Genomic DNA, 55,850 nt, shown 5'->3' with positions numbered 1-55,850 from the left:
GTGATGTCGGGCAGCGGACGCGTCGAGGTGCGACCGGAGGATCGCGAGGCCTTCACCGGCCGGTTCCAGTCGCGCGCGATCGGCGACCTCATGACGCTGCGCGTCACGGCCAGCGATTTCCGCCTGATCCGCGACGCCGACATGGCCGCGCGGATCGAGACGGATTACGCGCTGATCAATCTCATCGAGCAGGGCCATGTCACGGGCTCGGCGAACGGCCGACGGTTCGAGGTCGAGCCCGGCGCGGTCTGCATCACGCGGCTGACCAGCCTGATGGATGTTGCAATCCTCGGGGCGGACTGGCTGGCGCTGCTCGTTCCGCTCGCCGCCCTGGAGAGCTGCAAGGCCTGGCGCGAGACGCTGAACGGGCGGGTCTTCGCACCGGACTCCGTGCCGGCTGTTCTGCTCGGCCATCGCCTGCGATCCATGCTGGCGCTGCCCGAACCGCTGGCGGGCCGGCGCGCCGAGCAGATCGCCAGAACCAGCCTCGGCTTCGTTGCAAGCTGCTTCGGGGGCGGCCCGCCGCCGCTCCGCCCCGCGCAGCGCGAGGACAAGGGACTGCGGGTGCGCCAGTATATCACCGAGCATCTCGGCGATCCCGCTCTCGACCCGGCGGCGATCTGCCGGGAATTCGCCTTGTCGCGATCCCAGCTCTATCGGCTGATGGGCAGCCAGATGAACATCGCCGCGATCATCCGGCAGCAACGCCTGCAAGGCGCGCATGAGGACATCGCCCAGACGGGCGGCACGATCGATGAGATCGCGCAGCGCTGGGGCATTCCCAATCTGCGCAGCTTCCGGCGCGCCTTCGTCCGCGAGTTCGGCTATTCGCCCAGCGAGTTGCGCGCACGCCATCGCCCGCAGCCCGGCCAGCCGAAACCCGTTCCCAAACTCGGCTCCGTGCTCAATCGCTGGATGCAGGGGCAGTAGGCCCACGCTCTCGCCCACCGCAAAACGCGCGCCGTGAGACGCAGGGTCAAGTTCTGCCGGCGTTTCGGGAATGCTTTCTCGTCCGGCTGCGTCTAGAAGAACGGGTCTCCCCTTCTGGATGCGGTGCGTGAACAGCCTCAGGGTCAAGATCTTCGTCGGCGTCATCGCCATTCTGGCGCTCATGGCGGGCGGCATCATGGCCTATTCGCAGCGCGCCGTGCGCTCGGCCATGGTGGATGCCGAACAGCGCTCCGTCGAGAATGTCCTCCAGATGGCGGAACTCGCCATCCGCAGCCAGTATCTCCAACTCCTGTCGGACAAGGTCGGCACGATCCAGGATCGCAAGGCTGCCTTCCGCCAATTCGGCCAGACCGTGCGCTCGACGCTCGACACGCTGGCCGCCCAGGCGCAGCGCGCCAGAACCAGCGACGAGGCCGCGCGCGCCAACGCGCTCGACTGGCTGGCCGGCCTCTCGCCGGTGGCGGGCGAATACAGTTTCGTGTTCGACCGGGCGGGCCGCGCCGTGGTCTATCCCGACGCCGCGATGGTGGGCCAGGATCTCTCGGGCTTTCGCGACATTCGCGGCCGAAGCGTGACGCAGACCGCCTGGAGCGACAGCGAACTCTACGGCTCCAGCTTCCTCACCTATGCCTGGAAGGCGATGAAGGGCGAGGCGACCGAGCCGAAATACGGGCTCTTCGTGCCCTTTCCCCGCTGGGGCTGGATGATCGGCATTGTCGGCGATGTCGCCGATCTCCAACGCGAAACGGATGTGCGCCGCGCCGAGCTGGTGGAGCGCCTGCGCTCCAGCCTCGGCTCGCTCCAGATGGCGGGCAACGGTTTCGTCTTCGTGTTCGACGGCAGCGGGCGGCCGGTCGTCGCGCCCAAGGGCGGCGAGGACGGCTGGATGGCGCCTGCCGTCTTAAGCGAACTGAAAGCCATGGCCTCCGATGGCGACGCGCCCTCGCGCCTCGCCCCCCTGCCCTCGGCGGGGCCGGAACAGGGCGCGGAAGCGCAGGTCTTCCGGTTGAAGGCGCTCGACTGGTATGTCGCCGCGATCGTTTCCTCCGCCGCGCTGGCCGAGCCCGCGCAGGACCTCATCCTGAGCCAGGGCCTCGTCTTTGCCGGCGGCAGTCTTCTGGCGGCGGTTCTCGCCTGGTTCCTGGCGCAGCGCATCAGCCGGCCCCTGGTGGCGCTGACGCACCGGGCCCGCGCCCTGCCGCAGACCGACTTCACGCAGGCCCCGCCCGAAGCTCTGGCCAAGCGACGGCCCGAAGGGCGGGACGAGATCGGGCGGCTCGCCAGCGCGTTCCACTTCATGGAAGATTCGCTTTATCGCAACGTCCAGACCGTGATGCGCGTCACGCAGGAGCGCGAGCGCATCGAGGGCGAGTTGAACGTCGCGCGCGATATTCAGCTCGGTCTCCTGCCGAAGATCTTCCCCGCCTTTCCCGACCGCTCCGAGATCGACATTCACGCCGCGCTCGTCTCGGCCAAGGAGGTCGGCGGCGATCTCTATGATTTCTACTTCATCGACGACCGCCATCTCTGCTTCACGATCGGCGATGTGGCGGGCAAGGGCGTGCCGGCCGCCTTGTTCATGGCGATCACCAAGACGCTGATCAAATCGGCGGCCGACCGCTTCCCCGATCCCTGGCAGATGATGGCCGCCGTCAACGACACGCTGGCGAGCGACAATCCCAATTCGATCTTCGTCACCAGCCTGATCGGCGTTCTCGATTGTCTGACGGGCGAGATCCGCTATGCCAATGGCGGGCACAATCCCCCGCTGGTGATCCGCGAGGGCGGGCGCGTCGAGTGCCTTCGTCCGATCAGCGGCCCGGCGCTGGGCGTGGTCGAGGGCATGGACTACGAGCCGCTCGCCACGCATCTCAAGCCCGGCGAGACGCTGGTTCTCTACACGGACGGCGTGACGGAGGCGATGAACGCGCGCGACGAGCTGTACGAGGACGAGCGCCTCCTTCAGCTTCTGGAGGCGCAGGACCCGTTCCTGCCGACCGAAATGCTGGTGCAGCGGATCATGGCCGACGTGCAGGCCCATGCCGGCGGCACGCCGCAATCCGACGACATCACGCTCGTCGCCCTTCGCTTCCACCAGCCGTCCAAGAGGTCGTCATGATCCGCTCGCTTCGCCTCACGGCCATCTGGCTCGGCCTCGCCCTTTTGACGAGTGTCGCGGCTGAGGCCCAGACGCCCGCGCCGGACGCGGCGGCCCCAGCGCCCGCGCAGGCGCGCGTGTTTCCCTCCGAGCCCCGCCTGAAGCCGGACGGCACGAAATGGCGCATCGGCTATTACGAGGGCGGCCAGTACAAGGATTACGAGACGATCCTCAAATCCACGGTGCGCGGCCTCATGGCGATCGGCTGGATCAAGCCGACCGAACTGCCCGTCGGCAACAATCCCGAGCCGGGCGGTTTCTGGCGCTGGCTCTCGGCCCATGCGGCGAGCGACTATGTGGAGTTTCCCGCCGACGCCTATTACGCGGCGGGCAATTTCGACAAGGAGAAGCGCCCGCTCGTGAAGGCCGAGCTTCTGGACCGGCTGACGACGCGCGGCGACATCGACCTCATGCTGGCGCTCGGCACCTGGGCCGGGCAGGACCTCTCGACGGAGGCGATCTCGACGCCCGTGGTGGTCGCCTCCACCAGCGACCCGATCGGCTCCAAGATCATCAAGAGCGAGACCGATTCAGGCCACGACCATCTGAACGCCAAGGTGGAGCCGCAGCGCTACGCCCGGCAGGTGGAGCTGTTCGACGACATCTTCCACTTCAAGAAGCTCGGCCTCGTCTACGAGAACAGCCCGGAAGGGCGCACCTTCGCCGCCGTGGACGATATCGAGCGCATCGCGCGCGAGCGCGGCTTCGAGATCGTGCCGTGCTTCGCGCCCTTCAACAACGTCCCGCAGGCCGAGGCCGAGGCGAAGGTCGAGGCCTGCTACGGCGAGATCGCGGCCAAGGCGGACGCGGTCTATCTCACCGTTCATCGCGGCCTGACCGAGGCGAGCCTACCCAAAAGCCTCGCGCCGCTGATCGACCGGGACCTTCCGACCTTCTCCATGGCGGGCGAGTCGGAGGTGAAGCTCGGCGCGCTGATGAGCGTCGCGCAATCCGACTTTCTATATGTCGGCCGCTTCCACGCCGAGACGATCGCGCGCATCTTCAACGGCGCCAAGCCCCGCGACCTGCCGCAGGTCTGGCAGGCGCCCGCCAAGATCGCGCTCAATCTGCGCACCGCCGGCGAGATCGGCTACGATCCGTCCGTCGATATTCTCTTGGCGAGCGACGAGATCTTCGGCACGGACCTCGCGCAACGCGCGCCCTGACGCGCCCGACAAGACCTCACGGGATCGGCTGACCGAAGCTCGCGTCAGGCGCTTTTGGCAAGCCCGGCGCTCTCCGGCGCCCGGTCGCGCTGGGGAAAGGGCACGGGCGGCACGAGGTGCATCGTGCGCGCCTGGACGAGATCATCGAGGCGCGCGGCGCGAGGCCCCGTTCCGCGCTCGAAGGCGGCGATGGCGCGGTCGGCCCCGTTGCGGCCGGTGTCCAGCACATGCCGGACATAGGCCAGCATCCAGCGCTCGCTGGGGGCAAGTCCCGCCTCCGCTTCCTCCAGAACGGCCCGCGCGAACCGCGCGAGCGACAGGGGGCCGGCGCGCCCGGACAGGCCGTGGCGGATCGCCTCCTCCCGCGCGAGGCGCAGATCGCGCCAGGGCAAGAGATCGGACAGGCGGCGCAGGCTGCCGGGACTGGCTTGCAGCCCTTTCTGGAGCGCCGAAGGAGCCATCACCACCGAGGCCGGCACGAGCGGATCGTCGTGGTCGCACAGCTCGGCGTCGGGGAAGTTCGCGCCCGCCGCCCGGCCCTCGATATAGAGGGATTGGCAATGATCCGCGAACAGCTTTTCCATGCGCCCGGCGTCCAGCGCCTCGAAGAAGGCGTCCACGCTCGGCTCCGTGTCGAAGCGGAAGCGGATGCGCGCGTCGAGGAACTGCGAGAACTGAAGGCTTTCCAGATCGCGAAGGCTGGGCGTGACCTCCACCACCTTCCCGTCGCGCAGCCGGCGTCCCGCCCAGGAGGGCGCGCGCAGGAAGGTCAGAAGCGCGGGATCGCCGTCCATGCGGGCGAGTTCGCCAAAGCCCTTGTAGGAATTGTTGCCCAGCGGCAGCGCCTGCATGGCGCGGTTGCCCTCGAACATCCAGCGAACATAATGCGCCAGATCCTCGAAGGGCCGCACGGGCGGGCGATGGGTCGTGCGGTCGCCGGCGAAGTTGGGCTCGGCGAACATGCGCGTCCAGATCTGCAGCCGGTTTTCCTTGAAGCCGGTCGGCTCGCCCGCCTCGAACGGGCTGTTGGCGAAGATCGCGATCAGGGCGGGCGCGGCCAGAAGCGCCAGATTCAGCGCCTCCACCGCATGGGTGGCCTCGACGCCCGTGGTCGGCCCGTTCTGGGCTTTGGCGTCCATGCCGACCTCGTGCCGCCAGCCGCGCGCCCCGCGCCAGTAATCGTAGATCGGCTTGGGAGCGCGCATCGCGCGGTAGAAGCTTTCGCTGATCGGCGTCGAAGGGTGTTCGGAGAGGTTGGCGATGCCCGCGCCGAGTTCACCGAGGGTGGCGGCGAGTTCGCTCAGCTCGCGCTGCACGAGGCAAGCCAGATCGTTGAGGTTCGAGCCCGGCCGATCCGGCCCCCCGACAATGCCGATGGCGCTTTCCAGATTGTTGAACCCGTTGTCCACCGAGGACACGACCAATGGCCCCGCGACGCCGATCAGGCTGCCCGAGGCCAGAACCGGCGTCACCGCCTCGCCCCGCCGGCGACGCGCCTCGTAGAGACGGGGAAACAGCTCGCGCGCGTCGAAGCTCGCGCCGGAGCCAAGATCCACAACCGGCATTTCCAGTTCGAGGCCGAGCGTCGGGTGGGTTCGCATGTCGGCCATATCAGGCGGCGCCCTTTCGAGCGGGGCTCGCATGGTCGCGCGCGATCAGAAAGAACAGAAGCGTCGAGCCGAGATAGTAGAGGCCGGTGACGGCGAGCCCGTCGCGTGTGCCCAGAAACGTGAACAGCGCGCCGACGGCCAGAGGGCCAATCATCTGGCCGAGCTTGTCGGCGGCTCGCTGGATGCCCATGGCGCGGCCCGTGCCGAGGCGCTGGACGCTCGGCAGATGCAAGGCGAAGCTCGACTGCGCGGGGCCGCCTAGGCTGCTCGCCAGCCCCAGAAGGAACACCGAGGCGACCAGCGCGAAGAGGCCGATGTCGAGATAGGTGAAAGCGAGGCCGAGACCGCCGAGCAGCCCGCCCATGACGATGAAGGGCTTCTTGCGCACGTGCCGGTCCACCCAGCGGCCGAGAAGCGGCGCGATATAGATGACCGACAGGCCGTAGATCATCATGATGCGGCCGATATTGCCCTGCTCGATCCCCTGCTGCGACAGGTAGACCGGCAGCGTGTAGTAGAGGAGCCCGACCTGCGCGACCGAGAAGGGCACGACGCTGAGCAGCAGCAGCGCGAGAAAGTTGCGATCCTTCAAGAGCCCGCCCAGCGCCGAGCCCCCGTCCGGCGCGAGGGGCACGGGCACGGGCGCGGCGGCCGGGGCGCTCGGGCTGGTGACCGGGCGGCCGAAATAGGCGCGCATGAAGGCAAACGCGAAAAGCACGGGCGCAAGGCCCAGAAGCGCCGCGACGGTGAAGACCGAGGAAAAGCCGATCTGATCGGCGAGCATCGCGCCCGTCACATTGCCGCAGATCTGGCCCGCGAAAATGCCGGCGACGAGATTGGCGATGGCCTGGGTGCGGGTGCGCGGGCTGGACCAGGAGAAGACATAGCCCTGAATGCCCATCCAGGCGAGGCCGTATCCGAGGCCCACCACGGCGCGCGCGCCGATATAGGACAGGGGGCCGGTGGCGAGCGTTCCCGCCAGCGCGCCTGCCGCGCAGACGAGGCCGCCGAGCACGAAGGGAATATGCCAGCCGCGCCGATCCGTCAGCACGCCCGCGATCAGCGCCGTGACGAGCGCGCAGCCCATTTCGGCCGAGATCGGCAGGGCGAGCGTCACGGCGCGCGACAGGCCGAACAATGGCTCGGCGGCGAGCGCGCCCATCTGGAGCGGCACGAAGGACAGGGGCAGCGCCCAGCCGAAGACCAGGAGGAACGAAGCGGGTCGGGCGAGGAGATGATGCCCGTCGCGGTCCACCGCGCCCGTTCCCTCGGCGCGCGCGGCGAGCCGGCGCATCAGGATGCCGAACAGGACGAGAAGCTCGAAGCCGAACAGGGCCGAGGTCAGAAGCACCGTGCCGGCGTCGAGCGCGCGGTGGCGCACGCCCTCCCCGATCGCGGTGTCGGACAGGCTGGCGCTGAGGCGCGCGACCGGGCGGGCGTCGCCCGGCGTCACGATCTCATAGGCGATGGCCGGGCGGCTGCTGGTCGCCTCGTGCGTGGCGTCGAGGGTGGCGATGGCGCGGCCCGTGCCGTCCACAAGCTGGACGGAGGCGAGTTCGGGAATGTCGGCGGCCATGCGCCCGAAGGGCGCGGCATAATCGGACAGGCGGTCCAGCCGAACGCCCTTGTCCACGAGGCGCTGCAGGTCGGTGCCCAGACGATCCACCGAGCGCTGCACATTCTCAGTCGCCGCCCACACATAGGCGTCGCGGAAGGTGACGATATTGTGCCAGGACGCACCGCCCTGCGCCAGAACGAGAACCAGCGCCGGCACGAGGAGCAGCTTCCAGCGGCTGATCGTGCCGTCCGCGCCGATGGGCAGAACGCTCGCCGCCAGAAACAGCGCAAGCGCGCCCGCAGCACTCGCGACGATCAGCGAGGTCACGGCATCGCTCACCGGTCGGGCGGTCGCCTGTGCGATCGCGGCCTCCGGCACCAGCATCACCAGCGCCCCCGCCAGGCGGTTGCCGGCTCCCGAAACGGGGAGGACGAAGACATGCGTGTCGCCGATCTTCGCCGGTGTCAGCCCCTTTGCCGCCGAAGCCTTGAGCTTTTCGGCGACGAGCGGGCCTAGGCCGGCGGGCAGGCCGCCCGGCGGATTGCTTTCCACCATCGCGCCATCGGGCAGGGTCACCAGAGCAGCGGACAGGAAGGGCAGGTCGGAACGGATGCCGGCCAGCATTTCCGGCAGCCCGAACATCTGGGTGATGGGCTTGCCGAAGCGCAGCGAATTCTGGATGCGGAAGGACCAGTCATGCCCGACGATGCGCACCGCCGTGACCGTTCCCTCGAAGGCGGTCTTGCGAATGGCCGACACGGTGAGAACGCCCGACAGGAGCTGGGCGAGCACCAGAACGGTCAGGGCCACGAGCGCGAAGCGCAAGCGCAGCGTCCAGCGCGGGCCGGCGCTGGGTGCGGCTTGGATGGCGGGAGCGATGGTCATGGCAGGGCCAGCCTTCAGAGCCGGGGCGAGCGAACAAGCCCGCGCGCCCGAGCCATCAGCGAGCCCGCTGCGTCGCCCGCTTGACTGCGCAGCCCAGCCGCACCCGCTTTCATCTCTCGCGTGCGGGACCGTGGCCCCCGGCCAGTCCGTGATATGCTACTGGCCACTCGCGATCCCTGAATGCCGGCGGTTTTCCATGCTTGGGATGGTGGATCGTCCGGACACGCCGAGCCGCTCGCCTGTTCGGCGCGCGGCTTCCAAGCCCTCCCGGTCTTCACCCCGCCTTATTGTGGCGGAAAGCGGATCGGCCTGATACATCGCAGACTTGTCTCAGCGTCTCACCGGGCGACTGCGCGCGGCCAAGCGCATCTGCCGGACGCGCGCTGAATGGCGGGACGGAGCCCGCGCGAGCGCGCAATTCCAACGAGAGCCCCGTCCGATCCAGGGCCGAAGCTCGCGGCGGCTCGATCGTTTGCCAGGACGGCATCGGGCGGAGCGAAGCGCCGGAGCCATGAGCGATGTTGCGCGTTCCGCCTTTCCATCAAGAGAGGCATTCATGGCGAACGCGACACAGACTCTGGCTCAGTTCCGCATCGTGGCAGGCAAGGACGGCCAGTCCGCCCGGTTGCATATCGAAGACGACAGCGGCGCGACGCTGGAATTGAACGCCACCCGCGAACAGCTCGATCTGATCGCGGACGAGCTGGACAAGATGCTGGACTCCACGGAAGACGCGGACGAGGTTTAGGAACCGACCGACCCCTTCGGTCGGTGTCCAATAGCCGGGTCGAGGGCGCGCCAGCCTGCGCCTCGATCCGGTCCGGCGCATTTCAAGGTCGAGGGTGACGAGACCGATGATGAAGCTCTACGGCGTTCGTGGTTGGGGCTCGGCGATCACCGAAGCCATGCTGGCTCTGGTCCGGCAGCCTTACGAGTTCGTCGATGTGGAAGGTTTCGACCAGCCGGGCGAGGCGCAGGAGCGGCTCGCCCGCGTCAACCCGCTGCGGCAGGTGCCGGTGCTGGTTCTGGGCGATGGAGGCATTCTGACGGAAAGCGCCGCCATCGCCCTTTGGCTCGCCGAGCAGCATCCCGAACTCGCACCCTCACGAGGCACGGCGGAGCATCGCCGCTTTCTGCGATGGCTGATCTGGCTGGTCGCCAATGTCTATCCGACCTTCACCTATGGCGATGTTCCGGATCGCTGGTGCCCCTCCGCGCCCGACGAGCTGAAGGCGGCGACGGACGCCTATCGCAAGCGTTTGTATCTCCAGCTAGAGGCGGAGATCACCGGGCCCTATCTTCTGGGCGAGCAGCCGTCGGCGCTGGATTGCTACGCCGCCGCGATGGTGGGGTGGTGGCCGGGGACACCCTGGTTCGAAGCGAACACGCCAAAGTTCTACGCCGCCGCCATGCTCATGCGTCGCCATCCGCAGCTGGCCGAGGTGATGGCGGCGAACAAGCAGACCGGCTGACAAGAGCGAGCCGGTCTGCGAACGCCCATTGCCGACGGATCAGCCCGTGGGCAGGCCGATGCGCCACTGGTAGGGCGGCGGGGTGCCGTTGACGGCGTAGTCGCCGACGATCCGGTCCTTGTAGATGCGCGGATTGTGCGAGGACAGCGTGCGCGCGTTGCGCCAATGGCGGTCGAGCCCGGCGGGCTTGCGGATGGCCGAGGCCCCCAGCGCGTCGAACACGATGGTCGAGGCCTCGAGAACGAGGTTCGAGACCACCGTCTGCGCCTGCGCGGTTTCTAGCTCGGCCAGACTGTTGGCGCGCTCTTCGGCTTCCGCATCCCCCCCGAAATGCGCGGCATGGGCGCGCTCCAGCGCGCGGGCGGCTTGCAGGGTGATGGCGCCCGCCGCATAGGCCGCGCCGCGAATGCGCCCGACCACCTGAAGCACCTGCGGGTCTTCGGACGAGCGCGCGGCGGCGGCGTGCGTATAGGTGCGCCGGCGCGCGCCCACGGCGGCGGCCGCATCGCCCGCGAGCGCGCGCCCGATGCCGGCCAGCGTCGCCAGATGCACGATCTGGTAGAAGGCCGCGCTGTAGCGGAATTTCTCCTCGTCGCTGAGGACATCCAGCGGGTCGATCACGACATCGGTGAAGGTGGTGGTGCCGCTGGCCGTCAGCGTCTGGCCGAACCCGTCCCAATCGTCCACCACATGGACGCCCGGCGCGTGGCGGGGCACCAGAACCGTGCCGCCCTCGCCGTCCTCGCGCCGGGCTCCGGTGTCGATCCAGTCGGCGAAGAGCGAGCCGGTCGTGTAGTATTTCTCGCCATTGAGCACGAGGTCGTCGCCCTTGCGGGCGAGATGGGTCGAGAAACCCTCGATCGAGGCCGCGCCGATCTCCGTCCAGGCATTGCCGGCGGTATCTCCGGCCGCGATGCGCGCGGCCCAGCGCTCGCGAAAAGGGCCGGTGCCTAAGTTCACGACGCTTTCCACGAAGCCGAAATGGCCGCGCAGGGCCTGCGTGATGTTGGAATCGGCCTCCGACAGTTCGATCAGGAGATTGATGAAATCGGGCAGGCTCGCCCCCTGTCCGCCCTCGGCTCGGGGCAGGCGCACCGCGCCGAAGCGCGCTTCCTTCAGCCAGCCGATCTCCTGCGTGGGCAGCGTGCGGTTCAGCTCCCGCTCCACCGCGCCCGCGCGAATGCGCGCGAAGATCGGGCGGAAGGGCGTGGCGAGCGCCTCGTAGTCGGGGCTCGGGCCCTGCCCCCAGCCGAGGTCGGTCTGGCTGGTCGGGCTTTCGATGGTGGAATGAAACATGGCCGTCGCGGCTCCCGATGGTTCAATGAAGGGCGACGGAGCCGGAGCTTCCGCCGAAATAGAGGTCGTGAATGTCGCCGCGCGACAGGAGATCGGCCGCCGTTCCCTCGGCCGCGACGCGCCCGGTTTCGAGCACATAGGCATAGGCGGCGTAGCGCAGCGCGAGGTTGGCGTTCTGTTCGGCCACGAGAAAGCTCGCGCCCGATTGCGTGTTGAGGCTGCGGACGATCTCGAAAATCTCCTGCACCACGATGGGAGCCAGCCCCATCGAGGGCTCGTCCAGAAGCACGAGCCGGGGCTTGGTCATCAAGGCGCGCGAGATCGCGACCATCTGCTGCTCGCCCCCCGAGGTCAGGCCCGCCTTGGTGCCGCGCTTGTCGCGCAGGCGCGGAAACCAGCTATAGACCTGTTCGAGATCGCGCCGCCGCTCGGCCGCGCCGGGCCGGCGGCCATAGGAGCCGGCGAGGATGTTTTCCTCGACGGTGAGCTGGGGAAAGACGCGCCGTCCTTCCAGGACCTGCACCACGCCGCGCCCGACGAGATCGGCCGCCGAAAGCCGGTCGACCGCCTCCCCGTCCCAGCGGATCGCGCCCCGGCTCACCGCGCCGCGCTCGGGGCCGAGAAGGTTCGAGATGGCCTTCAGGACCGTGGTCTTGCCCGCGCCATTGGCGCCGAGAAGGGCGACGATCGCGCCCTTCCCCACTTTCAGCGAGACGTCCCGCACGGCGAGAACTGCCCCGCCATAGAGCGCCTCGATATTCTGGACCTCCAGAAGGCCCTGAGGGCCGGGGGCAGCCCCCTGCGGGTCGATCCGCCGGGTCTCTCCGTCCCCGATCGTCGTTGCCGATGCTCGACGATGCGCTGCATCGCCTGCGCTCGTCGCCTCGCCGGGAACGGACATCCCTCGCCGGCTCTCCGCCGCAGGGGTCTGCCCCCGGCCCTTTTTCGTCTGGCTCATGATGCTCTCCCAGCTTGTCAGTTCGTGACCGGCTCGCGCGGGGGAAGGTTCTTTTCCTTCGCGTAGGCGGCGGCGCGGGCGTAGATCGCGTCCTTGAAGAGGGGCCGGTCGCCCTTCAGCCAGTCGGTGAGCGGCACCCACTTCTCGCCGTCCCATTGCTGGATCTTGGCCGCCGGCTGGCCTTCGTGATCCTCGGGCGTGATCTTGATCGGGCTGAGCAGCCCCGTCGCGCCGATCTCCTCGATGCGCTCGGGCGTGAGATCCAGATGCTCGGCGGCCCAGTGGCCTTCTTCGGTGGTCAGCGGGCGGTTGCCGAACTTCGCCTGCCCCGTGCGCAGGATCTCGGTGAAGAGGATCGCCTGCACCAGACCCGCATTGTAATAGACCGAGCCGAATTTCGAGGTGTCCTTCAGATCGCTCTTGCCGGCATCGACGATCTCCTTCTTCAGCGTCTGGCTGATCTTGAAGTCGCTGCCGGGCGGGAAGACGGAGACCGCGAGATAGCCCTTGGCCGACGCCCCCGCCGGGCGCACGTCCTCCTCCGAGCCGGTCCAGATGTCGCCGATGATGCGCTCGCGCGGGAAGCCGACGCGCGCGGCGGTCTTGATGCCGACCGGCGACATGACGCCCCAGGCGCGGAAGAACACCCAGTCGGCCCCGGCGCGCTTGATCTGCTGCCATTGCGCCTGCTGCTGCTCGCCGGGATGGGGCACGGGGATCTGGATATCCTCGAAGCCGTATTTCTTGGCCAGGATCGCCATGGGCTGGATCGTCTCGCGGCCATAGCCGCTGTCGTGATAGAGCGTCGCGATCTTCTGGCCCTTCAGCTTGTCGAAGCCGCCGAGCGTGTTGGCGATGTGCTCGACCACGATCGAGGCTTCGGTCCAGTAGTCGAAGAGAAGCGGGAACTGGTAGGGGAAGACGCTGCCGTCCACCGCGTCGCCACGCCCGCCGGCCACCGAGATGATCGGCACCTTGTCGATGCGCGCCTTGTCGGAGATCGCCGCGTCGAAGCCGCTGGAGGTGGTGAAGAGCACGGCGAGCGGAGCGTCGGGCTTGCCGTTCTTGTAGCGCTCGTAGCACTCGAAGGCGCGCTCCACCGTATAGGCGGTCTCGCATTCCTCCAGGCGGATCTTCACCCCGTTCACGCCGCCATGGGCGTTGATGTAGTTGAAATAGTCGTTATAGCCGGCCCATTGCGGGATGCCCGAGGGCGCGTAAGCCCCGGTGCGATAGGAGAAGAGCGGGAAGAGCTGCTCTCCTTTGGCGTCCTCGGCGCGGGCCGGGCTGGCCACGAGCGCGGCGGCGAGGCTGATGCCCGCCGCAAGGCCGGCGAGGTGCTTCAGTACGGACATGAGAATTCCCCCTTGGATAGGATGATGGCTGGAAGGGTCAGGCGGCGCGGCGCGCGAGGGCTTGCGTGGCCCGGCGCAGGAGAGCGCTGAGGCCGTCCGGCTCCTTGACGAGCAGCCAGACGATGATCGCGCCGAAGATGATGTGCTGGAGATTGGCGGCCGCGCCGGGATCGGACAGGAGGCCGAGGCCGCTGGTTCCGCCGAGGCGATCCAGCAGGATGGGCGTCAGCACGATGAAGGCCGCGCCGAGGAAGTTTCCGAAGATCGTCGCCGTGCCGCCGATCAGCACGATGAAGAGAATCTGGAAGGACTTGTCGAGATTGAACGTGTGGCCGTCCGCCGTGCCGAGATAGGCGAAGGCCCAGAGCGCGCCGACAATGCCGAGCACGAAGGACGAGACGGCATAGGCCTGAAGCTTGCGACGGGCGACGGGCACGCCGATCACGGCGGCGGCGGTTTCCATGTCGCGGATCGCGGCCCAGTCACGCCCGATCCGGCTGCGCGTCACCGCGAAGGCCAGCGCGATCAGCGCCACGCCGACAGCGGCCACCAGCAGATAGCGCCCGGTCGCGGACTGGAGATCGGCCCCGAAGAGTTCGAGCCGGGGCGCGGAGATGGTCAGCGACTGGCTGTCATTGGAGAACCAGGCATAGTTGGTGAACAGCCATTCGAAGAAGAACTGCGCGCCGAGCGTCGAGGCCCCGAGATAGAAGCCCTTGATGCGCAGGGCCGGCAGGCCGAACAGGGTGCCGGCTGCGGCCGCGAAGAGCCCGGCCAGCACCAGCACGACCGGCAGCGGCAGGCCGGGCGCGCGCAGCAAGAGATTGTAGGTCGCGAAGGCCCCGACCGACATGAAGGCTGCCGAGCCGATGGAAACGAGGCCGGCAAAGCCCATCAGAAGGTTCAGCCCGATCCCGGCCAGCCCCATGACGAGGGCGGGGATGATGATGGAGCTGAGCCAATAGTCGCTGGCGAACGCCGGCACCGCGCCGAAGGTGACGAGGAGGGCAGCGGCCAGGAGCGCGAGCCGGAGCGCCACGCGGCGCTGGCCGATGTCGAGCCGGGCTTCGCCGGGGAAGATCGTGTCGGACGCGGACATGAGGCTCAGACCCTTTCGATGGCTTCATCGCCGAAGAGCCCGGCCGGTCTCACCAGAAGGAAGGCGACCGCGAGGACATAGGCGAACCAGGGGGAGACGGCGCCGCCGACCAGCGGGCCGAGATAGATGTCGGCCAGCGCTTCCGCCGCTCCGACGAGGAGACCGGCGAGGATCGCGCCGGGAATGGAGGAGAAGCCGCCGATGATCAGCACCGGCAGAGCCTTCAGCGTGACCAGCGAGAGCGAATACTGAACGCCCTGCCGCGCGCCCCAGAGAAGCCCGGCGACGAGGGCGACGAGGCCCGCGACGCTCCAGACCACGCGCCAGATCAGCGGCAGGCGGATGCCGATGGACTGCGCGGCCAGCGTATCGTCCGCCACGGCCCGCAGCGCGACGCCCATGCTGGTGCGACTGAAGACGATGGACAGCACGGCGACGAGGATGAGTGCGATGGCGGCGGCGGTGAGGTCGAACTGGCTGACCAGAATGCCGCCGATCTCGATGCCGACATCCTCGATGCCGAGATCCAGCATATGGACGTCGGTGCCCATCAGGAGTTGGGCGAGGCCCTCGACCACGAAGGAGAGGCCGAGCGTCGCCATGAAGAGGGTTAGCGCGTCGCGGTTGCGCAAGGGACGCAGCACCAGCCGCTCGATCACGCAGGCCATGACGACCATGACGAGGGCGGTGAGCCCGAAGGCGGGCGCGAAGGGCACGCCGCGCTCCGTCAGCGTCACGAAGGTGAGCGCGGCAAAGAGGAGCATCGCCCCTTGCGCGAAGTTGAAGACGCCGGAGGCCTTGTAGATCAGGACGAAGCCGATCGCGACCAGCGCATACATGACGCCCGCGAAGAGGCCGCCGACCAGGGTTTCCACAAAGAAGCTCATGGCCGCGCCCTCAATGAACCGTGCCGAGATAGGCGGCGATGACGGCAGGGTCGGCGCGCACCTCGTCCGGCCGCCCGTCCGCGACCTTGCGCCCGTAATCGAGCACGACGACATGGTGGCTGAGGCCGAGCACGATGCCGACATCATGCTCGATCAGCACGATCGTGGTTCCGAACTGCCGGTTCACAGCCGCGATGGCGCGGCTCATCGCGTGCTTTTCCTCGGCGTTCATGCCGGCCATGGGCTCGTCCAGCAGCAACAACCGGGGCTCAGCCACGAGCGCGCGGGCGAGATCGACGCGCTTCTGCGTGCCGTAGGAGAGCGTCGAGACCACGCGTTCGGCCTCGCCCGAGAGGCCGAGAAAGGCCAGCGCGCGCTCGGCCCTCTCGCGGAAGCGCCGACGCTCCTCGCGGTCCCGGCCGAGGTGGAAAACCGCCTCGAAGAAGCCTGCCCTCCCCTCGCGCGACAGGCCCGCCATGACGTTCTCGACCACGCTCAGACGAGCGAACAGGGCGTTGTGCTGAAAGGTGCGACCGATGCCCAGATGCGCGGCATCCCCCCGGCGCTGGGCCGCCAAGCGCTCCCCGGCAAAGCGCACCTCTCCGGCATCGGCGCGATAGACGCCGTTGATGACGTTGAGAAGCGAGCTCTTGCCCGCGCCGTTCGGGCCGATCAGGGCGCAGATTTCGCCGGGCGCGACATCGAAGCTCAGTGCGTTCAACGCCGTGACGCCGCGAAACGACAGGGACACCCCGTCGAGGCTGAGAAGGGGCGCGCCGCTCATTCCGCCGCCTCCCGATGCGCGGCCTGACGCGCCTTCACCGCCTCGATGTCGCGATAGAGGTCGGCCGGGTGGGTCTTGGGCAGGTAGGGCCCTTCGCCGAAGAGCTTCTCGCGCAGCGTGCCGGGGCGATAGGCCGTGGGGTAGGCCCCGCGCTTCTGAAGCTCGGGAACGAGAAGGTCCACGACCCCCTCGAAGGTTTCGGGCGTCACCGCATAGGCGAGGTTGAACCCATCGACATCGGTTTCCTCCTGCCATTCCTGCAGGATGTCGGCGACGGTGGAAGGCGAGCCGACGAAGACGGGGCCGAGCCCGCCGACGCCGCCCCAGCGGGCCAGTTCCTCGATGGTCCAGGCCCGGTCCTTGCCGGTGAAGGTCTCGACCATGGAGACGATGGCATTGGTCTCGACCTTCCGGATCAGGTCGCTCGGCGCATATTGGCCGAAGTCGATGCCGCTCCAGCCGGACAGGAACACCAGCGAGCCGTCATAGGAGGAATAGCTGCGGTAATCCTCGAAGCGAGCCTCGGCCTTGGCGTCCGTCTCGTCCACGATGACGGTGGTCAGATTGTAGATATAGAGCTTGCGCGGATCGCGCCCGGCGGCGGCCGCCCGCGCCCGGATGTCGGCGACATAGGCTTTCAGGAGGCTCTTGGTGGGCGCGGCCACGAAGACGCATTCGGCATGGGCGGCGGCGAAATTCTTGCCGGGGCCGGACGCGCCTGCCTGATAGAGAACGGGCGTGCGCTGCGGCGAAGGCTCACAGAGATGGTATCCCGGCACGTCGAAGAACGGACCCTTGTGGCCGATCTCGTGGACCTTGGCCGGATCGGCGAAGATGCGCCGCTCGCGGTCACGCAGAACCGCGCCCTCTTCCCAGCTTCCCTCGAAGAGTTTGTAGAGCACCTCGACATATTCGGCGGCGATCTCGTAGCGATTGTCATGCGCCTTCAGCCCGCCCTGGCCGACATTCTTCGCCCCGCTTTCCAGATAGGAGGTGACGATGTTCCAGCCGACGCGGCCCTTGGTGTGGTGGTCGGCGGTCGAAAGGCGGCGGGCGAAAGTGTACGGGTGCTCGAAGGAGGTGGAGGCCGTGATGCCGATGCCCAGATGCTCGGTCGCTAGGGCGATGGGGGCTGCGAGTTGCAGCGGATCGTTGACCGGGATCTGCGCGCCCTGATGCAGCGCGTGGAAGTTCGAGCCCTTGTAGACGTCGTAATAGCCGATCACGTCGGCGATGAAGATGCCGTCGAAAATGCCGCGCTCCAGAATGCGGGCGACATCCTGCCAATAGTCGAGATCCTTGTAGGTCCAGGACCGGTCGCGCGGATGCGCCCAGAGGCCGGGCGACTGATGGCCCACGCAGTTCATGTCGAAAGCGTTGAAACGAATATGGCGGGTCATTCCCCTCTCCTTGGCGTCGGCGACCGGGCGGCAGCGGCGCCGGACGAAGCCAAGGGTAGGGAACCGATCTCCATCAGTGCAGTTATTCCATTCTTTTTATGGACTGATAAGGAAACTCTTGTTTCAGCGAATGCGGGCCGGCGCAGAAGAAGCCGGTTTTTCGTCGGACGCGGAACGGCGCGGCGCGCATCCGCCGCCGGGTTCGGCTGCGCGGGGCGAATCCCGCAGATCGTTCGGCCGCGCCGCTCGGCTAAGTTCCCAGCTCGAAAAAGGAATCCGCGCGGCATTCCGCAAACAGAATAATATACTTTGTTTGTAGACTGTCAGGTTTTACGCTTCGGGCATTCCGCAGCCGATCCCCGCCGATCGCGCCGCTTCCCGCCTTTCGCGCCCTTTCAGACCCCAGGATTTGCCATGAAGACACTGCTTCTCGCCGGTCTCGCCACGACCCTTCTGTCCTTCGCCTCGCTGGCCCATGCGGGGGCGCTGAAGGTCGGCGTGACGCCCGGCGCCTATGCCGATTCCGTGGCGGCGGCGGCCGAGGAGGCCAAGGCGCAGGGTCTCGATGTCGAGGTGGTGGAATTCTCGGACTGGACGACGCCCAATATCGCGCTGGCCGCCGGGGACATCGACCTCAACTATTTCCAGCACAAGCCGTTTCTGGCCAATGCCGTGAAGGAGCGCGGCTACGAGTTCGCCGATGTCGGCACCGGGACGCTCGCCAATATCGGCCTCTATTCCCTGAAGCATAAGAGCTTCGACGAGATCCCGCAGAACGGAACGGTGGCCATCGCCAACGACCCGGTCAACCAGGGGCGTGGCCTCCTGCTCCTGCAAAAGGCCGGGCTAATCAAGCTGAAGGACGGCGTCGGATTTCAGGGCACGCTGGACGACATCGTGGAGAACCCGAAGAACCTGAGCTTCACCGAAGTGGAAGGGCCGCAGCTCGTGCGCGTCACCGGCGATGTCGATCTGGCGCTCGGCTATCCGCATTTCATCGTGGCGGCCAAGGCCTTCGATCCGGCCGGCGGCCTCATCTATTCCGGCATCGACGACAAGCAGTTCGCCATCCGCTTCGTTACCCGCAAGGACAATGCCGACAATCCCGACATCGCGAAATTCATCCAGATCTACCAGACCTCTCCGAAGGTGCGCTCCGCCATCGGCACGGCCTTCGCCAACGATCCCAAGCTCTACACGATCGCCTGGGAGAAATGAGGCTTGAGAGCCGGGGACGAAACCTCCAGCCGACCCCGCGAGGTTTCGGCCCCGGCTCCGACAGCCGGTTGGATGCCCCTCTCGTTCGGAGCCGCTGACATGACGGACATGTTCTTCCCCCTCGCTCGCTCGCTGACCGCCGAGCCGAGAGAGGCGGCCGCTCGCCCCGCGCGCAAGCTGCGGGAAGGCGTCGCTGCGCCGCGCCGCGCCGGCTCGGTTCGCTTCGAGAAGATCGGCAAGACCTACCGCGCGGCCGCCGGTGAGGTGAAGGCGCTGAGCGGGATCGACGTCGACATTCCCGAAGGATCGATCTTCGGCATCATCGGGCGCTCGGGGGCGGGCAAGTCCAGCCTTCTGCGCCTCGTCAACCGGCTGGAAGCGCCGACCGAGGGCCGCGTTCTCGTGGATGGCGAGGATATCGCCGCGCTGGGCACGGACGCGCTCGTCGCTTTTCGCCGCCGCGTCGGCATGGTGTTCCAGCATTTCAATCTTCTCTCCGCCAAGACGGTTCGCGAGAACGTCGCGCTGCCGCTTGTGGTCGCCGGCGTCGGGCGCGCGGAGATCGACCGGCGGGTGGCCGAGGTGCTGGCGCTGGTCGGGCTGGAGGGCAAGGAGACGAGCTATCCCTCGCGCCTGTCGGGCGGCCAGAAACAGCGTGTCGGCATTGCCCGCGCGCTGGTCTCGGGACCCGAAATCCTGCTCTGCGACGAAGCGACCTCGGCGCTCGATCCCGAAACGACGCTTCAGATTCTGGCGCTGCTCAAGGACATCAACCGCCGCCTCGGGCTCACCATCATCCTGATCACCCATGAGATGAGCGTCATCCGCGAGATCTGCGACCGCGTTCTGGTGCTGGAGCGCGGCGAGGTCGCCGAGACCGGCCCCGTCTGGCAGGTTTTCGGAAGCCCCAGCCATCCCGCCACCCAAGCGCTTCTGGAGCCGCTCCTGCGCCAGCTGCCGGACGATCTGGCGGCGTCTCTGCGGCCCGCGCCGCGCCGGGGCGAAACCACGCAAGCCCTCATCGAGCTGCGCTATGCCGGCACCGCCGAGCCGGACCTCGCCTTGCTCGCACGCCATTTCCCGAAGGGCCTTCGCCTTCTGGACGCCTCGCTCGACCGGATCGGCGGGCACAGCCAGGGCCGGCTCCTTGTCGCGGCCACGCTCGGCGACGAGGGCGAGGGGGAGCCGATCACCCTTCCCGACCTCCAGACCCCCGATCTCCACACGAAAGTTCTCGGATATGTCTGACGCCGTGATCGCCCGCCTTCAGCAGGCGCTGATCGACACGATCTCCATGGTCGGCATCTCTGCCGCGATCGCGCTGCTCGCCGGCATTCCGCTGGCGCTGTTTCTGGTTCTCTCCGCGCCGGGCGGCATCGTCTCCGCGCCGCTCACGCACCGCGTCCTCTCGGCCCTCGTCAACGGTTTCCGCGCGACGCCTTTCATCGTGCTTCTGGTGGCGCTTCTGCCGCTGACGCGGTTTCTGACGGGCACCACGATCGGCGTCTGGGCGGCGATCGTGCCGCTGTCGATTTCCGCCACGCCCTTTTTCGCGCGGATCGCGGAAGTGTCGCTGCGCGAGGTGGATGCGGGCCTCATCGAAGCGGCGCAGGCGATGGGATGCCGCCGCCGTCACATCATCCGCCACGTGCTTCTGCCCGAAGCCCTGCCCGGCCTCGTCGGCGGGTTCACGGTGACGCTCGTCACCATGATCGGCGCGTCCGCCATGGCGGGCGCGGTCGGGGCCGGTGGGCTCGGCGATCTCGCCATCCGCTATGGCTACCAGCGCTTCGACACGACCTTGATGCTCGTCGTCATCGTGGTGCTGGTCGCCCTCGTCTCGGCCGTGCAGTTCGTGGGCGACCGGGCCGTGCGACGGCTGCGCGAGCGCTGACGCATTTCGAAGCCGACTCCCCACCCGAAACGAACCAAGGCGGATGGCCCGATCATCCGCCGCGCCCTCGCGGCGCGATCCGAGAAAGCCTGACATGACGGCCGCCAAGCCCATTCTTCTCAACGCCTTCACCATGAACTGCGTGGGGCATATCAATCACGGGCTCTGGACCCATCCGCGCGACCGCTCGGCCGACTACACCAAACTTTCGCACTGGACGGACCTCGCCCGAACGCTGGAAGCGGGCCTCTTCGACGCCGTGTTCATCGCCGATATCGTCGGCGTCTACGATGTCTATGGGGGCTCGATCGACCTCACCGCGCGCGAGACGATCCAGCTTCCCGTCAACGACCCGACGCTGCTCGTGCCGGCGATGGCGGCGGTGACGCAGCATCTGGGCTTCGGCGTCACCGTCAACACGGCGGTGGAGCATCCCTATACGTTCGCGCGGCGCGTCTCGACGCTGGACCATCTGACGGACGGGCGCATCGGCTGGAACATCGTGACGGGCTATCTCGACAGCGCGGCGCGCGCCGTCGGCCGCGACGCCATGGCCGAGCATGACGAGCGCTACGACCGCGCCGACGACTATCTCGCCTTTCTCACCAAGCTCTGGGAAACGAGCTGGGAGGACGGCGCGGTTCGGCGAGACAAGGCCGGGCGCGTTTATGCCGACCCCGGCGCGATCCACGAAATCCAGCATGACGGGCCGTATTACCAGGGGCGCGGCACCCATCTCAGCGAGCCCTCGCCCCAGCGCACGCCCGTTCTGTTTCAGGCCGGTAGCTCGGGGCGCGGGCAGCGCTTCGCCGCGCGCCATGCCGAATGCGTCTTCATCTCGGCCGCCGACCCGGACGCCGCCCGGCGCATCTCGCGGGAGTTGCGCGCCGCCGTTGTCGCGGCCGGTCGGCGCGCCGACGACATCAAGATTTTCGTCGGCCTCAGCGTGGTGACCGGCGCGACGGACGGCGAGGCGCAAGACCTCCTGGAGGATTATGTCAGCCACGCCAGCCCGGAAGCGGGGCTCGCGCATTTCGCCGCCGGCAGCGGCATCGACTTCTCGGTCTATGGGCTGGACGACGAGATCAGCTATGGCCCGACCAACGCGATCCAATCCACCACCGCCGCAGCCCGGCGCAAGGGCCTCACCAAGCGACAACTTCTCGATGGGCTGAAGCTCGGCGGGCGCTATCCCCTGCTGGTCGGCTCGGGAGACACGGTCGCCGAGGAGATGATCCGCTGGATCGACGAGGGCGAGATCGACGGGTTCAATCTGACACGCACCGTCGCGCCCGAATGCTGGCACGATTTCACCCGCTTCGTCGTGCCGGCCTTGCAGGCGCGCGGCCGCTACAAGACCGCCTATGGCGAGGGCACGCTGCGCCATAAGCTGTTCGGGTTGGGCGACCGACGCAAGGCGTTTGGCGCTTGAGCCAAGGGCGCCTGTCGCGACTGCTGCGTCAGGCGCGCTTAGTCATCCGGGCAGGAAAAGGAATTTGGCTCGTCGCCAATAAAGCCCGGCAGGGCGCGGGCGGCCGGGCTGCGCGCGAGAGCGAGGGCCTCGTCCACCATCGCTTTGGATGAGCGGCGCACCTTGTCGATGGGCAGCGTGGGCTGCCGGCGCAGCCAGTCGGCCCAGAGGAACTCGGCGAATTCCTTCTGGCGCATCGCGGCGCGGCAATAGCCGCCCTCCTTGCGCAGACGCCACGCGAGGCTGCGATAGGGATCGTCGGGCATGTCGGCCAGCGATGTCGGCAGATCAGCGGGCGTGATGGCACGGCCGTCCTGATCCTCCAGCCAGACGAGATGATCCCGCGCCAGGTCCCGCCAGAAGGCCTCGGGCGTTGAGAAGGCGGGGCGCGGGACGACCGAGCAGGAGGCGATGTTTTGGCCCGCCAAGGCCATGGCCGCCGCGCCATGGTGATGATCGGTGATATAGAACTCATCACCAGGGCCACGGACGATCTTGATCGGATCGTCCTCCAGCTCGCGCCGCGCCTTGTTCGGCTTGTCGCGGATCTTCTCCGCCTTGTGCCGGACCTCGTCCCTCCCGATGGCGCCCTGCAGGGGGTGCAGCGCGCGCACGTCGCAGGCACAGGTTTGGCCCGCCGCCGTGCGCGACGAGCAAGGCGGCTCGTCCGCCCGCGCCGGCAAGACGAGACCGGCCAGCACCGCGCCCCAAACGACCATTCCCTTCATGCGCGACATTCCGTTTCCCCCTGTCCTCGACACCACGTCCATACCATGGACCGGACGCCCGTTGCGTGGGCGCGGCATACTGTGCCGAGCCGTTCCGGGTCCGCTTCACGGACCTTCGAACTCATGGCTGGGACGGCCAGACCGCGCGAGATCGCGAGCCTGCCATGTCCTCTCGCGGGCTCCCTCAGCTGGCGGTATCTCCCATCGATAGGACACGGCAGGCCGAGCCCCCGCCCGAAAATTCGTATGGCGCCTTTATGCCGATCGGGTCCAATTGAGCGGCGATCCCGAAAGGAGGGCTCGCATGTTCGATCTTCTCTACCTGGCCGTGGGGCTGGGCTTCTTTGCCGTGATGAGCGCCTATGCGCGCTGGGCCGGGCAGGCCTGACGATGTTCGACCTCGTTCTGGGCGGCGCGGTCGCGCTGGCGCTGGCTCTCTATCTCGTCTTCGCTCTGGTTCATCCCGAGCGGTTCTGACCCGTCCGATCCTTCAAAGGCAGGTGCCATGACCGTTATCGGCTGGCTGCAAATCCTCTTCATTCTGGCGGCCGTGGTCGCCTTCGCGATTCCGCTCGGCACCTATATGTCCAAGGTGTTTGCGGGCGATCGCACGCCTCTCTCGCCCATCCTGCGCCCTGTCGAGCACGGGCTGTATCGCCTCGCCGGCATCGATCCGGCCAGGGAGCAGGGCTGGCTCGCCTATTGCCTCGCCATGCTGGCTTTCAACGCGGGCGGCTTCGCGCTCCTTTACGCCATCCTGCGCGCGCAGGCCTTTCTGCCGCTGAACCCGCTGGGCTTTCCCGGCATGTCGGCGGATCTGGCCTTCAACACCGCCGTCTCCTTCGTCACCAACACCAACTGGCAGAGCTATGGCGGCGAGACGACGCTCAGCCCCTTCAGCCAGATGGCCGGCTTGACCGTGCAGAACTTCCTGTCCGCCGCGATGGGCATCGCGGTGGCGCTCGCGCTAGTGCGCGCCTTCGCGCGCTCGGGCGCGGCGATGGTCGGCAACTTCTTCGTCGATACGACGCGGGCCGTTCTTTACGTGCTTCTGCCGCTCGCGATCGTCACCGGCCTCGCGCAGGTCGCGATGGGAACGCCGCAGACCTTTGAAACCACCGCCACGGTGCGCACGCTGGAAGGCGCCGACCAGACCCTCGCCCTCGGACCCGTCGCCTCGCAGCTCGCCATCAAGCAGCTCGGCACCAATGGCGGCGGCTATTACAATGCCAATTCGGCGCACCCTTACGAAAATCCCTCGCCGCTCTCCAACGCGCTCACCATCTGGCAGATGCTGGTGGTCTCGGTGGCGCTCGTCTTCGCCTTCGGCCGGCTGATCTCAGACAGGAGGCAGGCCGTCGCGATCCTGTCGGTGATGGGGCTCCTGCTCGTGACGGCCACCGCCGTCTGCTACTGGGCGGAAGCGAAGGGAACGCCGGTTCTCTCCGTGGCAGGTCTCGATCCCTCGGGCGGCAACATGGAGGGCAAGGAAGTCCGCTTCGGCATCGCCGCCTCCAGCCTCTTCGCCGCCGTCACCACGGGCCTGTCGGACGGCGCGGTGAACGCCATGCATGGCTCCTTCACGCCGATCGGCGGCATGGTGCCGATGGTCCTCATCATGCTCGGCGAGGTTCTGCCGGGCGGCGTCGGCTCGGGCCTCTACGGCATTCTGGTGATCGCGGTGATCTCCGTCTTCATCGCCGGGCTCATGGTCGGGCGCACGCCCGAATATCTCGGCAAGAAGATCGAGGCCAAGGAAATGAAAATGGCGATGCTCGCCATTCTGATCCTGCCCGTCGCGATCCTCGGCTTTTCCGCCGTGGCCGCCGTTCTGCCTGCCGCGCTCGCCGGCCTCGGCAATGCCGGCCCGCATGGCCTGTCGGAAATCTACTATGCCTATACGTCGGCCGCGGGCAACAACGGCTCGGCCTTCGGCGGCCTGTCGGCGAACTCGCCCTGGTGGAACACGACGCTGGGTCTCACCATGCTGCTCGGCCGCTTCGCCTATATCGTGCCGGTGCTGGCCATTGCCGGCTCGCTCGCGGCCAAGCCCAAGCTCGCGCCCTCGTCCGGCACCTTCCCGACCCATGGGCCGCTCTTCGTCGGGCTTCTGGCCGGCATCATCCTGATCCTCGGCGGGCTCCAGTTCTTCCCCGCCCTCGCCCTCGGCCCGATTGCCGAACAGGTGCAGATGCTCGCCGGCAAGACGTTCTGACTGGCAAGACCTTCTGACTGGCCAAGGCGGCCCCGTTCGAACCGGGCCGCCCCCCGATCCGTCCTCCATTCTTCGTCGGTTCCGCAAAGGGCCGACCACAAGGAATCCGTTCCATGGCTGCCAAAGCCGCAACCTCCACCTTCCGGCCCGATCTGATCGGCCGGGCCACGATCGACGCTTTCAAGAAGCTCAATCCCGCAGCCCTCCTGCGCAACCCCGTGATTTTCGTGACCGAAATCGTCGCCGCCGTGGTGACGGTCCTGTTCGTGCGCGATCTCGTGGCGGGCAACCCGCTCGCCTTCACCGGCCAGATCATGGCCTGGCTCTGGTTCACCGTTCTGTTCGCCAATTTCGCCGAAGCCATCGCCGAAGGGCGGGGGCGCGCGCAGGCCGACAGTCTGCGTCGCGCCCGCACGGACACGGTGGCCAAGCGCATGGCCTCGCGCACCGACCGCACGACCCTCTCCCCCGTCTCGGCGCTGGACCTCAAGGTCGGCGACTTCGTGCTGGTCGAGACCGGCGATCTCGTGCCGGGCGACGGCGAGATCGTCGAGGGCATCGCGTCGGTCAACGAAGCGGCCGTGACGGGCGAGTCCGCGCCCGTGATCCGCGAGGCGGGCGGCGACCGCTCGGCCGTCACCGGCGGCACGACGGTCGTGTCCGACTGGCTGGTGGTGCGCATCACCGCCGCGCCCGGCTCGTCCTTTCTCGATCGGATGATCGCGCTCGTGGAAGGGGCGGAGCGGCAGAAGACGCCGAACGAGCTGGCGCTCACCATCCTTCTGGTCGGCATGACGCTGATCTTCCTGATCGCGGTGGTGACGCTGACGGGCCTGTCGGCCTATTCCGGCGCGGCCGTGTCCGTGCCGATCCTGGTGGCGCTTCTGGTCACGCTGATCCCGACCACGATCGGCGGCCTCCTGTCGGCCATCGGCATTGCCGGCATGGACCGCCTGATCCGCCACAATGTGCTGGCCATGTCCGGCAAGGCGGTGGAAGCGGCGGGCGATGTCGATACGCTGCTTCTCGACAAGACGGGCACCATCACCTTCGGCAATCGCATGGCCTCGGAATTCGTCGCGGTGCAGGGCATTTCGGAGACCGAAGCCGCCGAGATCGCGGTTCTGGCCTCGCTGGCGGACGAGACGGCCGAAGGGCGCTCCATTCTGGTTCTGGCGCGTGAGAGCTATCGCGTCGCCGTTCCCGAGGTGCAGCCCGAAGGGGCCGAGTTCATCCCCTTCTCGGCCTCGACGCGCCTGTCGGGCGTGGATCTCGGCACGCGCGTCATCCGCAAGGGCGCGGTGGACGCTATCAGGCGCTTCGTGCGCGAAACGGCGGGGCGCGAAGTCGCGGAGCCGGAGGCGTTCCGTCAGGCGGTGGAGCGTATCGCCAAGTCCGGCGGCACGCCGCTGGGGCTGGCCGAAAACGGCCGCTTCATCGGCGTGATCCATCTCAAGGACGTGGTGAAGCCCGACATCAAGGAGCGCTTCGCCGAGCTGCGCCGCATGGGGATTCGCACCGTCATGGTGACGGGCGACAATCCGGTGACGGCCGCCGCCATCGCGGGCGAGGCCGGCGTCGATGATTTCATCGCGGAAGCCACGCCCCAGGACAAGCTGAACTACATCAGAAACGAGCAGCGCCAGGGCCGTCTGGTCGCCATGTGCGGCGACGGCACCAACGACGCGCCGGCCCTCGCCCAGGCCGATGTCGGCGTCGCCATGCAGACGGGCACGCAGGCCGCGCGCGAGGCGGGCAACATGGTGGATCTCGACAGCGATCCGACCAAGCTCATCGAGATCGTGGGCATCGGCAAGCAGCTTCTGATGACGCGCGGCTCGCTCACCACCTTCTCCATCGCCAATGATGTCGCGAAATATTTCGCCATCATTCCCGCGCTCTTCATCGCCGCGATCCCCGAACTCGGCGTGCTCAACGTCATGAATCTGGCGACGCCCGAAAGCGCGATTCTCTCGGCGGTGATCTTCAACGCTCTGGTGATCGTGGCGCTGATCCCGCTGGCGCTGCGCGGCGTGCCCTACCGGGCGATGGACGCGGCCAGCGTCCTGCGCCGCAACCTCGCGATCTACGGCCTGGGGGGAATCCTGGTGCCCTTCGTCGGCATCAAGCTCATCGACATGGCCGTCGCGGCCCTCGGCCTCGCCTGAGATCAGAAGGAGATTCAACCATGCTTTCGCAACTCCGCCCGGCCGTGACGCTTCTGGGAAGCTTCACCCTCCTGCTCGGCCTCCTCTATCCGCTCACCATGACGTCGATCGCCGGCGCTGTCTTTCCCGCCCAGGCCCATGGCAGCGTCGTGATGCGGGACGGACAGGCGGTCGGCTCCTCGCTCATCGGCCAGAGCTTTACGCAAGCCCGCTATCTCCAGCCGCGCCCCTCCGCGGCCGGAACAGGCAACGGATATGACGCGTCCTCGTCGTCGGGCAGCAATCTCGGGCCGACCAGCGCCAAGCTCGCCGACCGCCTGAAGACGGATGGCGAGGCGATGCGCTCCGCCACAGGCGCGAGTGTCCTGCCCGCCGACGCGATCACGACGTCGGGCAGCGGCCTCGATCCCGACGTCTCGCCCGCCTATGCCGAGCTTCAGGTGGCCCGCATCGCGGGGGCGCGCACCCTGCCCGAGGCCGAGATCCGCCGCGTGATCGCGCAGAACACGACGGGGCGCACCTTCGGCTTTCTGGGCGAGCCGCGCGTCAATGTGCTGGCCGTCAATCTCGCATTGGACGCGCTGGCGCCCAAGGGCTGATCGGCGGGCGTCATCTCTGGAAATCAGGAGGCGTCCGGCAGGGCGCCTCTTTAAGAGCGCCTAACAAAATCTCCGGGCGGAGGATGGTCGAGGGATTTTCGTTATGGACGAGAAGCGAAGCGCAGTCGATGCCGGTGGCATCGGCGAGCATTCGCGACGAAGGCCATGGCGAAATGTCCCGACCAGCCGACCCCGCGAGATTTTAGTTAGGCGCTCTAAGTTGAACCGGCAATCCGCCATGCCTCTCACGACCCGGACGGAGACACGCCATGATGTCGGACGATGCGCCGCGCGCTTCTCCCGATGCCCTGCTCGGCCAGGCCGAGCGCGAGGGGCGGGGCAAGCTGCGCCTGTTTCTGGGCGCGGCGCCGGGCGTCGGCAAGACCTATGCCATGCTCCAGGCCGCGCGCGCCGCAAAGGCCGGCGGGCGCGAGGTGCTGGTCGGCATCGTGGAAACCCATGGCCGCGCCGAGACGGAGGCCATGGTCGCGGGGCACGATCTCATGCCGCGCCGCCTCGTGCCCTACAAGGGGCGGCTCGTGCCGGAATTCGATCTCGACGCCGCGCTCGCGCGCCGCCCCTCGCTCCTGCTCGTGGATGAATACGCCCATTCCAATGTCGAGGGCTCGCGTCACGCCAAGCGCTGGCAGGATGTCGCCGAATGCCTGCGCGCGGGGATCGACGTCTGGACCACGATGAACGTCCAGCATGTCGAGAGCCTCAACGACGTGGTTCAGCGCATCACGGGCGTGCGCGTACGCGAGACCGTGCCCGACACCACGCTGGAACTGGCCGACGAGATCGTGCTGGTGGACCTGCCCTCGGACGAGCTGATCCGCCGGCTGGCGGAGGGCAAGGTCTATATCGAGGACACGGCGACCCGCGCCACGCAGAATTTCTTCAAGCCCTCCAACCTCACCGCGCTGCGCGAACTGGCGCTGCGGCAGGTGGCGGCGCAGGTCGATTCCGATCTGGTGGAGCGGATGCAGGGCGGGGCGATCGAAGGGCCTTGGGCGGCGGGCGAGCGGCTGCTCGTCTGCATCGGGCCGGACGCGCAGGCCGAGCGGCTGGTGCGCGAGGGCAAGCGCGTGGCCGAGCTTCTCGATGCGCCCTGGTTCGCCGTCACGGTGGAGCGGCCGGGCGTGACGCCCGACGCCGGGGCGGCCTCCCGCCTCGACGCGGCGCTCCAACTGGCCAAGAGCCTCGGGGCCGAAACGCACAGCCTCGTCGCCAACGACCTGCCGGCGGAAATCCTGCGCTTCTCGCGCTTCGAGAACGTGACGCGGATCGTGGTCGGCAAGGCCCGGCCGCGCCGCGTGAAATGGCCCTTCTCCGAAGGAACGCTGGCGGACGCGATCGTGCGGCGCGCGAGCGGCGTTTCGGTTCTCGTGCTCACCGAAAGCGATGCCGCGCCCGCGCGCCCCTGGCGCTGGCCCGAGCCCGGCCGCTGGACCGGCTATGTCGCGGCGCTCGCCAGCGTCGGCCTCGCCTCGGCGGTGGGCTCCGAGCTGGTGCGCTTCGTGTCGCTGCCCAATATCTCCATGCTCTATCTCCTGGCCGTGCTCGCGCCCGCGCTGCTCTATGGCGTCTGGCCCGCGATCCTCGCCTCGTTCCTGTCCTTCGCGGCCTATAATTTCTTCTTCATCGAGCCGACCTTCACCTTCACCATCGCCCGGCCGCACGAGCTTCTGGCGCTCGCCATCTTCCTGATCATCGCCGTCACCATCTCGGCCGTGGCGGGTCAGGCGCGCGAGCAGATGCACGCCTCGGCCCGGCGCACCCGCGCCGCGCGCCGGCTCTACGAGTTCACCCGCACGCTCTCGGGCCTGCCCGACGCGGATGCCGTGGCGGATGCCGCCGCGAGCGAAATCCACGCCGCGATCGGCCGGGCGGTGACGATCCTGCGGCCCGAGGGGGCGGATCTGGCCATCGCGTCCGCCTGGCCGCCGGACGACCGTCTGGACGTGCCCGCCCGCACCGCCGCGCGCTGGGCGCACGAGCATGGCGAGACGGCGGGCGCGGGCACGCAGACCCTGCCTTCCAGCGGCTGGACGTTTCTTCCCCTCGCCGTTCAGGAAAGCCGGATCGGCGTACTCGGGATCGAGCGCCCGCCCCAGGCCGATCCGCTGGACGCCGAATCCCGCGCGCTTCTGTCGGCTCTGGGCGAGCAGACCGCCGTCGCCCTGCAACGCGCGACGCTCTCCACCGAGGTTCGCAGCGCGCGCACGGCAGCCGAAACGGAGCGCGTCCGCAACATTCTGCTGGCCTCGATCAGCCACGATTTTCGAACGCCGCTCGCCTCCATTCTCGGCTCGGCGACGACGCTGATCGAATATCGCGAGCGTCTGGACGACGCCGCGCGCGACGATCTTCTGGCGCAAGTGCGTGACGAAGCGCGCCATCTCGACCAGATGGTGCGCAATCTCCTGTCGATGACGCGGCTCGAAGCCGGCGCGCTGGAGATCGCGCGGGACTGGGTGGATATCGGCGAGATGCTGAACCGGCTGGTGGATCAAGCCGTCAGGCGCGGCGCGACCCAGCGCTTCGCCCTCGATCTGCCCGGCGAGCCCCTCCTCGCCTTTGCCGACAGCACGCTTCTGGATCAGGCGGTGGGCAACGTGATCGGCAATGCGGTCAAACATGCGGGCGCGGAGGCCTCGATCCGGCTCGGTGCCATGAAGGAGGCCGATGGCGTAACCATCGAGATCGCCGATGACGGGCCGGGCATTCCCGAGCCGCTGCGTGCCCATGTCTTCGAGAAGTTCACGCGGCACCGCAGCTCGGCGGCCGATGGCGGCGACAGCGCGGGCCTTGGCCTTGCGATTACGCGCGGCATCGTGGAAGCCCATGGCGGCACGGTGGAACTGCTGCCTCCCGGCGGGGCGGGGCCGCAAGGCGCGCGCTTTCTGATACGATTGCCCTCTCAGCCCGAGGCAAAGGCATGACCCAGCCGACCATTCTCGTCGTGGATGACGAACGCGCCATTCATCGCTTTCTGAAACCCGCCCTGATGGCGGAGGGCTACCGGGTGGTTCAGGCGATGACCGGGGCTGAGGCGCTGACGCTCGCGCCGGAAATCCGCCCCGACGCCATCGTTCTCGATCTCGGCCTGCCCGATCTCGACGGCAAGGAAGTGATCCAGCGCCTGCGCCGGACCTCGCAGGTGCCCATCGTCATCCTCTCGGCCCGCGACCGCGAGTCCGAAAAGGTCCGCGCGCTCGATCTGGGAGCCGACGATTATGTCGAGAAACCCTTCGGCGTCGGCGAGCTGATGGCGCGCCTGCGAGCCGCCCTGCGCCATGCCCGGCCCTCGCGGGACGACACGATGCTCGTGGCGGGCGATGTCGAGGTCGATCTGGCGGCGCATGTCGTGCGCAAGGCGGGCCGCGAGGTCAAGCTGACGCGGCGCGAGTTCGAGGTGCTTGTGGTGCTCCTGCGCCAAGCCGGCAAGGTCGTCACCCATTCCCATCTTCTGCGCGAGGTCTGGGGACCGGCCACCGACGGAAATGCGCAATATCTCAGGGTCTATGTCGGGCAGATCCGGCAGAAGCTGGAAGACGACCCCGCCACCCCCCGCCTGATCCTGACCGAGCCGGGCATCGGCTATCGCCTGGTTTGAGGCTGGGTCGCGAACGGCGGCGACGGCTGCCTGCGCCTTGCCGCCGCGCGGCGAGGCCCCCGGACCGAGCCCATCCGCCTCGACCGCCGTTCCGCGCTGACGGGCTCTCGGGTCGAAGCGCGAACCGGAGCGCCCTGTGGGTCCTGCGATCCCATGCGCGAAGGATGGGATTAAAGCGCTCCCCGGGGTGTTGACCCTGTATCGGACGCCACGCGCCGTTCACATCGAGGGATCTCACATCATGATCGGCCTTTCTCCCCGCCTTGCCACACTTCTGGCTCTGGCCATCGTCGCGCCCGCGCTGGCGGCCGCGCCCGCGCCCACCGGCGGGCGCTTCCGGATCGACCCGGCCTCGCATATCGGCTTTCATGTCGGGCAGGTCGGCGGCGGCGGAATTTCGGGCACCATTCCGGCGGTGTCCGGCCGCTTCAGCATCGACCGCCGCGATCTCTCGCGCTCGACGGTCGAGGTCGAACTGCGCCCGGCCAGCGTCACGACCGGCCAGGCGCGGATCGACGCCTTCCTGCGCTCGGGCGCGGTGTTCGACGCCGAAGCGCATCCCGACATCACCTTCCGCTCCACGCGCGTCATTCCGACCGGCCCCAAAAGCGCGACCATCGAGGGCGTCCTGACCGCGCGGGGCCAGTCGCGCAACGAGAAATTCCAGGCGACGCTCGCCGAGGAAGGCGCGGACCGGCTGGCCTTCCACGTGACCGGCGACGTCTTCCGCACGCCCTATGGCATGGGCGTCGGCACGCCGATCTATTCCAATGTCGTGAGCTTCGACATGCAGCTGGAGGGCGTGCGCTGAGCTCTTTCGCCAGTCGGCAAAAAAAGCGCGCGTGGCGGGATGAAACCCGGCCGCGGGGTGTTCTTCTGTTGGCGGGCGGCTCGTCCGTGTCTCCTCCGTTCAAGGATATGATCGATGACCAAGCCATTCCTGATGCTGGCCGGCGCGCTCTTCGTGCTCGCCTCCCCCGCCGCGCAGGCCGAAGACATGGCCGGCGGCGCTATTAAAGAGGTGCAGACCGCCAAGGGCGAGGTTCTCGCCGACGCCAAGGGCATGACGCTCTATACGTTCGACAAGGACCAGAACGGCGTTTCGGCCTGCTACGACGATTGCGCGAAAAAATGGCCCCCGCTTCTCGCCGCCAAGGGCGCGAAGGAAGAGGGCGAACTGACGCTCGCCAAGCGCCGCGACGGCGCGCTGCAATGGGCGCATGAAGGCATGCCGCTCTATCTCTGGCAGAACGACAAGAAGCCCGGCGACGTCACGGGCGATGGCGTCGGCGGCGTCTGGCACGTCGCCAAGGACTGATCGGCATGGGCGACGTCCTGAACGATATCGCGGACTGCGTGCCGGCCCTGCGCCGCTACGCGCGCGCCCTGACCCATGACCCGGACGGGGCCGACGATCTCGTTCAGGACTGCCTGGAGCGGGCCATCGCCAAACGCTCCCTGTGGCGGCCGATCGGCCCGATCCGCCCCTGGCTCTTCCGCATTCTCCTGAATCTCCACCGCAACGCGCTGCGGGATCGCCGGCGCCGGCCCGCCACCACGCCGGTGGACGAGCTGGCCGACATCCTGCCCGCGCCGGGCTCGGCTTTCGAGCGGGCGGCGCTGGCGGAGACGGCGCGCGCGATGGAGCGCCTGCCGGGCGAGCAGCGCGAGGCGTTGCTGCTCGTGGCCGTCGAGGGGCTGGGCTACGCGGAAGCCGCGGCGATCCTCGATATTCCCTTGGGAACCCTGATGTCGCGGCTCGGCCGGGCGCGCGCGACCCTGCGACAGATGACGAGCGAGAACGGCAGACCCATCTTGAAGGCGATCAAATGAGCGGCGAAACGCGGGACATGAGCGAAAGCGAGCTGCTCGCCTATGTGGACGGGGAGCTGGACGCAGCAGCGCGCGCGCGCGTCGAACGGCGTCTGGAAAGCGATCCGGTGGCCGCCGCCCTTGTTGAGGAATGGCGGATGCAGAACCGCCGGCTGGAGGCCCTCTACGGCTCCGCCGCGCGCGAGCCTGTGCCCGATCGTCTTCGGCCGGATCTGATGACGCGTCCGCGCCGCGACCGAGCCGCCGGCTCCTGGCGCCAGCTGGCCGCCGCCTTGGCGCTCCTCGCACTGGGCGCGGGCAGCGGCTGGTTCGGCCATGCCCTCCTCGCCCCCGAGGGCGGGGCGAGCGAGCCCCTGGTGGCGCAGGCGGTCGAGGCGCATGATCTTTATTCCAGCGAGGTTCTGCATCCGGTCGAGGTGAAGGCCGAAGACAGCGCCCATCTTCAGACCTGGCTGTCGAAGCGGCTCGACCGGAAGCTGTCCATCCCCGACCTTCGACCGCTGGGGCTTTCGCTCATCGGCGGTCGGCTGCTGCCGGGCGCGGGCGGGGAGCCGGCGGCACAGATCATGTACGAGGACACAGGCGGTCAGCGCCTGACGCTCTATGTCCTGCCGACCGAAGAGGGCGGGGAGTCGGCCTTCCGCTATGCGAAGCTGGACGGGCTCGAGGCGATCTCCTGGCGCGATGAGAACGTGCACTGCGTTCTGGTCGGCGGCCTGCCGCGCGAGCGTCTCCAGACCATCGCCAAGCTCGCCTATGGCGAGCTGATCTGAGGGGGGCCGACATGAGGTGGCGCAACACGCCCGCACGCTATGGGGCGGTCAGCCGGGTGCTGCACTGGGCCATCGCCCTCGCCTTCGTCGCGCAGATCCCGCTGGGCTTCCTGACGCAGGCGACGGCCGACCAGCCGGCGCTTCAGTTCCAGCTCTACCAGTGGCACAAGTCGATGGGCTTCCTCGTGCTAAGCTTGGCCGCGATCCGTGCTCTCTGGTCCTTCGCCAATCCGAGGCCGAGGGACGCGGCGGGGCCGCACCGCGCCGGAGCGATGCTGGCCCGCACGGCCCATGCCGTGTTGCTTCTCCTGACGCTTGCCGTGCCGTTGACAGGTTGGGCGATCGCCTCCACTTCGCCACTTCAAATCCCGAGCTTCGCCTTCGATCTCGTTCTGGTGCCGAACTTGCCGATGGACGTGTCCGACGCGGCCGAGGCGTTCTGGTCGAACATTCACGTGTGGCTGGCTTATGGGGCCGGAGCCCTCGTCGTGATCCATGCGAGCGCGGCGGCTTATCACGCCTTCCGGCCCCATGCCGGCTCGCTTCATGGGATGCTGCCGCAGCGACGGGTCCAGGCTCGATAACAGCCCCCGATCGGGTGTCGGCCGTTCTTCCACCTATTCCGTTTGCATCCCGGCGAGCGCCGAGAACCAGCCGAGCCCGCCCTGCGTGGTCCCGCGCGGCCGGTACTCGCAGCCGACCCAGCCGTCATAGCCCGCCTCGTCGAGCTGGCCGAAAAGCCAGGGGTAGTTGAGCTCGCCCCGGTCCGGCTCGTGGCGCTCCGGCACCGAGGCGATCTGAATGTGGCCCACGGCCGAGCGGTAGGTTTCGAACAGACGCCAGACGTCCCCGTCCATGATCTGCGCGTGGTAGAAGTCCATCTGAACCTTGAGGTTGGGCAGGCCGATCTCGGCTATGATCTCGTGACCCTCCCGCTGGTGGTTCAAGAGATAGCCCGGCATGTCCCGCGTGTTGATCGGCTCGATCAGGAGGGTCATCCCCTCGTCGGCGAGGCGCCGGGCGGCGGAGGCGATGTTGCGTCGGTAAAGGTCGAGGGCCCGCTCGCGCTCCATCCCCGCCGGCAGAAGCCCGGCCATGGCGTGAAGCCGCTCGCAGCCGAGCACCCTGGCATAGGCGAGCGCGGTCTCGACGCCGGCAGCGAACTCGGCCTCGCGTCCCGGCAGGCAGGCGAGGCCCCGTTCCCCCGCCGCCCAGTCGCCCGGCGGCATGTTGAAGAGCGCCTGAGTCAGGCCGTACCGCCGCAACCGGTCGGCGATGGCCTCGGCCTCCCACTCGTAGGGGAACAGGAACTCCACGCCGGCAAAGCCAGCCGAGGCGGCCTCCTCGAAACGGTCGAGAAACGGCACCTCGTTGAACATCATGGTGAGATTTGCGGCAAAGCGCGGCATGGCGGCGTCCTTGAGGGAGGAGATCCGGCGCTACCAGACGGCGCCGAACGTCTCGCGTAACGGCTGGATTTCGTCCTCTCCGAGCACGCGGATCGGGCGGCCGTGCAGAAGCAGAGCGATGCGCGCGGTCTCCTCCAGTTCCTCCATCGCGGCGCGCGCGGCGCTGAGCGTGGGGCCGGAGACCACAGGGCCGTGATTGGCGAGAAGCACGCTCGCCCGTTCCTTCGCCACCCGCGCCACCGCCGCGCCCATCGCGGGGTCGCCGGGCCGGAAGTAGGGCAGAAGCGGCAGGCGACCGACGCGCATCACGAAATAGGGGGTGATCGGCGGAATGCAGCTTTCCGTGTCGAGACCATCGAGGCAGGACAGAGCCACGGCGTGCGGGGCATGGAGATGCACCACTGCCCCGGTGCCGGGCCGGTTTTCGTAGAAGGCGCGGTGCAGCACCGACTCCTTGGTGGGCGGATCGCCGGACAGGAGGTTCCCGTCCCAGTCGAGCTTGGAGATGCGCTCGGGCTCGAGGTCGCCGAGCCCCGCATTGGTCGGCGTCATCAGCCAGCCGTCCTCCAGACGGACGCTGAGATTGCCCGACGTGCCGGGCGCCAGACCCAGCGCGCGGAACCCCGCGCCGGTCCGCACCATCTCGTCGCGCAGGCGCGCTTCGTCGAAGGAAAGCGTCATGGCAGTAGCTCGAAGGCGCGGGTCATGATGTCGTCTCCGCCGAAATTGCCGGATTTCAGCGCCAGCGCCAGCGGCTCCGGCGTGCCGACGCTCTGCGTCCAGGGGACGCCGGGATCGATCGAAGGCCCGATGCGCAGGCCCGTCACGCCGAGCACTTCCACCACGGCGCCCGATGTCTCGCCGCCCGCGACCAGGACGCGACGCACGCCGCCCTCGCGCACCAGCCGCCGCGCGACCGTCGCCAGTGCGCGCTCGACCCTTTCGCCCGATGCCGCCGTGCCGTAGCGCGTCTGGACATCGCGAAGACGCTCGGGCGCCATGCCGGCATGGATCAGCACGGGGCCTTCGCCCGCGTTCAATGCTGCGAAGGCGACAAGCTCGTCCACATGCGCGTCGAACTCCGTGAACAGCGCGTCCACATCGACGGATTTGGCCGGGATGCGCGCTTTGGCGTGTTCGATCTGCGCCAGGGTGGCGCGCGAGCAACTGCCGGCCAGCACCAGGGCGCGGCCGCCCACGGGGTGGAGCCGCGCCGCATCGCCGCGCGGTGCGAAGCCGGCGAAGGTTGCCGGCAGGGTGAGGCCGAGGCCGGACCCGCCGGTGAGAAGCCTCAGATCGGCGGAGCCTTCCGCGATGGACACGAGATCCCGGTGATCCAGCGTATCGCAGACGGCGATGCCGACGCCCTTCGCCCGCAACTCGGCGATCCGCCGGCGCACGCCCGCCGCGCCTCCGGCCAGCGCATGATGGCTGACGAGGCCGACGGGCCGGTGCGTCTGCGGCTGGAGCACGCGCGGCAGAAAGGCGTCGCGCATCGGCGTCAGCGGATGGTCCTGCATACCGCTTTCGTTCAAGAGCACATCGCCCGCGAAGAGATAGCCGTTGTAGACGGTGCGCCGGTTGGCCGGCAGGGACGGGACGGCGAGCGTGAAGTCCTCGCCCAGCGCATCCAGAAGCGCGTCGGCGACGGGGCCGATATTGCCGTCGGGCGTGGAATCGAAGGTCGAGCAATATTTGAAGAAGAAGCGCTCGCAGCCCGCGCCGCGCAGCCATTCCAGCGCCCGGAGCGAATGGCGGACGGCCTCACCGGGCGCGACCGTGCGCGATTTCAGCGACACGACCACTGCGTCGCACTCGGTCTCGAGCGGGGTGGCCGGCACGCCGATCGTCTGCACGACGCGCATTCCGGCCGAGACAAGCTGGCTGGCGAGATCGCTCGCGCCGGTGAAGTCGTCGGCGATGCAGCCAAGACGCGCGGCGGCCATTCAGCCCTGATCCTTCGCGGCACGGGTGGGCAGTTCGACGCCGGGGAAAATCTTGATCACCGCGGCGTCGTCCTCGCGGCCGAGCCCCATGGCGGAGGCCTGGGTGAACATCTGCAAGGCCTGCGCGGTCAGCGGCAGCGGGAACTTGCGATTGTGGGCGCTGCCGTGCACGAGGCCGAGATCCTTGACGAAAATGTCCACGGCCGAGCGCGGCGCGTAGTCGTCGTCGAGGATGTGGGGCACGCGGTTCTCGAACATCCAGGAATTGCCGGCGCTCGTCGTGATGACCTCGAACAAGGCCTTCGGGTCGCAGCCGCCCGAAATGCCATAGGCCATGGCCTCGGCGGCGGCCGCGATATGCACGCCGGCGAGAAGCTGGTTCACCAGCTTGACCTGGGAGCCCGCACCGATCTCCGGCCCGAGGTCGAAGACGCGGGCCGCCACCGCGTCCAAGGCTGGCCGCGCCTTGGCGAGCGCTTCCGGCGCGCCCGAGGCCATCACCGTGATCTCGCCCGCCGCCGCCTTGAGCGCGCCGCCCGAAATCGGCCCGTCGATGAAGTGGAGACCGGCCTCGAGGATCGGACGGCTCAGAGCCCGCACGTTGTCGGGCGCGCAGGTGGCGCATTGCACCACCACCGAACCCGGCTTCATCGCGGCCACCGCGCCGCCCTCCCCCAAGAGCGCGGCTTCCGCCTGCGCGGCGTTGACCACCACGCAGAAAAGGACGTCGGCCTCTGCGCCCACTTCGGCGGGCGAGGCGGCCGCGTGACCGCCTTTTTCGGTGAAGGCCCGCAGCGCCGCAGAATTGGGATCGTAGCCGGAGGTCTCGATCCCGGCGCGCACGAGCGACGCCGCCATGCCGAGCCCCATGGAGCCGAGACCGATGACACCAGCGCGAATGAGCCTATCGGGAGCGTTCAAAGCCTGGTTTCCTTCTTGGAGACTGTTTCAGACGTCCACCGGGTCGGCTCGATGGGTCTTTCGGTCGCCCCCATCGTTGCCGATCCTCGCCGATCCCCCACCGGGGACTTCCGAAACAGGTTCCGACGGCGGCGGGATCGGTTGTAGGCGTCAGCCATCGACCGTCTCGGCCCGAGCCGCGCGCAGCCGGCGCTCGGCTCCCAGAAGATGCGTCGCCATGGCATCCGCGGCCCAAGCACCCTCCCCGGCCTCGATGGCCAGAAGGATGCGCGCGTGCTCCGCATGGACTTCCGCGACGAAGGCGGCTCGCCGTCGCTCGTTGGCGCGGGTCGCGCGCATCGCTTGCGTGAGCACCTGTTGGCAGGCGAGGTGAACGTCGAGGAGGTAGTCGTTGCCGGTGGCCTCGGCGATGATGCGGTGAAAGAGCAGGTCTTCGCAAACGCCGTCACGCCCTTCCGCTTCGGCGAGCAGCAGGGCGCGCTCGGCCTCGCGCAGGGCCTCGAGCTGCGCCGACGTGCGGCGCGCGGCGGCCAGGCGTGTGGCCTCGGTCTCGATCGCGCGGCGCAGTTCGATCATTCGCGTCACATCCTCCAATGACGCGGTGGGGAGCGGTAGGCGTATCTCGAAACGGGGCGTGGCCGACACGAAGCTGCCCGAACCGCGGCGCGACACCACGAGGTCCTCTGCGCGCAGGACGGCGATCGCCTCGCGAACGGACGGGCGGCTGAGTTGGAAGCTCTCGGCCAGTTCGGCTTCCGTCGGCAGTTTCTCGCCCGCGCGCAGCGCGCCGGTGAGAATACGATCCCTCAAGAAGACTGACAAATTTTCCGATGGCGACGCCAAGTTTCCTCAAACCTCTACGCCGAGCAGGACGTGTCCGGCCTATATCGAACATTACGCCGCTCACGCTGGCGATATCCTCGAAATATGTCAAACAACTTTTTAGGCGCGTTGCACCGTTTCGTCGCGAAGCCATCGTCCCCCGCTATCCAAGCGGGTAAGACGAGTGTCGGCGTCTGAAGCCCAAGGCTTCGGAGCGCGACCGCAATACGGATGAGTCTTCACTTCTGAGCCGCGACTGAAAACGGCGTTTCGCGCTCGCAATATTGGAATTTCGATGTTTCAGCTCGAATAGATGTCGGAGCACGATCGTACGCCATAGTTTGATTCCACAACGTTTTTTCCATCCACCTCTATAGGCGTGTGTTTTATAGTATTGATTACGAATTACCGGCCGAAACCGGCGCGCAACATTGCAGCGCAACACAACGGGCCGGTTGACAGACTGAAAATCGCCTGAAAAGTTCCACTGGTCCGCTGGTCGAGCCAGTGGTCAGGAGGCGAGATCCTATGCCGCTATCCGAATTCATCCTGGAAAACGCTCCCGAGCTGCGCGAGGCGATCGTGCGCCGGAACGTTCGGGATGTGGTGGCCGAGAAGATTGCCATGCTGATCGCGTCCGGCGTCCTGCAGGTCGGCAACGACCTGCCGAGCGAGCGGGATTTGGCGGCCGCGCTGCAAGTGAGCCGCGAGTCGGTGCGTGGGGGCGTGCAGATCCTGGCGGCCAAGGGGTTGCTCGCCGTGCTGCACGGCGCCCGCACGCGGGTTTGCTCGGACGAGGTGGGGCCGGAATTCCGGCGCGCGCGGGAGGCGCGGCTCATCAACGCCTACGAGCTGGACGACGTGCACGCGGCGCGGCTCGTCAATGAGCGGATCGTGGTGGGCGACGCCGCCGAGCGGATGGACGAGGAAACGCTGCGCGGTCTGCGCCAGTCTCTGGCGATGCAGGCAAGCGCGCTGGAGGACCCGGTGCGCTTTCTGGTTCTGGACCGCGAGTTTCACATGGCGATCTACCGCCGCTGCGCCAATCCGGTGCTGGCGGAGTTCGTGGGCGACCTGTTCGGCTACATGATGCAGCAGCGCCATCGCGCGGTGTCGGAGCCGGGCGCGATCGCGCGCAGCCATGCCGACCATGCCGAAATCCTGCGCTCGCTGGAGGGGCGGAACCGCGAGGCGACCGCGCGCGCCTTCGACGTGCACATCCAGCGCATCTACGAAACCACGCGGCGCGTGATGGGCCTGCCGCCCGCCGCGCATCGTGCTGAGAAGACCCGTCTGACGGGCTGAAGCATGTCCAGCGAAAGGCGGATCGGCTTTCGCGCCCGGACAATGCGAGACACACGTGCCGAGAGCAGGTCCGGCGAACCTATGGTCGTTGGATGTGCTCTTAGGGCCGGTCGCCGCGAGGAGGCGGAGACCGGCGACAAGGGAGGAGGGGACGCATGAAGGTGCTCATCATCGGCGCGGCCGGGATGATCGGGCGGAAGCTCGCCGAGCGGATCGCGGCCGACGGAGCCCTGGGAGGCAGGGCGGTCGATCGTCTCGTGATGGTGGATGTGGTCGAGCCGAAGGCGCCGGAGGGCAAGATAGCCGACGTCGCCACACAGGCGATCGACGTGTCGGCGCCTGATGCCACCCAGCCGCTGATCGCGGAGCGGCCGGACGTCGTGTTCCACTTGGCCGCCATCGTTTCGGGCGAGGCCGAGGCCGATTTCGACAAGGGCTACCGCATCAATCTCGATGGCACGCGCGACCTGTTCGAGGCGATCCGGCAGGAGCACTTGCGCTCGGGATACTGTCCGCGCGTCGTCTTCGCTTCGTCCATCGCGGTCTTCGGTACGCCCTTCGATACCCAAGTCCCCGAGGATTTCGCCCCGACGCCGCTGACGAGCTACGGCACGCAGAAGGCGATCGGCGAGCTGCTCCTGGCCGACTACACGCGGCGCGGCTTCCTCGACGGCGTCGGCTTGCGACTGCCGACGATCTGTGTCCGGCCCGGCGCGCCCAACAAGGCGGCGTCCGGCTTCTTCTCCAACATCCTGCGCGAGCCCATGTCCGGCAAGCCAGCTGTGCTGCCGGTGGCCGATACGGTGCGCCACTATTTCGCCAGCCCGCGCGCGGCGGTCGGCTTCTTCCTTCATGCCGCGACGATGGACACGGGGCCTATCGGCCCGCGCCGCAATCTCAACATGCCGGGCCTGTCCGCGACCGTCGGCGACGAGCTGGAGGCGCTGCGCGCGGTGGCCGGCGAGAAGGCCCTCGCGCTGGTCAAGCGCGTGCCGGACGAGACGATCATCCGCATCGTGGACGGCTGGGCGCCGGATATCGAGGCCAAGCGCGCCCGCGACCTCGGTTTCACGGTGGAGGATTCCTTCGAGGAGATCGTGCGCGCGCATATCGACGACGAACTCGGCGGCAGCGTGCAGGCATGACGGAGGCAGGAGGCATGTCGGAGGAAGGGAGCCGCATCGCGCTCGTGACGGGGGGCGGGACAGGCGTCGGCAAGGCGATCTCGACGGCGCTGGTCGCGGCCGGGTGGACCGTCGTGATCTGCGGACGCCGGCGGGAGGTGCTGGAGACGGCGGCGGGCGAGCTTGGCGGCGGCACGGTACCCATCGTGGCCGATATCGGCGACCCCGCTTCGGTCGCCGCGCTGTTCGAGGGCATCCGGCAGCGCTTCGGGCGGCTCGACCTCCTCGTCAACAATGCCGGCTCCGTCGCACCGGCGATTCCGCTGGAGGATCTCAGCTTCGACCAGTGGAACATTGTGGTTTCGGCGAACCTCACCGGGGCGTTTCTCTGCACGCAAGCCGCGTTCAAGCTGATGAAGGCGCAGGAGCCGCGCGGCGGGCGCATCATCAACAACGGCTCGATCTCGGCCACGACCCCGCGCCCGAACTCGGCCCCCTACACGGCCACCAAACACGCCATCGCGGGCCTGACGAAATCCACCGCGCTCGACGGGCGCCAATACGACATCGCCTGCGGCCAGATCGATATCGGCAATGCCGCCAGCGACATGACCGCCGCCATGTCGGCCGGCGTGATGCAGGCGGACGGGCGCATCGCGTCCGAGCCCACGATGGACCCGGCGCATGTCGGCCGCGCGGTTGCCCACATGGCCTCGCTGCCCTTGGAGGCGAACGTGCTGACCATGACGGTGATGGCCACAAAGATGCCCTTCGTCGGGCGCGGCTGAGTTTCGAAGCGGCCTCGGGAGAGGGCCGCCGACTTCAACGGGTGCGTCAGTGCCCGCCAACGGGAACAGGCGGAGGATCGAGGGAAACCGGCGGGACAAGCCGGCCTTCGTCCGAGGCCTTGGGGAGGAAACCATATGGCGTCAGTCGATATCGTCGACGTTCGCAAGTCGTTCGGCGCGCACCCCGTCATCAAGGGCGTCGATATCCAGATCGAGGACGGCGAGTTCGTGATCCTCGTCGGCCCCTCGGGCTGCGGCAAGTCCACGCTGCTGCGGATGCTGGCGGGGCTGGAGCACGTCACGAGCGGGCAGATCCGCATCGGCACCAAGGTCGTCAACGACGTGCCGCCGAAGGACCGGGACATCGCCATGGTGTTCCAGAACTATGCGCTCTATCCGCACATGACGGTGGCCGACAACATGGCCTTCTCGCTGGCGCTGAAGAAGGCCTCGCGCGAGGAGATCGAACGGCGCGTGAAGCCGGCGGCCGAAATCCTCGGTCTGTCGCATCTTCTCGACCGCTACCCGCGCCAGCTGTCGGGCGGCCAGCGCCAGCGCGTCGCCATGGGCCGCGCCATCGTGCGCGATCCGCAGGTCTTCCTGTTCGACGAGCCCCTGTCCAACCTCGACGCCAAACTGCGCGTGTCGATGCGCACCGAGATCAAGAACCTCCACCAGCGCCTGACCACCACGACCGTCTATGTCACGCACGATCAGATCGAGGCCATGACCATGGCCGACAAGATCGTCGTCATGCATGACGGCATCGTGGAGCAGGTCGGCGCGCCGCTGGAGCTTTACGACCGGCCGAACAATCTCTTCGTCGCCGGCTTCATCGGCTCGCCCGCCATGAACATGCTGCACGGCCGGCTCGACGCGAACGATCCGACGCGCTTCGTCACCTCCGACGGCACGGTGCTGCCGGTCAGCGGGCGTCATGCGGCGGCTCGCGGACGGGACCTCGTGTACGGCGTGCGCCCGGAGGCGATCAGCCTCGGCGGCTCGATCGCGATCAAGGTCGTCGTCATCGAGCCGACGGGCTTCGAGAGCCAGGTGCTGGGCGAACTCGGCCGGACGGCGGTCACCTGCGTCTTCCGCGAGCGGGTGACGCTGAAGCCCGGCGAGACGCTGAACGTCTCGATCGACCCGGAAGCCGTGCATCTCTTCGACGCGGCCAGCGGCCAGCGGCTCTGACCTCGTAGAACTTGCGTAGGGCGCTGGCGGCAACGGGGCACGACCGGCGCGAAAAGCTCGAAAAGACGCCCCGACCTTGGGAGGAACACCGTGATCAACCGTAGACAGGTTCTCGCCGGCACGGCCGGCATCATCACCGGGGCAGCGCTCGGCGGCCGTCTCTCGATGGGCGAAGCCTTCGCGCAAGGCGCGCCGACCTTCACGCCCGAGCCGGGCGCGTCCTTGCGCCTCCTGCGCTGGGTGCCCTTCGTGCCGGCCGAGGAAGAGGCGTTCCTTGCCAACACCAAGAAGTTCACCGACGCGACCGGCGTCCAGGTGCGCGTCGACAAGGAAAGCTGGGAGGACGTGCGCCCCAAGGCGGCGGTGGCCGCCAATGTCGGCTCCGGGCCGGACATGGTCATGAGCTGGTTCGACGATCCCCAGCAATATCCGGACAAGCTGGTGGATGTGACCGATCTCGGCACCTCGATCGGCGCGGCCAATGGCGGCTGGTATCCGGGCCTCGAATCCTATGCCCGGCGCGGCGACCGCTTCATCGCCCTGCCGCTCTGCGCCATCGGCAACGCCGTGGTCTATCGCGACAGCCACATGAAGGCGGCGGGCTTCCAGGAATTCCCGAAGGACACGGCCGGCTTCCTCGAACTCTGCAAGGCGCTGAAGGCCAAGGGCACGCCTGCCGGCTTCCCGCACGGCAAGGCGGTGGGCGATGGCAACAACTACGCGCACTGGCTGCTGTGGAGCCATGGCGGCAAGATGGTGGACGAGAGCGGCAAGGTCACCATCAACAGCCCGGAGACGCTGGAATCCGTCAAATATGCGATGGAGCTCTACAAGACCTTCATTCCGGGCACGGAGAGCTGGCAGGACGTCAACAACAACCGCGCCTTCCTGGCCGGTCAGGTGTCGCTGACCGCCAACGGTGTGTCGGTCTATTACGCCGCGCTGAAGGACCCGGCGATGAAGGAGATTGCCGAGGACATGCGCTCGGTGAACCTGCCGATCGGCCCCGTGGGCCAGTCGGTGGAACTGGCCCAGGCCTCCACCATCTCGATCTTCAAGCACACGAAGTTCCCGGAAGCCGCCAAGGCCTATCTCCAGTTCCTGTACCAGCCGGACAATATGAACGCCTGGATCCAGGGCGCCAGCGCCTATTGCTGCCAGCCGCTCAAGGCCTTCGAGAACAACCCGGTCTGGACCGCGAACCCGATCCACGCCGCCTATGCCAAGGCCTCGGCGAGCCTGCGGCCGAACGGCTATGCCGGCCCGCTGGGCGCGGCCTCGGCCGGCGTGATGGCCGACTACGTGCTCGTCGATATGTATGCCGAGGCCGTGACCGGCCAGTCCTCGCCCGAGGACGCGATCAAGAACGCCGAGCGCCGGGCCAACCGCTACTACCGCGTCTAGCCTGAGAGCCGGGGACGGAACCCTGCGGTCGATCCGCCGGGAGTTTTCGGTCCCCCCGGCTCTCGCCATCGCCGACGCCGCGCCCGCCGAACTGTTGCGGGCGCGGCCATTCCATCCCTCGCGCGATCGGGACCCGCCATGTCCAGAACCACGGCCGGCGCCATGCCGTCCAAACCGTCCTTCTTCGAGCGGCTGTCGCAGAGCCGGAACGGGCTCGGCCTCCTGTTCATGCTGCCGGCGGCCGTCTTCCTTCTCTGCTTCCTGACCTATCCGCTCGGCCTCGGTGTCTGGCTCGGCTTCACCGACACGCGGATCGGCCGACCCGGCATCTTCATCGGGCTGGAGAACTACCAGTACCTGATGGAAGACAAGGTTTTCTGGCTCTCGGTCTTCAACACGATCGTCTACACCGCCGTCGCCTCGATCCTGAAGTTCGCGCTGGGCCTGTGGCTGGCGATCATTCTGAACGAACATCTGCCCTTCAAGACCTTCTTTCGCGCCGTGATCCTTCTGCCCTGGGTCGTGCCGACCGTTCTTTCTGCTTTGGCCTTCTGGTGGATCTTCGACAGCCAGTTTTCGATCATCTCCTGGGTGCTGATGCAGTGGGGGATCATCGATACGCCGATCAACTTCTTGGGCGACGCCACCAACGCGCGGCTTTCGGTCATCGCGGCCAATGTCTGGCGCGGCATTCCCTTCGTCGCGATCTCGCTGCTGGCCGGCCTCCAGACCATTCCGACCTCCCTGCACGAGGCGGCCGCGCTCGACGGCGCGACGTCCTGGCAGCGGTTCCGGCGCATCACCTTGCCGCTGCTGACCCCCATCATCGCGGTGGTGATGACCTTCTCGGTGCTGTTCACCTTCACCGACTTCCAGCTGATCTACGTCCTGACCAAGGGCGGGCCGGTCAACGCCACGCACCTGATGGCCACGCTGTCGTTCCAGCGCGGCATTCCGGGCGGGGCGCTCGGCGAGGGTGCGGCCATCGCGGTGGCCATGGTGCCGTTCCTTCTGGCGGCGATCCTGTTCAGCTTCTTCGGCCTGCAGCGCCGCAAGTGGCAGCAGGGCGGATCGGATTTAGGAGACAAGCGATGACCGCAAACACCACCGAGACTGCCGGCCATCTCACCGACGACGTCGTCGGCATGTCCCATCACGACACGTTGGCGCGCAAGATCCTCGTGATCTACCTGCCGCTTGCCGTCTTCCTGTTCGTGCTGCTGTTTCCGTTCTACTGGATGGCGATCACGGCGGTGAAGCCGAACGACCAGCTGACCAACTACGCCAACTACAGCCCGTTCTGGGTCGTCGGGCCGACGCTCGACCACATCAAGTATCTTCTGTTCGAGACCTCCTATCCCGGCTGGCTCTGGAACACGGTGATCGTCGCGGTCTGCTCGACGGTCATCGCGCTGGCGGCTTCCGTCTTCGCCGCCTACGCCATCGAGCGCGTGCGCTTCACCGGCGCGCGGATCACCGGCCTGATGGTGTTTCTCGCCTATCTCATCCCGCCGTCGATCCTCTTCATCCCGCTGGCCTTCATCGTGTTCCAGCTCGGCATGTTCGACTCGCGGTTGGCTCTGATCCTGACCTACCCGACCTTCCTCATCCCGTTCTGCACCTGGCTTCTGATGGGCTATTTCCGGTCGATCCCGTTCGAGTTGGAAGAGAGTGCGCTGGTGGACGGGGCGACGCGCTGGCAGATCCTGACCAGGGTCGTGCTGCCGCTCGCCGTCCCGGGGCTGATCTCGGCCGGCATCTTCGCCTTCACGCTGGCCTGGAACGAGTTCATCTACGCGCTCACCTTCATCCAGTCGTCGGAGAACAAGACGGTCCCCGTGGGCGTCCTCACCGAACTCGTGCGCGGCGACGTCTACGAGTGGGGCTCGCTCATGGCCGGCGCGCTGCTCGGCTCGCTGCCGGTGGTGATCCTCTACTCGTTCTTCGTCGATTACTACGTGTCGTCGATGACGGGCGCGGTGAAGGAGTGAGCGCCGACGCGGGCTTGGGAGCGGGACCGGCCAGAGGCGGGTTGCGGGCGATAGCGGCGGGTCTACGTTTCGGCGAAAGCATGGAAGGATGGACGTCTAAGCGGAACCCAGCCCAGCCCTCGAATGGCGCGGACCATCGGTCCGAACGCCAAGAGAGCCGGTTGTCGGTGTAGCCCGACGAGGCCAGTCTCCGCCATCACCGCCATGACCTAGCGGCAGACTTGGCAGCAGATGGGGGGGTGGCAGACGTGTCCCGAGGATCGGCCCAATACTTGTCCTCGATCCGTCGCACCAGGCGGCGGATCGCCTTTTCGGCGTACATGGCCTTGTCAGCCGCGGACAGGACGGCGCGCACATCCTGGCCGGGCTTCCAAATCTCCGCGCCCACGCTCAACGTGATGGGAAGGTCGGTTCCCGGCAGAACGATCCCCCGGTCGATGGCGCTCCTGATCTCGTCCAGCCGCCGATCCAGCAGAACGCGCTCCTCGACCTGGAGAAGGATGTAGAACTCGTCGCCGCCGACCCGGGCCACGACTTCGTTCGGACGGATCATGGCCTGAAGCACTTCGCCCGCGTGCCGGATCATCCGATCCCCCAGCCGGTGCCCCCATTCGTCGTTGACGAATTTGAGCTGGTCGAGATCGACGACCGCGAGCGAGAAACCGCGATGGGTGTAGACGGACTGCTCGGTGGCGTTGATCACGGCTTCGTCGAAACGACGGCGGTTCGGCAGCCCCGTCAAAGGGTCCACATAGGCGTAGTGCTGAAGCTCGGCCTGAAGTCTTTTGGCGCCGCTGATGTTCTGCGACACGCCGAGAACCCTCGTGATCTCACCCGTGGCTTCGTCCCGGATCGGAGTGAGCGTGGTTCGGAACCATTTCGGCTCCCCGCGCAGCACGACGCATTCCTCGATGTCCTGCACGCGCTGCGTTCGCACGCACAGATCGTAGCGTTGGATCATCTGCGCCGCGTAATCGGCCGGCAGGCACTCCTGAAACAGACGACCCGCGACCCGAGCCTGCTCGATACCGATCTCCAGAGCTGCGGCGGTATTGACCCCGACGAAGCGGTATGTCCCCTCCGACTCGACATCGACGATGCTCATGGCAACGCCAACGCAATCGAGATCGACGGTGAGTTTCATGCCAGATAGTCCCCCAACACGAGCGCGATCGCCGCCCTTGCGTCTGGGATAAGAAGGTCTGAACACTCGAGTCGTTCCACGCCGATCAGCGCCTGCTGTCCTCCGGCACAAATGCTGCCAGCGGCGGCGTGAATCCGCTTGGCCTTCCCGGGCGTCACGGATGCCCGCTCCGCTCGCCGCGATGGATGTGGCCGACGGGAGCGTCGTGGAGCCGCTCGGCAGAGGCTGGTTCGGGCAATGCAATCCCTAAAAACGGTGGGTTGCGACGCCTCTCCAGCCCGACGCCAGCTTAACGTCCCACACTCATGTCCAAGCACTCTCCCCGAAAGGTGACGTCATGGTCCCGACCGTTATCGAAGCCACCCGTACAGATGACGCCGAGAAGGAAGCCCTGGCAGCCTCGATGATCGAGGTCTCGAAGCTGACCCGTGATTTGCTCGCCATGCACTTGGCGACCATCGCCCTGTCGCCGGGCGAAGACGATTACCTGCTCGCGCTCAGCACGCGCGCATCCACCGACCTCAACGAGGCGGCGGAGGAACTGGGTGTCCGCCCGCTCGTCGCCGCGAAGGCCTATGAACGGCTGTCGATCCGGAATCTGGTCACGGTCGATGGCGGCACGGTCACGTTGACGGAGTCCGGCAGCGCGACCCGCTCGCAGATCTCGACCGTTTACCGCATGGTCGGCGAGGACATCGCGGACCGGCTGAGCACCAACACGCTGGAAGTCGTCAAGAGCGTTCTGAACGAAGCCAAACGCAACATGAAGCGCGCGCTCCGGCAGAAGCGCTAACATCCGGCGAGCCGGCCGATATCGCTCACGAGGCCGATCGCTTCATGCCGTTCCCTGAGAGCGCGGACAAGGGGGCGGGCTCACCTCCCCTCGTGAAGGCAATGCGGTCGGCGGCCCCCCGCAGGGTTTTGTGCCTGGTTCCGAACCGCCGGGTTCGCCCTTGTCGCGGAGGCCTCATCGCCCCGGAGATCAGCGGCGCGTTGCCGTCTCACCCAGAAAGAACCGGAGCATCTCGCGCGAGGCATCGGGGCCGGCTGGGTCCGCATGGGAACCGGCCGCGTCGCCGCCGGACCAGGCATGGCCCAATCCCTCGATCCGCCAATGCTCCATGGCGCAACGCGCATCGCCGGACGCGCGCCGTGTGCGCGTGAAGGCGCGCCCGTTCGCGGTTCCGGTGGCGGTTTCCTCCGCCCTCTTCCGGTCCATGCCGAGCCCGGCGATCCGATCGCCATTGGCGGGATGGACGGTCGTGTCCCGCGTGCCGTGGAAGACGATGGCCGGCACGCTCGGCACGCCGCCGCGTTCGGCGGTCTGGCCGCTGCGCATGACCGCGAGCGCCGTCGCGACATCGCGGGCGCTGGCGTGCGGCAGTCCCGAATGGATGCCGACCGCCGAAAAGAGATCGGGCCGCGTCGATCCCAGAACGGCGGCCATCGCGCCTCCGGCCGAAAGCCCGGCGGCGAAGATCCGGCCGCGATCGACGGCATGGCTCCCGGCGATAGCCTCGACGATGCCGGCCAGGATCGCCGGCTCGCCCGCATGGCCTCCCTGGTGCGCGGGCTCGAACCAGTTCCAGCACAGGCGCGGATTGGCCGATCGGTCCTGCTCGGGATAGGCGACGAGGACGTTCGCGTCTTCCGCGACCGCGTTCATCCGCGTGCCCACCGCAAAATCCTCCGGTGTCTGCGTGCAGCCATGCAGCATCAGGACGAGCGGGCGCGGCCCATCGGCCTCTGCCGCCGGCACGTAGAGCCGATAGGCGCGCCGACCGGCCGGTCCCTCATAGTCGAGACGCAGGAACTGCGCCCCTTCAGGCATGGCCGGCTGAGGCCGGCTCGCCCATTGCGCGCGAGCCGGGGCAGGCGTGGCGAAGCGTGGTCGGATGCGCGGCTTCGGCCGGCTGGCCGACGCCGTTGTATCGGCACGCAGTTCGATCGTCGGGCCGTCGAACGCATCCGCGGGGCTGGCGGCGGCGGGCCGGCGCAGACTGAGCCGGTCCTGGATCAGGCTCGTCGCCTCCGACAGGCGCTGCGAGAGGACGAGGCGTTGCGCTTCGGCCATGAAAGGGAGCGGACGGACCATGGTGGGTTCCTTGCGAAAGCGGAAAAAGCGCGGCGAAGGGTCGATCAATGGATGCGGTCGGCCAAGGCGGCCTTGACGGCGGCGCTGGCCTGAAGGGCCCCGAGCACGGTGATCGACCCGATCGTGTCGCGCGCGAGATCGGCGGAAATGTCATCGTCCAGGGAGGCCAGACCCAAGACGCGGATATGGAGAATTTCGCCCGCCGCCTTGGCAGCTTCAAGGTCCGCGCGGGTGAAGCGGCGCAGGCCGAGATCGAGGGTCAGGCGCTCCGTGGAGCGGCGCAGCTCGGCATCGTGCGCATCGAGATGTTTGCGAATGGCGGTCCGGATGACGTCGCTGCGATTGGCGTAGAAGCCCTCACGCACCAGAAGGTCGATCCGTCCGAGATCGACATAGCCGAGATTGAGCGTCAGCTTCTCGCTATCCCCGCCGCGCTCCTGCCCGCCCGCCTTCTTCGGCATATCCACCATCTCTTTAACATCCAAGTGGATGGTATATTGGATGCCCTGGATCGGCTTGCAAGGGCAAGGGAGCCGCCGCATCGATCGGGAACCTCATGAGGATCGGGCGACCTGACCGAGTTACGGATCATCCGGGGGAGTTGGCGGAAGGCGTGATGACGCATGACGGCGTGAGCCGGACAAACGCGGCGACGGCTATCGATCCATCTGCCGAGAGCGGTCGCAGGCCGAAACCCGCCATTGCCCGATCCTGCCTCCAGCGGGAGCCGTAGCGGCGGATTGCACCTCACGGACCCAGAGCCCGCCGCGCGCGCAGAGACGATGCGGCGCGTGAGCGCCACGATCGTCAGACCGTGTCCAAGCCGAGACGGGCCTCCACCATTGGCCGAAGATCGACCCGGGCTTTCAGGCGCGCCGCGAGAAGCGCGATGCCGCCGATCTTGCGCTGAACGAAGAGCGTGTCGGTCGGCGGGACATGCCAGGCCTCGCGGTCGCCCGCCACGATGGTGGCCTGATCGCGGATCGCCTCCAGGATGCGCCGGTCGGCGAAATCGACCGGACCCGCGCGGGCGGCTTCGCTGACGATGAGCCCGATCATGCGATCGATCAGATCCCCGTGCCGCCGGACGGCCGCCTCGCCCAGAAAACCCGCGTCCAGCGCGGCCTTCTTCACCGCTTCGCCATCGCCCGACAGCCCGGCGGCCAGCAGCCCTCGATAGGCCTGCGCGGTCGCGGCCGAGACCGTTCGCGTCGCGCCGAAGTCCAGAAGGATGATTGCTCCGGTCGCAGGCTGGTATCGGAAATTCGCGAAATTCGGATCGGTCTGCATCATCCCGAACCGGAAGAGTTCGTCGAGAACGAGGCCCATCAGGCGAGCCGCGATGCGATCTCGCTCGGCCTGCGAAGCACCCGCCATGCTCTCGATCGGCACGCCCTCGACGAACCCCATGGCGAGCACGTTGTCGGTCGTGAAATCGGGCGCCGGGGACGGCACCACGAAGGCCTCTCTGCCAGCCAGAAGGCGGCCATAGGCTTCCAACTGGAGGCCCTCGCGCCGGTAGTCGGTCTCCTCGTGCAGTTGGGCCTTCGCCTCGGCGAGCAGCGGAGCGATGTCGAGACCGGCCGGCAGGAGGCCGGACACGCGCAGAAGCGTTGCGACATTCTCGACATCGGCGTCGATGCTCCCGCGAACGCCGGGATACTGGACCTTGATCGCCAGTTCGCGACCGTCCAGCGCCACAGCCCGGTGGACCTGCCCGATAGAGGCCGCCGCGATGGGCCTGTCGTCGAACCGTTGGAAGCGGATGCGCCACTCGCGCCCCCATTCGGCCGCGAGCACCCGTTGCAGCTGGACCGGCGGCATAGGATCGGCCTCGGCGCGAAGCCGGGCCATGAGCTGGGAGAGTTCGGTGGGCAGCGCGTCGCCCGCATCCATCGAGATCATCTGCCCGAGCTTCATCGCCGCGCCGCGCAAATGCGACAGGCGATCGGCAACGCGAAGCAGATTGCCGGGCGTGAGCAGCATGTCGCGCATGGCCGGCCGCTCGCCCTCCGCCAGACGCCGCGCCCCCTCGGCGAGCATACCGCCCGCAAGCCCGCCGGCCAGGCGGCCGAACTGCCCGAGCCGCGACAGACGACCGCTCGGCACCGGCCGCCCCCTGGCGCTGTCCTCCGGTTTGCTCATCGTCTCACCATCCCGCGCTGCCGGCCACGCCCTTGAACGGGCCTGCGAACCCATCGGTAATCCAGCCACCGTAGAACCCGCCGGGCTGCGGCGTCACGATCTGGCCGTCCACCGAGCAGCGGTCGAAGGGCCGCGCATAGAAGGCGATGTAATCCTTCAGAATGGCGAAGGCGGGCGTCGGCGCGGGATAGCTCCATCCAACGCGTTCGAGCGTTTGGCCCTCCATTACCACGTCCCAATAGACCGCCTCGCCCTTCCATTCGCAGACGGAACGCCCTTGCGACCGGCGCAGAAGGCCGGGTTCGATATCCTCCGAAGGAATGTAGTAGCTGGGCGGATGACTGGTTTCGAGCGTGCGGATCGCACGGCGGCTGTCGGCGATCCGGCGGCCCCGATGCTCGATGACGATATGGGCCTTGGTCGGCTGGGCGATGGCGGGCCGTGGAAAGGACCAGACGCTTTCCTGGCCCTCTGTAATGGGGTCTGGCTTGGGTCTCATGAACGCTCCAGGCGAAGGGCGAGCTTTTGCAGCATCGGGCGCGCTCGCAGGAAGGCCCGGTAGAACCGTTCGAGCCACGCCGTCGCGAGCGGCCCCCGGAATGCCAGCCCGAGCGGGCGCAGAAGCGGGATCGCCCGCCACATGGCGGCAAAGGCTGCCGCGCCGCTGAGCAGGCGTCCGTTTTCGGACGCATGGAAACGCGCGAGCAGTTCGCCCCGGTCGAGCGGACAGGCGGCCGGCTCGGCCTGACCGACATCCACGAAGCGGATCGCGCCTCGACGATCGAGGCGGCGCATCAGCGCGATCTCTCGTCGACACAGGGGGCAGGCGCCATCAAACCAGACCGTCACTTCCGACATGGAGGTGAGATGGTGCTCCCCGGCCCCGAAGTCCCGCCCGTCGACATGCGGCAGATCGCGCGCCCGCCTGGCGATCGCTCCTGACGATCCCCGAGCGGGACATTCGCGATCCGCCTGCGAGGGCAAGCGCAGCGGTCACGCCGCCGCGATGCGTCGAGCCTCCTGCGTCACTCCTGCGTACCCCCAGGCGTCGGCCGGCACCTCATCGACCACGACATAGGTCGCGAGCGGCAGATCGACGCCGAGAGCGCGCCGGTCCTGCACCGGGTGCCGATACGAACACCCATCGCAGAGGCGTTCGCCGACCTGCTCCTCGAATCCATCGCGGCCAAGAGCGGACGGGATGGTCCCTGACGACCCGGGAACTCGGGAGTGTCGTCAACCCCTCCACTCGGAACGCTGCCGTTGCCGGAGCCTGAGAACGGGGACAGAACCATTCGGCGGCGGGGAAGCGAGAGATCGTTTTTGTCGGCGGGGCACCGGGCGCAGGTCCTGCAGCGCATGGACGCGCGCCCGCAACGATGCCCAGCGGGAACAGAACCCGGTCGGCCGACCCGAAGGGTTCCGCCCCCGGTTCTAGCCCTCAGGCGGCTTTTCCCTTAGAAGCCCCGCCGCCATCAGGCCGAAGGCCTCCACCGCCTTCGGCAGCGCAGACTGGGGCTCGTCGCTGGCCGCGACCCAGAGAGCGGCGTTCAAGGCCGCTCCGCTCAAGAGACGCGCGGCAGCTTCGACATCCACGGGCTTCAAGACCCTGTCCGATACCAGCCCGGCAACCGTGCGCTTCGTCATTTCCAGACAGGCGTTCTGGCTTGGCCAGCAGGATGGATCGCCCAGAAAGGCGGGCCCGTCCAGGAGAACGATCCGCCGAACCTCCGGGTCGAGGGCCATAGCGATATAGGCTGCGCCCTCGTATATCAGGGCATCCCAATCGTTCGACGCCCCGGCCGCCGCCGCTCGCGCCTTCTCGGCCATTTCGCCGTCCACCTGCGCGACAACGGCGGCGAGCAGCCCCTTCTTGTCGCCGAAATTGTGATAGAGGGCGCCGCGCGTGAGCCCGACCTCGGCCGTCAGATCATCCATCGACGCCTGCGCGAACCCTATCTCAGCGAAGGCGCGTCTGGCCGCCGAGACCAGTTTGGCCCGGTTCTCCTCCATGGTCTGTGCCCGGCGCTTCCCTGCCAAATCGACCTCGCCTTTCATACGCCGCGCATGCCGTTGACATACGCGGCGTATGCGATAGTTTCACATACACCGCGTATATCACTGCGCGAGCCATTCGCGAAGCCTCGTCGCCCATCGGGTTCGTCGTCGGTGCGCCACGCAGCACGTCCGAAAAAGGATTTTCCCATGACGAAACGCGACGCCGTGTTTCCCGCCGACCGTCACGCGCTCTACGAGGCTCACGGCTATTCAGCCGCCATCCGCTCCGGCGATCTTCTGTTCGTGTCCGGGCAGGTGGGAAGCCGTTCGGACGGCACGCCCGAGCCCGACTTCGGCCAGCAGGTTCGCCAGGCTTTTTTCAATCTTCGCCAGACGCTGGATGCCGCAGGCTGCACATTCGACGATATCGTCGATGTGACGACGTTCCATACCGATCCGGAAAAGCAGTTCCCGACGATCATGGACGTGAAACGCGAAGCGTTCCCGCAAGCGCCCTATCCGAACTGGACCGCGATCGGCGTCAACTGGCTCGCTGGGTTCGATTTCGAAATCAAGGTCATCGCCCGCATCCCGGCCGCAGCCAGCCTCCTTTCGAACTGAGACGCGTAGATTCGGCGCGGTCGCGCTGACGCCCACGGCATGACCAACAGGCGTCCGGCCGGATCGGTGACACGCCCTTCATCGGCAGCATGGGGGCGGCGCGCGCCGAGGCGTTCGGGATGCTGGATTTCGCGCGCCTTCGCGATGCGCGAGGCCTGTCCTGCCGGCCCTTGGCTTCCGATCGCCGACAAGCCGACCACCGCGCTCGACATGACGATCTGGGCGCAGACCCCGAACGCAGCCGCATCGCGCGGCTCGCCGGCATCGGGTCGCCCGCCCTGACCCGGCAGGCCCTCACATCTCCACGAAGATCAGGGCGGGTGTTTCCAGAAGCGTCTTGAGGCGCTTCACGAACAGGGCGGCGTCCCAGCCGTCGACGACGCGGTGATCGAAGCTCGAGGAGAGGTTCATCATCTTGCGCGGCACGAAGCCCGCGCCGTCCCAGCGAGGGCGGATTTCCATGCGGTTGACGCCGAGGATCGCGACCTCCGGGTGATTGATAATCGGCGTCGTGGCGATCGCGCCCAAGGGACCGAGCGAGGAAATGGTGATGGTGGAGCCGGTCAGCTCGTCGCGGCTCGCCGTGCCTGTTCGCGCGGCCTCGGCGACCCGCGCGAGTTCGGCCGCCGCGTCCCAGATCGAACGCCGCTCGCAATGGCGGATCACGGGCACCATGAGCCCGCCTTCGGTCTGCGTGGCGATGCCGATATGAACGGCAGAAAAGGCCCGGATCAGTTCGGCCTCGTCGTCGAAATGGGCGTTCAGCGCCGGCTGATCCCGGATGGCGCGCACGAGCGCCAGCATGAGAAAGGGCAGCACGGTGAGCTTTGGGCGCTCGGCTGCGCG

Annotated in this window: 53 protein-coding genes; 29 read left to right on the top strand and 24 right to left on the bottom strand. The window is 67.7% G+C overall.

What is annotated here, in order from left to right; genetic code table 11:
• The first annotated feature begins 3 nt into the window (after positions 1–3).
• The 3 genes from NS365_RS16055 (at position 4) to NS365_RS16045 (ending at position 4,275) form a co-directional block, all read left to right on the top strand.
• Entirely contained in the window at positions 4–930 is a 927-nt protein-coding gene (locus tag NS365_RS16055) for a helix-turn-helix transcriptional regulator (RefSeq protein WP_058601309.1), read from the top strand.
• A 127-nt stretch (positions 931–1,057) separates the two neighbouring features.
• Positions 1,058–3,070 carry a SpoIIE family protein phosphatase gene (locus NS365_RS16050; protein ID WP_058601308.1) on the top strand — a complete coding sequence of 671 codons (2,013 nt, stop codon included), beginning with the start codon at positions 1,058–1,060 and terminating at the stop codon, positions 3,068–3,070.
• Positions 3,067–4,275 carry an ABC transporter substrate binding protein gene (locus NS365_RS16045; RefSeq protein WP_058601307.1) on the top strand — a complete coding sequence of 403 codons (1,209 nt, stop codon included), beginning with the start codon at positions 3,067–3,069 and terminating at the stop codon, positions 4,273–4,275. Before NS365_RS16050 ends, NS365_RS16045 begins: the two co-directional genes overlap by 4 nt.
• Before the next feature lie 44 nt (positions 4,276–4,319).
• Here the strand turns inward: NS365_RS16045 and NS365_RS16040 are convergent, their stop codons facing one another.
• The gene (locus tag NS365_RS16040; protein ID WP_058601306.1) at positions 4,320–5,885 is read right to left on the bottom strand and encodes a glutamate-cysteine ligase family protein; all 1,566 of its coding nucleotides are present in this window, start codon (positions 5,883–5,885) and stop codon (positions 4,320–4,322) included.
• 1 nt (position 5,886) lies between these two features.
• On the bottom strand, positions 5,887–8,328 hold the full coding sequence (locus NS365_RS16035; RefSeq protein ID WP_058601305.1) for an MFS transporter: 2,442 nt from the start codon (positions 8,326–8,328) through the stop codon (positions 5,887–5,889).
• 556 nt (positions 8,329–8,884) lie between these two features.
• Here NS365_RS16035 and NS365_RS16030 point away from each other — a divergent pair.
• Both NS365_RS16030 and NS365_RS16025 read left to right on the top strand, forming a co-directional pair.
• Positions 8,885–9,076 carry a hypothetical protein gene (locus tag NS365_RS16030; protein ID WP_058601304.1) on the top strand — a complete coding sequence of 64 codons (192 nt, stop codon included), beginning with the start codon at positions 8,885–8,887 and terminating at the stop codon, positions 9,074–9,076.
• Between the two features lie 106 nt (positions 9,077–9,182).
• Positions 9,183–9,800 carry a glutathione S-transferase family protein gene (locus NS365_RS16025; RefSeq protein ID WP_058601303.1) on the top strand — a complete coding sequence of 206 codons (618 nt, stop codon included), beginning with the start codon at positions 9,183–9,185 and terminating at the stop codon, positions 9,798–9,800.
• 39 nt (positions 9,801–9,839) lie between these two features.
• Here NS365_RS16025 and NS365_RS16020 read toward each other — a convergent pair whose 3' ends face one another.
• The 7 genes from NS365_RS16020 to NS365_RS15990 are packed head-to-tail and all read right to left on the bottom strand — an operon-like array spanning position 9,840 to position 17,579.
• Positions 9,840–11,096 carry an acyl-CoA dehydrogenase family protein gene (locus tag NS365_RS16020; RefSeq protein ID WP_058601302.1) on the bottom strand — a complete coding sequence of 419 codons (1,257 nt, stop codon included), beginning with the start codon at positions 11,094–11,096 and terminating at the stop codon, positions 9,840–9,842.
• 22 nt (positions 11,097–11,118) lie between these two features.
• Positions 11,119–12,054: an ABC transporter ATP-binding protein gene (locus tag NS365_RS16015; protein ID WP_244498466.1), complete on the bottom strand. Its 936-nt coding sequence runs from the start codon at positions 12,052–12,054 to the stop codon at positions 11,119–11,121.
• Positions 12,055–12,071: 17 nt separating this feature from the next.
• Positions 12,072–13,409, bottom strand: a complete 1,338-nt coding sequence (locus NS365_RS16010; protein WP_058601301.1) for an ABC transporter substrate-binding protein — start codon at positions 13,407–13,409, stop codon at positions 12,072–12,074.
• Positions 13,410–13,446: 37 nt separating this feature from the next.
• Positions 13,447–14,508, bottom strand: coding sequence for a branched-chain amino acid ABC transporter permease (locus tag NS365_RS16005; protein ID WP_058601300.1), 1,062 nt, complete (start codon positions 14,506–14,508; stop codon positions 13,447–13,449).
• A gap of 5 nt (positions 14,509–14,513) precedes the next feature.
• A complete protein-coding gene (locus NS365_RS16000) occupies positions 14,514–15,395 on the bottom strand; it encodes a branched-chain amino acid ABC transporter permease (RefSeq protein ID WP_058601299.1) in 882 nt (293 codons plus the stop codon).
• Positions 15,396–15,405: 10 nt separating this feature from the next.
• A complete protein-coding gene (locus NS365_RS15995; protein ID WP_058601298.1) occupies positions 15,406–16,179 on the bottom strand; it encodes an ABC transporter ATP-binding protein in 774 nt (257 codons plus the stop codon).
• Positions 16,176–17,579, bottom strand: a complete 1,404-nt coding sequence (locus tag NS365_RS15990; RefSeq protein WP_058601297.1) for an LLM class flavin-dependent oxidoreductase — start codon at positions 17,577–17,579, stop codon at positions 16,176–16,178. Before NS365_RS15990 ends, NS365_RS15995 begins: the two co-directional genes overlap by 4 nt.
• 414 nt (positions 17,580–17,993) lie before the next feature.
• On the opposite strand from NS365_RS15990, the gene NS365_RS15985 reads away from it, so the two are divergent.
• From NS365_RS15985 to NS365_RS15970, 4 genes are all read left to right on the top strand, one after another.
• Complete coding sequence (locus NS365_RS15985; RefSeq protein ID WP_058601296.1) at positions 17,994–18,797, top strand: MetQ/NlpA family ABC transporter substrate-binding protein; 804 nt, start codon at positions 17,994–17,996, stop codon at positions 18,795–18,797.
• Between the two features lie 108 nt (positions 18,798–18,905).
• Positions 18,906–20,045: a methionine ABC transporter ATP-binding protein gene (locus NS365_RS15980; protein ID WP_082684652.1), complete on the top strand. Its 1,140-nt coding sequence runs from the start codon at positions 18,906–18,908 to the stop codon at positions 20,043–20,045.
• Positions 20,038–20,691, top strand: coding sequence for a methionine ABC transporter permease (locus NS365_RS15975; RefSeq protein WP_058601295.1), 654 nt, complete (start codon positions 20,038–20,040; stop codon positions 20,689–20,691). Before NS365_RS15980 ends, NS365_RS15975 begins: the two co-directional genes overlap by 8 nt.
• A gap of 94 nt (positions 20,692–20,785) precedes the next feature.
• Complete coding sequence (locus NS365_RS15970) at positions 20,786–22,123, top strand: LLM class flavin-dependent oxidoreductase (RefSeq protein ID WP_058601294.1); 1,338 nt, start codon at positions 20,786–20,788, stop codon at positions 22,121–22,123.
• A 38-nt stretch (positions 22,124–22,161) separates the two neighbouring features.
• Here the strand turns inward: NS365_RS15970 and NS365_RS15965 are convergent, their stop codons facing one another.
• On the bottom strand, positions 22,162–22,899 hold the full coding sequence (locus NS365_RS15965) for a ParB/Srx family N-terminal domain-containing protein (protein WP_058601293.1): 738 nt from the start codon (positions 22,897–22,899) through the stop codon (positions 22,162–22,164).
• Positions 22,900–23,280: 381 nt separating this feature from the next.
• On the opposite strand from NS365_RS15965, the gene kdpF reads away from it, so the two are divergent.
• The 11 genes from kdpF (at position 23,281) to NS365_RS15910 (ending at position 34,681) form a co-directional block, all read left to right on the top strand.
• Positions 23,281–23,367: a K(+)-transporting ATPase subunit F gene (kdpF, locus tag NS365_RS25350; protein WP_058601292.1), complete on the top strand. Its 87-nt coding sequence runs from the start codon at positions 23,281–23,283 to the stop codon at positions 23,365–23,367.
• 28 nt (positions 23,368–23,395) lie between these two features.
• Positions 23,396–25,105 carry a potassium-transporting ATPase subunit KdpA gene (gene kdpA, locus NS365_RS15955; protein ID WP_058601291.1) on the top strand — a complete coding sequence of 570 codons (1,710 nt, stop codon included), beginning with the start codon at positions 23,396–23,398 and terminating at the stop codon, positions 25,103–25,105.
• Positions 25,106–25,218: 113 nt separating this feature from the next.
• Positions 25,219–27,273 carry a potassium-transporting ATPase subunit KdpB gene (kdpB, locus tag NS365_RS15950; RefSeq protein ID WP_058601290.1) on the top strand — a complete coding sequence of 685 codons (2,055 nt, stop codon included), beginning with the start codon at positions 25,219–25,221 and terminating at the stop codon, positions 27,271–27,273.
• 20 nt (positions 27,274–27,293) lie between these two features.
• Positions 27,294–27,872 carry a potassium-transporting ATPase subunit KdpC gene (kdpC, locus tag NS365_RS15945; protein ID WP_058601289.1) on the top strand — a complete coding sequence of 193 codons (579 nt, stop codon included), beginning with the start codon at positions 27,294–27,296 and terminating at the stop codon, positions 27,870–27,872.
• A 269-nt stretch (positions 27,873–28,141) separates the two neighbouring features.
• The gene (locus NS365_RS15940; RefSeq protein WP_058601288.1) at positions 28,142–30,817 is read left to right on the top strand and encodes a sensor histidine kinase; all 2,676 of its coding nucleotides are present in this window, start codon (positions 28,142–28,144) and stop codon (positions 30,815–30,817) included.
• Positions 30,814–31,491: a response regulator gene (locus NS365_RS15935; protein ID WP_058601287.1), complete on the top strand. Its 678-nt coding sequence runs from the start codon at positions 30,814–30,816 to the stop codon at positions 31,489–31,491. Before NS365_RS15940 ends, NS365_RS15935 begins: the two co-directional genes overlap by 4 nt.
• 241 nt (positions 31,492–31,732) lie before the next feature.
• Entirely contained in the window at positions 31,733–32,302 is a 570-nt protein-coding gene (locus NS365_RS15930; protein WP_058601286.1) for a YceI family protein, read from the top strand.
• 114 nt (positions 32,303–32,416) lie between these two features.
• Entirely contained in the window at positions 32,417–32,809 is a 393-nt protein-coding gene (locus NS365_RS15925; protein WP_058601285.1) for a COG4315 family predicted lipoprotein, read from the top strand.
• A 5-nt stretch (positions 32,810–32,814) separates the two neighbouring features.
• A complete protein-coding gene (locus tag NS365_RS15920; RefSeq protein ID WP_058601284.1) occupies positions 32,815–33,324 on the top strand; it encodes a sigma-70 family RNA polymerase sigma factor in 510 nt (169 codons plus the stop codon).
• Positions 33,321–34,097, top strand: a complete 777-nt coding sequence (locus NS365_RS15915; protein WP_058601283.1) for an anti-sigma factor family protein — start codon at positions 33,321–33,323, stop codon at positions 34,095–34,097. Before NS365_RS15920 ends, NS365_RS15915 begins: the two co-directional genes overlap by 4 nt.
• 11 nt (positions 34,098–34,108) lie before the next feature.
• Positions 34,109–34,681 (top strand): cytochrome b, encoded by a 573-nt coding sequence (locus NS365_RS15910; protein ID WP_058601282.1) that lies wholly within the window; start codon positions 34,109–34,111, stop codon positions 34,679–34,681.
• 33 nt (positions 34,682–34,714) lie between these two features.
• On the opposite strand, the gene otnI is transcribed toward NS365_RS15910, so the two are convergent.
• The 5 genes from otnI to NS365_RS15885 all read right to left on the bottom strand — a co-directional run bounded on the left by otnI (position 34,715) and on the right by NS365_RS15885 (position 39,183).
• Positions 34,715–35,506, bottom strand: coding sequence for a 2-oxo-tetronate isomerase (gene otnI, locus NS365_RS15905; RefSeq protein ID WP_058601281.1), 792 nt, complete (start codon positions 35,504–35,506; stop codon positions 34,715–34,717).
• A gap of 30 nt (positions 35,507–35,536) precedes the next feature.
• A complete protein-coding gene (otnC, locus tag NS365_RS15900; RefSeq protein WP_058601280.1) occupies positions 35,537–36,187 on the bottom strand; it encodes a 3-oxo-tetronate 4-phosphate decarboxylase in 651 nt (216 codons plus the stop codon).
• Positions 36,184–37,452: a 3-oxo-tetronate kinase gene (gene otnK / locus NS365_RS15895; RefSeq protein ID WP_058601279.1), complete on the bottom strand. Its 1,269-nt coding sequence runs from the start codon at positions 37,450–37,452 to the stop codon at positions 36,184–36,186. Before otnK ends, otnC begins: the two co-directional genes overlap by 4 nt.
• Positions 37,453–38,373 carry an L-threonate dehydrogenase gene (ltnD, locus tag NS365_RS15890; RefSeq protein WP_206612139.1) on the bottom strand — a complete coding sequence of 307 codons (921 nt, stop codon included), beginning with the start codon at positions 38,371–38,373 and terminating at the stop codon, positions 37,453–37,455.
• Positions 38,374–38,523: 150 nt separating this feature from the next.
• A complete protein-coding gene (locus NS365_RS15885) occupies positions 38,524–39,183 on the bottom strand; it encodes a FadR/GntR family transcriptional regulator (protein ID WP_206612138.1) in 660 nt (219 codons plus the stop codon).
• Positions 39,184–39,723: 540 nt separating this feature from the next.
• On the opposite strand from NS365_RS15885, the gene NS365_RS15880 reads away from it, so the two are divergent.
• The 7 genes from NS365_RS15880 (at position 39,724) to NS365_RS15850 (ending at position 47,001) form a co-directional block, all read left to right on the top strand.
• Complete coding sequence (locus NS365_RS15880; RefSeq protein ID WP_058601277.1) at positions 39,724–40,500, top strand: FadR/GntR family transcriptional regulator; 777 nt, start codon at positions 39,724–39,726, stop codon at positions 40,498–40,500.
• A 155-nt stretch (positions 40,501–40,655) separates the two neighbouring features.
• Positions 40,656–41,645 carry a D-erythronate dehydrogenase gene (denD, locus tag NS365_RS15875; protein ID WP_058601276.1) on the top strand — a complete coding sequence of 330 codons (990 nt, stop codon included), beginning with the start codon at positions 40,656–40,658 and terminating at the stop codon, positions 41,643–41,645.
• Positions 41,642–42,412, top strand: a complete 771-nt coding sequence (locus tag NS365_RS15870) for an SDR family oxidoreductase (protein ID WP_058601275.1) — start codon at positions 41,642–41,644, stop codon at positions 42,410–42,412. Before denD ends, NS365_RS15870 begins: the two co-directional genes overlap by 4 nt.
• A 135-nt stretch (positions 42,413–42,547) precedes the next feature.
• The gene (locus tag NS365_RS15865) at positions 42,548–43,606 is read left to right on the top strand and encodes an ABC transporter ATP-binding protein (RefSeq protein ID WP_058601274.1); all 1,059 of its coding nucleotides are present in this window, start codon (positions 42,548–42,550) and stop codon (positions 43,604–43,606) included.
• A gap of 90 nt (positions 43,607–43,696) precedes the next feature.
• The gene (locus NS365_RS15860) at positions 43,697–45,010 is read left to right on the top strand and encodes an ABC transporter substrate-binding protein (protein ID WP_058601273.1); all 1,314 of its coding nucleotides are present in this window, start codon (positions 43,697–43,699) and stop codon (positions 45,008–45,010) included.
• A gap of 162 nt (positions 45,011–45,172) precedes the next feature.
• Positions 45,173–46,105, top strand: a complete 933-nt coding sequence (locus NS365_RS15855) for a carbohydrate ABC transporter permease (protein ID WP_430515427.1) — start codon at positions 45,173–45,175, stop codon at positions 46,103–46,105.
• Positions 46,102–47,001 (top strand): carbohydrate ABC transporter permease, encoded by a 900-nt coding sequence (locus NS365_RS15850; RefSeq protein WP_058601271.1) that lies wholly within the window; start codon positions 46,102–46,104, stop codon positions 46,999–47,001. Before NS365_RS15855 ends, NS365_RS15850 begins: the two co-directional genes overlap by 4 nt.
• Before the next feature lie 196 nt (positions 47,002–47,197).
• Here the strand turns inward: NS365_RS15850 and NS365_RS15845 are convergent, their stop codons facing one another.
• Positions 47,198–48,145, bottom strand: coding sequence for a GGDEF domain-containing protein (locus tag NS365_RS15845; RefSeq protein ID WP_058601270.1), 948 nt, complete (start codon positions 48,143–48,145; stop codon positions 47,198–47,200).
• 337 nt (positions 48,146–48,482) lie between these two features.
• Between NS365_RS15845 and NS365_RS15840 the strand changes: the two genes are divergently transcribed.
• Positions 48,483–48,938, top strand: coding sequence for a hypothetical protein (locus tag NS365_RS15840; RefSeq protein WP_058601269.1), 456 nt, complete (start codon positions 48,483–48,485; stop codon positions 48,936–48,938).
• A gap of 189 nt (positions 48,939–49,127) precedes the next feature.
• Here the strand turns inward: NS365_RS15840 and NS365_RS15835 are convergent, their stop codons facing one another.
• The 7 genes from NS365_RS15835 to NS365_RS15810 all read right to left on the bottom strand — a co-directional run bounded on the left by NS365_RS15835 (position 49,128) and on the right by NS365_RS15810 (position 54,398).
• The gene (locus tag NS365_RS15835; RefSeq protein ID WP_082684650.1) at positions 49,128–50,240 is read right to left on the bottom strand and encodes an extracellular catalytic domain type 1 short-chain-length polyhydroxyalkanoate depolymerase; all 1,113 of its coding nucleotides are present in this window, start codon (positions 50,238–50,240) and stop codon (positions 49,128–49,130) included.
• A gap of 44 nt (positions 50,241–50,284) precedes the next feature.
• The gene (locus NS365_RS15830; protein WP_058601317.1) at positions 50,285–50,701 is read right to left on the bottom strand and encodes a hypothetical protein; all 417 of its coding nucleotides are present in this window, start codon (positions 50,699–50,701) and stop codon (positions 50,285–50,287) included.
• 346 nt (positions 50,702–51,047) lie between these two features.
• Positions 51,048–52,385, bottom strand: coding sequence for an ABC1 kinase family protein (locus tag NS365_RS15825; RefSeq protein WP_058601268.1), 1,338 nt, complete (start codon positions 52,383–52,385; stop codon positions 51,048–51,050).
• A 4-nt stretch (positions 52,386–52,389) separates the two neighbouring features.
• Positions 52,390–52,884, bottom strand: a complete 495-nt coding sequence (locus NS365_RS15820; RefSeq protein WP_058601267.1) for a DUF427 domain-containing protein — start codon at positions 52,882–52,884, stop codon at positions 52,390–52,392.
• Positions 52,881–53,243: a thiol-disulfide oxidoreductase DCC family protein gene (locus tag NS365_RS15815; protein WP_082684643.1), complete on the bottom strand. Its 363-nt coding sequence runs from the start codon at positions 53,241–53,243 to the stop codon at positions 52,881–52,883. The genes NS365_RS15820 and NS365_RS15815 overlap by 4 nt, the downstream gene beginning before the upstream one ends.
• 135 nt (positions 53,244–53,378) lie before the next feature.
• On the bottom strand, positions 53,379–53,507 hold the full coding sequence (locus NS365_RS25220) for a tautomerase family protein (RefSeq protein ID WP_275477560.1): 129 nt from the start codon (positions 53,505–53,507) through the stop codon (positions 53,379–53,381).
• Positions 53,508–53,819: 312 nt separating this feature from the next.
• On the bottom strand, positions 53,820–54,398 hold the full coding sequence (locus NS365_RS15810; protein ID WP_206612141.1) for a TetR/AcrR family transcriptional regulator: 579 nt from the start codon (positions 54,396–54,398) through the stop codon (positions 53,820–53,822).
• Between the two features lie 192 nt (positions 54,399–54,590).
• On the opposite strand from NS365_RS15810, the gene NS365_RS15805 reads away from it, so the two are divergent.
• Positions 54,591–55,004 (top strand): RidA family protein, encoded by a 414-nt coding sequence (locus NS365_RS15805; protein WP_058601265.1) that lies wholly within the window; start codon positions 54,591–54,593, stop codon positions 55,002–55,004.
• 294 nt (positions 55,005–55,298) lie between these two features.
• On the opposite strand, the gene NS365_RS15800 is transcribed toward NS365_RS15805, so the two are convergent.
• Positions 55,299–55,850, bottom strand: a 552-nt coding sequence (locus NS365_RS15800; protein ID WP_193753460.1) for a dihydrolipoamide acetyltransferase family protein, incomplete at its 5' end; no start/stop codon positions are given.

This window comes from Aureimonas ureilytica (assembly GCF_001475935.1).
GTDB classification, from domain to species: Bacteria; Pseudomonadota; Alphaproteobacteria; order Rhizobiales; family Rhizobiaceae; genus Aureimonas; species Aureimonas ureilytica_A.
Note: the sequence above shows the minus strand (reverse complement) of the source record. Positions and strands in the feature narration are given on the sequence as shown.

What these genes read in the sequence shown, in the direction of transcription:
- NS365_RS16035 (WP_058601305.1), bottom strand. Translation starts at nt 8,328, where the DNA reads ATGACCATCGCTCCCGCCATCCAAGCCGCACCCAGCGCCGGCCCGCGC.
- NS365_RS15810 (WP_206612141.1), bottom strand. Translation starts at nt 54,398, where the DNA reads ATGGAGGAGAACCGGGCCAAACTGGTCTCGGCGGCCAGACGCGCCTTC.
- NS365_RS15930 (WP_058601286.1), top strand. Translation starts at nt 31,733, where the DNA reads ATGATCGGCCTTTCTCCCCGCCTTGCCACACTTCTGGCTCTGGCCATC.
- NS365_RS15940 (WP_058601288.1), top strand. Translation starts at nt 28,142, where the DNA reads ATGATGTCGGACGATGCGCCGCGCGCTTCTCCCGATGCCCTGCTCGGC.
- NS365_RS15880 (WP_058601277.1), top strand. Translation starts at nt 39,724, where the DNA reads ATGCCGCTATCCGAATTCATCCTGGAAAACGCTCCCGAGCTGCGCGAG.
- NS365_RS16015 (WP_244498466.1), bottom strand. Translation starts at nt 12,054, where the DNA reads ATGAGCCAGACGAAAAAGGGCCGGGGGCAGACCCCTGCGGCGGAGAGC.
- NS365_RS15845 (WP_058601270.1), bottom strand. Translation starts at nt 48,145, where the DNA reads ATGAAACTCACCGTCGATCTCGATTGCGTTGGCGTTGCCATGAGCATC.
- NS365_RS15825 (WP_058601268.1), bottom strand. Translation starts at nt 52,385, where the DNA reads ATGAGCAAACCGGAGGACAGCGCCAGGGGGCGGCCGGTGCCGAGCGGT.
- NS365_RS15910 (WP_058601282.1), top strand. Translation starts at nt 34,109, where the DNA reads ATGAGGTGGCGCAACACGCCCGCACGCTATGGGGCGGTCAGCCGGGTG.
- NS365_RS16020 (WP_058601302.1), bottom strand. Translation starts at nt 11,096, where the DNA reads ATGTTTCATTCCACCATCGAAAGCCCGACCAGCCAGACCGACCTCGGC.
- NS365_RS15965 (WP_058601293.1), bottom strand. Translation starts at nt 22,899, where the DNA reads ATGTCGCGCATGAAGGGAATGGTCGTTTGGGGCGCGGTGCTGGCCGGT.
- NS365_RS15990 (WP_058601297.1), bottom strand. Translation starts at nt 17,579, where the DNA reads ATGACCCGCCATATTCGTTTCAACGCTTTCGACATGAACTGCGTGGGC.
- NS365_RS16005 (WP_058601300.1), bottom strand. Translation starts at nt 14,508, where the DNA reads ATGTCCGCGTCCGACACGATCTTCCCCGGCGAAGCCCGGCTCGACATC.
- NS365_RS15975 (WP_058601295.1), top strand. Translation starts at nt 20,038, where the DNA reads ATGTCTGACGCCGTGATCGCCCGCCTTCAGCAGGCGCTGATCGACACG.
- kdpF (WP_058601292.1), top strand. Translation starts at nt 23,281, where the DNA reads ATGTTCGACCTCGTTCTGGGCGGCGCGGTCGCGCTGGCGCTGGCTCTC.
- NS365_RS15920 (WP_058601284.1), top strand. Translation starts at nt 32,815, where the DNA reads ATGGGCGACGTCCTGAACGATATCGCGGACTGCGTGCCGGCCCTGCGC.
- denD (WP_058601276.1), top strand. Translation starts at nt 40,656, where the DNA reads ATGAAGGTGCTCATCATCGGCGCGGCCGGGATGATCGGGCGGAAGCTC.
- NS365_RS16025 (WP_058601303.1), top strand. Translation starts at nt 9,183, where the DNA reads ATGATGAAGCTCTACGGCGTTCGTGGTTGGGGCTCGGCGATCACCGAA.
- otnK (WP_058601279.1), bottom strand. Translation starts at nt 37,452, where the DNA reads ATGGCCGCCGCGCGTCTTGGCTGCATCGCCGACGACTTCACCGGCGCG.
- NS365_RS15805 (WP_058601265.1), top strand. Translation starts at nt 54,591, where the DNA reads ATGACGAAACGCGACGCCGTGTTTCCCGCCGACCGTCACGCGCTCTAC.
- NS365_RS15835 (WP_082684650.1), bottom strand. Translation starts at nt 50,240, where the DNA reads ATGGTCCGTCCGCTCCCTTTCATGGCCGAAGCGCAACGCCTCGTCCTC.
- kdpA (WP_058601291.1), top strand. Translation starts at nt 23,396, where the DNA reads ATGACCGTTATCGGCTGGCTGCAAATCCTCTTCATTCTGGCGGCCGTG.
- NS365_RS15840 (WP_058601269.1), top strand. Translation starts at nt 48,483, where the DNA reads ATGGTCCCGACCGTTATCGAAGCCACCCGTACAGATGACGCCGAGAAG.
- NS365_RS15980 (WP_082684652.1), top strand. Translation starts at nt 18,906, where the DNA reads ATGTTCTTCCCCCTCGCTCGCTCGCTGACCGCCGAGCCGAGAGAGGCG.
- kdpC (WP_058601289.1), top strand. Translation starts at nt 27,294, where the DNA reads ATGCTTTCGCAACTCCGCCCGGCCGTGACGCTTCTGGGAAGCTTCACC.
- NS365_RS15995 (WP_058601298.1), bottom strand. Translation starts at nt 16,179, where the DNA reads ATGAGCGGCGCGCCCCTTCTCAGCCTCGACGGGGTGTCCCTGTCGTTT.
- NS365_RS15970 (WP_058601294.1), top strand. Translation starts at nt 20,786, where the DNA reads ATGACGGCCGCCAAGCCCATTCTTCTCAACGCCTTCACCATGAACTGC.
- NS365_RS15865 (WP_058601274.1), top strand. Translation starts at nt 42,548, where the DNA reads ATGGCGTCAGTCGATATCGTCGACGTTCGCAAGTCGTTCGGCGCGCAC.
- NS365_RS15870 (WP_058601275.1), top strand. Translation starts at nt 41,642, where the DNA reads ATGACGGAGGCAGGAGGCATGTCGGAGGAAGGGAGCCGCATCGCGCTC.
- NS365_RS15855 (WP_430515427.1), top strand. Translation starts at nt 45,173, where the DNA reads ATGCCGTCCAAACCGTCCTTCTTCGAGCGGCTGTCGCAGAGCCGGAAC.
- NS365_RS16030 (WP_058601304.1), top strand. Translation starts at nt 8,885, where the DNA reads ATGGCGAACGCGACACAGACTCTGGCTCAGTTCCGCATCGTGGCAGGC.
- otnC (WP_058601280.1), bottom strand. Translation starts at nt 36,187, where the DNA reads ATGACGCTTTCCTTCGACGAAGCGCGCCTGCGCGACGAGATGGTGCGG.
- NS365_RS15850 (WP_058601271.1), top strand. Translation starts at nt 46,102, where the DNA reads ATGACCGCAAACACCACCGAGACTGCCGGCCATCTCACCGACGACGTC.
- NS365_RS15820 (WP_058601267.1), bottom strand. Translation starts at nt 52,884, where the DNA reads ATGAGACCCAAGCCAGACCCCATTACAGAGGGCCAGGAAAGCGTCTGG.
- NS365_RS15815 (WP_082684643.1), bottom strand. Translation starts at nt 53,243, where the DNA reads ATGTCGGAAGTGACGGTCTGGTTTGATGGCGCCTGCCCCCTGTGTCGA.
- NS365_RS16040 (WP_058601306.1), bottom strand. Translation starts at nt 5,885, where the DNA reads ATGGCCGACATGCGAACCCACCCGACGCTCGGCCTCGAACTGGAAATG.
- NS365_RS15935 (WP_058601287.1), top strand. Translation starts at nt 30,814, where the DNA reads ATGACCCAGCCGACCATTCTCGTCGTGGATGACGAACGCGCCATTCAT.
- NS365_RS16000 (WP_058601299.1), bottom strand. Translation starts at nt 15,395, where the DNA reads ATGAGCTTCTTTGTGGAAACCCTGGTCGGCGGCCTCTTCGCGGGCGTC.
- kdpB (WP_058601290.1), top strand. Translation starts at nt 25,219, where the DNA reads ATGGCTGCCAAAGCCGCAACCTCCACCTTCCGGCCCGATCTGATCGGC.
- NS365_RS15830 (WP_058601317.1), bottom strand. Translation starts at nt 50,701, where the DNA reads ATGCCGAAGAAGGCGGGCGGGCAGGAGCGCGGCGGGGATAGCGAGAAG.
- NS365_RS15915 (WP_058601283.1), top strand. Translation starts at nt 33,321, where the DNA reads ATGAGCGGCGAAACGCGGGACATGAGCGAAAGCGAGCTGCTCGCCTAT.
- NS365_RS16010 (WP_058601301.1), bottom strand. Translation starts at nt 13,409, where the DNA reads ATGTCCGTACTGAAGCACCTCGCCGGCCTTGCGGCGGGCATCAGCCTC.
- NS365_RS16055 (WP_058601309.1), top strand. Translation starts at nt 4, where the DNA reads ATGTCGGGCAGCGGACGCGTCGAGGTGCGACCGGAGGATCGCGAGGCC.
- NS365_RS15925 (WP_058601285.1), top strand. Translation starts at nt 32,417, where the DNA reads ATGACCAAGCCATTCCTGATGCTGGCCGGCGCGCTCTTCGTGCTCGCC.
- otnI (WP_058601281.1), bottom strand. Translation starts at nt 35,506, where the DNA reads ATGCCGCGCTTTGCCGCAAATCTCACCATGATGTTCAACGAGGTGCCG.
- NS365_RS15985 (WP_058601296.1), top strand. Translation starts at nt 17,994, where the DNA reads ATGAAGACACTGCTTCTCGCCGGTCTCGCCACGACCCTTCTGTCCTTC.
- NS365_RS16045 (WP_058601307.1), top strand. Translation starts at nt 3,067, where the DNA reads ATGATCCGCTCGCTTCGCCTCACGGCCATCTGGCTCGGCCTCGCCCTT.